The organism is Collinsella aerofaciens (assembly GCF_902501475.1).
In the GTDB taxonomy this organism is placed as follows: Bacteria; Actinomycetota; Coriobacteriia; order Coriobacteriales; family Coriobacteriaceae; genus Collinsella; species Collinsella aerofaciens_AL.
Window position 1 is genome coordinate 1 of sequence record NZ_CABWIF010000004.1, and the last position, 57,671, is coordinate 57,671.

General features: G+C 61.8%; 43 protein-coding genes and 1 tRNA gene (1 of these 44 running past the window's edge). 36 read left to right on the forward strand and 8 right to left on the reverse strand.

All coding sequences use genetic code 11. The features are described 5' to 3' along the window. Positions 1–2 precede the first annotated feature (2 nt). Complete coding sequence (locus tag GDJ93_RS01195) at positions 3–89, forward strand: IS3 family transposase (RefSeq protein WP_226812388.1); 87 nt, start codon at positions 3–5, stop codon at positions 87–89. Positions 90–192: 103 nt separating this feature from the next. On the opposite strand, the gene GDJ93_RS01200 is transcribed toward GDJ93_RS01195, so the two are convergent. Next, the gene (locus tag GDJ93_RS01200; RefSeq protein WP_055285377.1) at positions 193–1,179 is read right to left on the reverse strand and encodes a ribose-phosphate diphosphokinase; all 987 of its coding nucleotides are present in this window, start codon (positions 1,177–1,179) and stop codon (positions 193–195) included. Between the two features lie 193 nt (positions 1,180–1,372). Beyond that, positions 1,373–2,785, reverse strand: coding sequence for a bifunctional UDP-N-acetylglucosamine diphosphorylase/glucosamine-1-phosphate N-acetyltransferase GlmU (glmU, locus tag GDJ93_RS01205; protein ID WP_152067447.1), 1,413 nt, complete (start codon positions 2,783–2,785; stop codon positions 1,373–1,375). A 199-nt stretch (positions 2,786–2,984) separates the two neighbouring features. Between glmU and GDJ93_RS01210 the strand changes: the two genes are divergently transcribed. The 3 genes from GDJ93_RS01210 to GDJ93_RS01220 are packed head-to-tail and all read left to right on the forward strand — an operon-like array spanning position 2,985 to position 6,233. Next, the gene (locus GDJ93_RS01210) at positions 2,985–3,872 is read left to right on the forward strand and encodes an energy-coupling factor transporter transmembrane component T family protein (RefSeq protein ID WP_226812405.1); all 888 of its coding nucleotides are present in this window, start codon (positions 2,985–2,987) and stop codon (positions 3,870–3,872) included. Next, positions 3,872–5,515 (forward strand): ABC transporter ATP-binding protein, encoded by a 1,644-nt coding sequence (locus GDJ93_RS01215; RefSeq protein WP_152067448.1) that lies wholly within the window; start codon positions 3,872–3,874, stop codon positions 5,513–5,515. The genes GDJ93_RS01210 and GDJ93_RS01215 overlap by 1 nt, the downstream gene beginning before the upstream one ends. Positions 5,516–5,519: 4 nt before the next feature. Further along, the gene (locus GDJ93_RS01220; protein WP_035136563.1) at positions 5,520–6,233 is read left to right on the forward strand and encodes a DUF6580 family putative transport protein; all 714 of its coding nucleotides are present in this window, start codon (positions 5,520–5,522) and stop codon (positions 6,231–6,233) included. Between the two features lie 148 nt (positions 6,234–6,381). Here the strand turns inward: GDJ93_RS01220 and GDJ93_RS01225 are convergent, their stop codons facing one another. Continuing rightward, positions 6,382–7,200: an exodeoxyribonuclease III gene (locus GDJ93_RS01225; RefSeq protein ID WP_152067449.1), complete on the reverse strand. Its 819-nt coding sequence runs from the start codon at positions 7,198–7,200 to the stop codon at positions 6,382–6,384. Positions 7,201–7,335: 135 nt separating this feature from the next. On the opposite strand from GDJ93_RS01225, the gene GDJ93_RS01230 reads away from it, so the two are divergent. The 3 genes from GDJ93_RS01230 (at position 7,336) to GDJ93_RS01240 (ending at position 10,616) form a co-directional block, all read left to right on the forward strand. Then, a complete protein-coding gene (locus tag GDJ93_RS01230) occupies positions 7,336–8,088 on the forward strand; it encodes an NAD-dependent protein deacylase (RefSeq protein WP_152067450.1) in 753 nt (250 codons plus the stop codon). A gap of 95 nt (positions 8,089–8,183) precedes the next feature. After that, positions 8,184–9,914 (forward strand): dihydropteroate synthase, encoded by a 1,731-nt coding sequence (folP, locus tag GDJ93_RS01235; protein ID WP_152067451.1) that lies wholly within the window; start codon positions 8,184–8,186, stop codon positions 9,912–9,914. Next, a complete protein-coding gene (locus GDJ93_RS01240; RefSeq protein WP_152067452.1) occupies positions 9,915–10,616 on the forward strand; it encodes a hypothetical protein in 702 nt (233 codons plus the stop codon). A 198-nt stretch (positions 10,617–10,814) separates the two neighbouring features. On the opposite strand, the gene GDJ93_RS01245 is transcribed toward GDJ93_RS01240, so the two are convergent. Next, positions 10,815–11,588 (reverse strand): type III pantothenate kinase, encoded by a 774-nt coding sequence (locus GDJ93_RS01245; RefSeq protein WP_152067453.1) that lies wholly within the window; start codon positions 11,586–11,588, stop codon positions 10,815–10,817. Between the two features lie 196 nt (positions 11,589–11,784). Between GDJ93_RS01245 and GDJ93_RS01250 the strand changes: the two genes are divergently transcribed. The 9 genes from GDJ93_RS01250 to GDJ93_RS01290 all read left to right on the forward strand — a co-directional run bounded on the left by GDJ93_RS01250 (position 11,785) and on the right by GDJ93_RS01290 (position 27,932). Beyond that, positions 11,785–11,861, forward strand: a tRNA-Met gene (locus GDJ93_RS01250). A gap of 528 nt (positions 11,862–12,389) precedes the next feature. Then, positions 12,390–14,420 carry a bilirubin reductase, long form gene (gene bilR, locus GDJ93_RS01255; RefSeq protein WP_226812406.1) on the forward strand — a complete coding sequence of 677 codons (2,031 nt, stop codon included), beginning with the start codon at positions 12,390–12,392 and terminating at the stop codon, positions 14,418–14,420. Between the two features lie 449 nt (positions 14,421–14,869). Further along, on the forward strand, positions 14,870–15,265 hold the full coding sequence (locus tag GDJ93_RS01260; RefSeq protein WP_089573462.1) for a helix-turn-helix domain-containing protein: 396 nt from the start codon (positions 14,870–14,872) through the stop codon (positions 15,263–15,265). Between the two features lie 284 nt (positions 15,266–15,549). Beyond that, positions 15,550–18,432 (forward strand): proton-conducting transporter transmembrane domain-containing protein, encoded by a 2,883-nt coding sequence (locus GDJ93_RS01265; protein WP_152067455.1) that lies wholly within the window; start codon positions 15,550–15,552, stop codon positions 18,430–18,432. Between the two features lie 12 nt (positions 18,433–18,444). Continuing rightward, a complete protein-coding gene (locus GDJ93_RS01270; RefSeq protein WP_152067456.1) occupies positions 18,445–19,032 on the forward strand; it encodes an NADH-quinone oxidoreductase subunit B family protein in 588 nt (195 codons plus the stop codon). Continuing rightward, positions 19,032–19,748 carry an NADH-quinone oxidoreductase subunit C gene (locus GDJ93_RS01275; RefSeq protein WP_152067457.1) on the forward strand — a complete coding sequence of 239 codons (717 nt, stop codon included), beginning with the start codon at positions 19,032–19,034 and terminating at the stop codon, positions 19,746–19,748. The genes GDJ93_RS01270 and GDJ93_RS01275 overlap by 1 nt, the downstream gene beginning before the upstream one ends. Positions 19,749–19,753: 5 nt before the next feature. Further along, positions 19,754–20,842 (forward strand): hydrogenase large subunit, encoded by a 1,089-nt coding sequence (locus tag GDJ93_RS01280; RefSeq protein ID WP_152067458.1) that lies wholly within the window; start codon positions 19,754–19,756, stop codon positions 20,840–20,842. Between the two features lie 7 nt (positions 20,843–20,849). After that, positions 20,850–21,191 (forward strand): 4Fe-4S dicluster domain-containing protein, encoded by a 342-nt coding sequence (locus tag GDJ93_RS01285; RefSeq protein WP_152067459.1) that lies wholly within the window; start codon positions 20,850–20,852, stop codon positions 21,189–21,191. A gap of 468 nt (positions 21,192–21,659) precedes the next feature. Next, positions 21,660–27,932 (forward strand): Spy0128 family protein, encoded by a 6,273-nt coding sequence (locus GDJ93_RS01290; protein ID WP_152067460.1) that lies wholly within the window; start codon positions 21,660–21,662, stop codon positions 27,930–27,932. A gap of 573 nt (positions 27,933–28,505) precedes the next feature. Here GDJ93_RS01290 and GDJ93_RS01295 read toward each other — a convergent pair. Together GDJ93_RS01295 and GDJ93_RS01300 are read right to left on the reverse strand one after the other, a co-directional pair. Beyond that, positions 28,506–29,135, reverse strand: a complete 630-nt coding sequence (locus GDJ93_RS01295) for a response regulator (protein WP_152067461.1) — start codon at positions 29,133–29,135, stop codon at positions 28,506–28,508. After that, positions 29,132–30,277 (reverse strand): sensor histidine kinase, encoded by a 1,146-nt coding sequence (locus tag GDJ93_RS01300; protein ID WP_152067462.1) that lies wholly within the window; start codon positions 30,275–30,277, stop codon positions 29,132–29,134. The genes GDJ93_RS01295 and GDJ93_RS01300 overlap by 4 nt, the downstream gene beginning before the upstream one ends. 197 nt (positions 30,278–30,474) lie before the next feature. Between GDJ93_RS01300 and GDJ93_RS01305 the strand changes: the two genes are divergently transcribed. From GDJ93_RS01305 to GDJ93_RS01330, 6 genes are all read left to right on the forward strand, one after another. Continuing rightward, complete coding sequence (locus tag GDJ93_RS01305; RefSeq protein WP_152067463.1) at positions 30,475–31,413, forward strand: ABC transporter ATP-binding protein; 939 nt, start codon at positions 30,475–30,477, stop codon at positions 31,411–31,413. Between the two features lie 9 nt (positions 31,414–31,422). Further along, on the forward strand, positions 31,423–32,610 hold the full coding sequence (locus GDJ93_RS01310) for an ABC transporter permease (protein ID WP_152067464.1): 1,188 nt from the start codon (positions 31,423–31,425) through the stop codon (positions 32,608–32,610). Then, a complete protein-coding gene (locus GDJ93_RS01315) occupies positions 32,597–33,802 on the forward strand; it encodes an ABC transporter permease (protein ID WP_152067465.1) in 1,206 nt (401 codons plus the stop codon). Before GDJ93_RS01310 ends, GDJ93_RS01315 begins: the two co-directional genes overlap by 14 nt. A gap of 93 nt (positions 33,803–33,895) precedes the next feature. Next, positions 33,896–34,609, forward strand: coding sequence for an ABC transporter ATP-binding protein (locus tag GDJ93_RS01320; RefSeq protein ID WP_152067466.1), 714 nt, complete (start codon positions 33,896–33,898; stop codon positions 34,607–34,609). 8 nt (positions 34,610–34,617) lie between these two features. Then, positions 34,618–37,284, forward strand: a complete 2,667-nt coding sequence (locus GDJ93_RS01325; RefSeq protein ID WP_152067467.1) for an ABC transporter permease — start codon at positions 34,618–34,620, stop codon at positions 37,282–37,284. A gap of 207 nt (positions 37,285–37,491) precedes the next feature. Beyond that, positions 37,492–38,697, forward strand: coding sequence for a DUF362 domain-containing protein (locus tag GDJ93_RS01330; RefSeq protein WP_152067468.1), 1,206 nt, complete (start codon positions 37,492–37,494; stop codon positions 38,695–38,697). A gap of 251 nt (positions 38,698–38,948) precedes the next feature. Here GDJ93_RS01330 and GDJ93_RS01335 read toward each other — a convergent pair whose 3' ends face one another. Next, positions 38,949–39,914 (reverse strand): alpha/beta hydrolase, encoded by a 966-nt coding sequence (locus tag GDJ93_RS01335; protein WP_152067469.1) that lies wholly within the window; start codon positions 39,912–39,914, stop codon positions 38,949–38,951. Between the two features lie 186 nt (positions 39,915–40,100). Here GDJ93_RS01335 and trhA point away from each other — a divergent pair, with 186 nt between their 5' ends. The 8 genes from trhA to GDJ93_RS01375 all read left to right on the forward strand — a co-directional run bounded on the left by trhA (position 40,101) and on the right by GDJ93_RS01375 (position 49,333). Continuing rightward, positions 40,101–40,784 carry a PAQR family membrane homeostasis protein TrhA gene (gene trhA / locus GDJ93_RS01340; RefSeq protein WP_172676303.1) on the forward strand — a complete coding sequence of 228 codons (684 nt, stop codon included), beginning with the start codon at positions 40,101–40,103 and terminating at the stop codon, positions 40,782–40,784. 110 nt (positions 40,785–40,894) lie between these two features. Further along, positions 40,895–42,268: a hemolysin family protein gene (locus tag GDJ93_RS01345; protein WP_152067470.1), complete on the forward strand. Its 1,374-nt coding sequence runs from the start codon at positions 40,895–40,897 to the stop codon at positions 42,266–42,268. Between the two features lie 24 nt (positions 42,269–42,292). Further along, entirely contained in the window at positions 42,293–43,126 is an 834-nt protein-coding gene (locus tag GDJ93_RS10075; protein WP_226812407.1) for a cyanophycin synthetase family protein, read from the forward strand. Between the two features lie 136 nt (positions 43,127–43,262). Beyond that, positions 43,263–43,652, forward strand: a complete 390-nt coding sequence (locus GDJ93_RS01355; RefSeq protein ID WP_035136593.1) for a YtxH domain-containing protein — start codon at positions 43,263–43,265, stop codon at positions 43,650–43,652. Continuing rightward, positions 43,652–44,407: a PRC-barrel domain-containing protein gene (locus GDJ93_RS01360; RefSeq protein ID WP_152067471.1), complete on the forward strand. Its 756-nt coding sequence runs from the start codon at positions 43,652–43,654 to the stop codon at positions 44,405–44,407. Before GDJ93_RS01355 ends, GDJ93_RS01360 begins: the two co-directional genes overlap by 1 nt. A gap of 72 nt (positions 44,408–44,479) precedes the next feature. Beyond that, a complete protein-coding gene (locus GDJ93_RS01365) occupies positions 44,480–45,886 on the forward strand; it encodes a polysaccharide deacetylase family protein (RefSeq protein ID WP_226812408.1) in 1,407 nt (468 codons plus the stop codon). A 331-nt stretch (positions 45,887–46,217) separates the two neighbouring features. After that, entirely contained in the window at positions 46,218–48,062 is a 1,845-nt protein-coding gene (locus GDJ93_RS01370) for a magnesium transporter (RefSeq protein WP_152067472.1), read from the forward strand. A 74-nt stretch (positions 48,063–48,136) separates the two neighbouring features. Next, positions 48,137–49,333, forward strand: coding sequence for an Nramp family divalent metal transporter (locus tag GDJ93_RS01375; RefSeq protein WP_152067488.1), 1,197 nt, complete (start codon positions 48,137–48,139; stop codon positions 49,331–49,333). Positions 49,334–49,849: 516 nt separating this feature from the next. Here the strand turns inward: GDJ93_RS01375 and GDJ93_RS01380 are convergent. Beyond that, on the reverse strand, positions 49,850–52,066 hold the full coding sequence (locus tag GDJ93_RS01380) for an acyltransferase family protein (protein ID WP_152067473.1): 2,217 nt from the start codon (positions 52,064–52,066) through the stop codon (positions 49,850–49,852). A gap of 187 nt (positions 52,067–52,253) precedes the next feature. On the opposite strand from GDJ93_RS01380, the gene GDJ93_RS01385 reads away from it, so the two are divergent. The 6 genes from GDJ93_RS01385 to GDJ93_RS01410 form a co-directional block, all read left to right on the forward strand. Continuing rightward, complete coding sequence (locus GDJ93_RS01385; RefSeq protein WP_152067474.1) at positions 52,254–53,216, forward strand: ribokinase; 963 nt, start codon at positions 52,254–52,256, stop codon at positions 53,214–53,216. Between the two features lie 30 nt (positions 53,217–53,246). Then, complete coding sequence (locus tag GDJ93_RS01390; protein WP_152067475.1) at positions 53,247–54,221, forward strand: nucleoside hydrolase; 975 nt, start codon at positions 53,247–53,249, stop codon at positions 54,219–54,221. 102 nt (positions 54,222–54,323) lie between these two features. Beyond that, a complete protein-coding gene (locus GDJ93_RS01395) occupies positions 54,324–54,812 on the forward strand; it encodes an S-ribosylhomocysteine lyase (protein ID WP_055310646.1) in 489 nt (162 codons plus the stop codon). A gap of 144 nt (positions 54,813–54,956) precedes the next feature. Then, positions 54,957–55,601, forward strand: coding sequence for a DUF4867 family protein (locus tag GDJ93_RS01400; protein ID WP_152067476.1), 645 nt, complete (start codon positions 54,957–54,959; stop codon positions 55,599–55,601). A gap of 253 nt (positions 55,602–55,854) precedes the next feature. Continuing rightward, positions 55,855–57,654, forward strand: coding sequence for a histidine kinase N-terminal 7TM domain-containing protein (locus GDJ93_RS01405; RefSeq protein WP_193221407.1), 1,800 nt, complete (start codon positions 55,855–55,857; stop codon positions 57,652–57,654). Positions 57,655–57,656: 2 nt separating this feature from the next. Continuing rightward, positions 57,657–57,671, forward strand: the beginning of a protein-coding gene (locus GDJ93_RS01410; protein WP_370739700.1) for a sensor histidine kinase. 1,479 nt of this gene lie beyond the right edge of the window; 15 of the gene's 1,494 nt are visible here — the first part of the coding sequence; the start codon lies at positions 57,657–57,659; its stop codon lies off the right edge, out of view.

Genomic DNA, 57,671 nt, shown 5'->3' on the forward strand with positions numbered 1-57,671 from the left:
TCGTGGTCCATTGGAACACGAGGAGGCGCCAGGTTAAACTGAAGGGACTGACCCCGGAGGAGTTCCGGAGACAGTCCCTTGCGGCGTAGTTCTTATTTAAGCCGTCCAAGTTTTGGGGTGCAGTTCACAAGGGGGAGCGCGGGGGTTTCTTCTGTTCCGACGGCGATGCGCCGGGTTACAAGGACGATGCGACTACAGCGCGAAGTCGCCGCCGACGAGCGTGGAGACGGGCTCCTCGTGGTAAACGGCGGAGATGGCCTGAGCGAACTCCTCGGCGACCGAGATGGTCTTGATCTTGCCGCCGACCTCGACGGGAATGGCGTCGGTGACGAGGCACTCGACGATCGGGGCGTCGTTCAGACGCTCGATGGCCGGACCGGAGAAGATGCCGTGGGTGGCGCAGACGTAGATGTCGCCAGCGCCCATAGCCTTGAGCTCCTTGACGTTGGCGCACAGGGTGCCAGCGGTGTCGATCATGTCGTCGTTGATGATGCAGGTCTTGCCCTTGATGTCACCGATGATGCCCATGACCTCGGCGGCGTTGTGGCGCGGACGGCCCTTGTGGGCGATGGCCAGGTCGCAGCCGAGCATGTCGGACAGCTTCTTGGCGGCCTTGGCGCGACCCACGTCGGGGGAGACGACAACCAGGTTGTCGGTGTCGAAGTTCATGGCGTTGTAGTACTGGCCAAACAGCGGCAGTGCGGACAGGTGGTTGACCGGGATATCGAAGAAGCCCTGGATCTGACCCTGGTGCAGGTCGAGGGTGATGATGCGGTCGACGCCGGCGCGCTCGAGCAGGTTGGCGACGAGGCGGGCGGTGATGGGTTCGCGCGGGCCGGCCTTGCGGTCCTGGCGGGCATAGCCGTAGTGGGTGATAACGGCGGTGATGGAGCGGGCGGATGCGCGCTTGGCAGCGTCGGTGGCGATGAGCAGCTCCATGAGCATGTCGTTGACGTTGCCGCCGGCCACGGACTGAATCAGGAAGACGTCGGCGCCGCGGACGGTCTCGTCGTAGCGGGCGTAAATCTCACCGTTGGCGAACTGCTTTAGCGTAAGGCCCGAAAGCTCGACCCCAAGGTACTCAGCGATCTTCTGAGCGAGGGGACGGTTGGAGGAACCGGAATACACGCGGATGGACTTGCGCATATTCTCCGACTTCTCGGGATCATTAATCGGCATTACCCTTCTCCTTTATACATCGAATGCCATATAGATGCCTTTTTGCATTGTAACCGTGCGGCGGGGTTTATCGAGTCTTGATAACGTCTTTACCGTCAACGGACACGAACCGACCACTCATCCTGTCGCGCAGGTCACAATAGAAAAAGGAGCCGCCCCCATGGGAACAGCTCCTTAGATGCTTGGTAAAACGTTATACCTCGTCGTCCTCGTGCAGACGGCGGCGGTAATCGGCGGCCCAGCCCTCAATGTTTACCTGGCGGGCACGACCCAGGCCAAGTGCGTCGGCCGGGACCGGCTCGGTGATGACAGAGCCGGCGGCCACGAGCGCGCCGTCGCCGATCTGGGCGGGCGCGACCATCATGGTGTCGGAACCGATGAAGGCGTCCTTGCCGATGACGGTCTTGTGCTTGTGCACGCCGTCGTAGTTGCAGGTGATGGAGCCTGCGCCCACGTTGACGCCGGAGCCCATGGTAGTGTCGCCGATGTAGGACAGGTGCGGCACCTTGGAGCCCTCGCCGATCGTGGACTTCTTGATCTCCACGTGCGTGCCGGCCTTGGAGCCGTCGAGCATGTGGGTGCCCGGGCGCAGGTAGGCGCGCGGGCCGCAGTCGACGCCGTTCTCGATGACGGCCTCGATGGCGATGGTCTCATCGATGGTGCAGCCGCTGCCGACGGTGGTGTCGGTGAGGCGACTGTTGGGGCCGAGCTGGCACTCTTCGCCCACGGTGACGTGACCGATCAGATGCGTCTGCGGCCACACGATGGTGTCTCGGCCGATGGTGGCATCGGGGCCGATCCAGGCCTGCGTGGGATCGATGAACGTGACGCCCTCGGCCATCCAGTGCTCGTTGATGCGGTCGCGCGCGATGGCGGTGAGCTGCGCGAGCTGAATGCGGCTGTTGACGCCTAGGCCGTCGCGGTAGTCATCGCAGTGGAAGATGGAGACCGCCTGGCCGTGACCCTTGAGGATTTCGAGCATGTCGGGCAGGTAGTACTCGGACTGCGCGTTGTCGTTGCCGATCTCGTTAATGTGGGCGGCGAGCTGCGCGCCGTCAAAGGCGTAGCAGCCGGCGTTGCACTCCAGCAGCGTGGCGGCCTGCTCGGGCGTGCAGTCCTTCTGCTCGATGATACGCTCGATCTGACCATCGGCGCCCAGCTTGATGCGGCCGTAGCCGAAGGGATCGGGCGGGGTCATGGTCATGACGGTGCAGGCGAGCTCGCCGGTAGCGACGGTCTGCGCGAACTTGGCGACGGTGTCGGCGGTGATGAGCGGCAGGTCGCCGTTGAGCACGACGACGGGGCCTTGCGCGATGCCGCAGGCCTCGAGCGCGACCTTTACGGCGTGGCCGGTGCCCAGGCGCTCGGTCTGCTCGACGCACTCGACCTTGGTAGCGCTGTTGGCATAGGCGCCGTCGATGAGGGCGCGCATCTCGTCGGCGTGGCTGCCGATGACGACTACGACGCGGCTGCAGCCGGCCTTGATGGTAGCGTCGACGATCCACTGGACCATGGGCTTGCCCAGGATCTTGTGCGAAACCTTGCAGTGGTTCGACTTCATGCGGGTGCCCTCGCCGGCAGCGAGGATAATTGCGGTTGCGTCCATGTGATCTCCTGTTACGTTATAGAGACGTGTGTTTGGAAACGATACACGGCGCAATATGATACCGCAGGCATATGTTGAGCGCGTAGCGATTGGCTCATGGCGGCCGATGTCGGTGCCGCTGGCGTGACGTTTGTACTGCTTGCGTGCGGCGTTGGCGGTGCTGCGGAGCTGTCGTTTGAGCGAGGGGACGGGGGTGCCCGTGGACAACATACAAGAGGAGTTTGGCGGCGAGCCCGTCGCGGCGTTCTCGATGTCGCATCCGGCTGTGCCGGCACTCTATATAGTACTGACGCTGGGACTCACCATGTTCTCGATGCAGCCGGTGCTGATCGCGCTGTCGCTTGCGGGCGGGCTGACGTATGGATTTGCGACGCATGGGGCTGCCCGCACGCTGGGCGCACTCCGCTGGCAGTTGCCGGTGATTTTGATTATCGCGCTGGTCAATCCGCTGTTTAGCGCCTCGGGATCGACGGAGCTGTTCCGTATTGGCATGCGCGCGGTGTATCTGGAAAGCATGGTATACGGCCTGTGCATGGGCGGGCTGTTTGTGGCGAGCGTGCTGTGGTTTGAGGCCGCGGCGTCGATGCTCGAATACGACAAGGTACTCGCACTGTTAGGCAACGCCGCGCCGGTGATTGCGCTCATGATCTCGATGTGCATGAGGCTTATCCCGCAGTTTTTGCGCCGCGGCCGCACGGTGCTGGCGGTGCAGGATGCGATTGATGTACCGGGGCGTGCGCCGGCCGACCCCGTGCGCTCGCGCCTGCGGGCGTCGAGCGTGTTGATGGGCTGGGGCATGGAAGATTCGCTGGAGCGCGCGGACGCGATGCGCTCGCGCGGGTGGGGTGCCGCGACGCGTCGTACGACGTATGCGCGGTATCGACTGGGGCGCGGCGACGCTGCCGCGCTGGTTGGACTTGCGGTGTTTGGCGCCGTCGCGGTGGCGGTGGCGTGGACCGCGACGACGCAGTATTCGTTTTACCCGCAGCTCTCGGTGCCGGCGCCGTGGCCAGGCTATGTCGTGTACGCCGCCTGGATGGTGTTGCCTTGCGCGTTGCACGCGATTGATGAGAAGAGGTTTGGCTGATGGCTCGGTTGGATAGGGGCCCGGTGTCGGGCGCGGCGTGCGGCCCGGATATGCCGGCGATTGAGGTGCGGAGCCTGAGCTTTGCCTACCCCGGGGTCGAGACGCCAGTGTTCGGGGAGCTCGATTGGCGTGTTCCCCAAGGGGCGTTTGCGTTGCTTGTCGGTGGTACCGGGTCGGGTAAGTCGACGCTGCTCTCGCTGCTCAAGCCCGAGATCGCTCCAGCGGGCGAGCGCACTGGCGATGCGCGCGTGCTGGGCGAGAACGTTGCCGACATGGACGTGCGGGCATCGGCAGAGCGCGTGGGTTATGTGTTTCAGGATCCCGAGAACCAGATTGTGTGCGAGACCGTGTGGCACGAGATGGCGTTTGGCCTAGAGAATCTGGGTGTGTCGCGCGACGAGATGCGCCGCCGTGTTGCCGAGACCAGCTATTTCTTTGGTCTGGAGGACTGGCTTCATCGTGATACCGATACGCTTTCGGGTGGCCGCAAGCAGCTGCTGTCGCTTGCCGCCGTCCTGGCGCTGCGCCCGCGCGTGCTGCTGCTCGACGAGCCCACGTCTCAGCTCGATCCCGTTGCTGAGAAGAATTTTCTGCACGCGCTGTTTCGTGTGAATCGCGAGCTGGGCTGCACGGTTGTTGTGGCGACGCATCAGCCGCGCCCAATGCTCGAATACGCGACGTGTGCGTACCGGATTGAGGACGGTCGCGTGCGCGAGGTGGCGGATATGGCTTCTTTGGGACGCCGAGAATCGCTGTTTTCCGATGACATGTTGGGGTGGGGTGCCATCCGATGTGCAAATAAAGGAGTATTCAGCAGGCGTGAGGACAATTTGGGCTCTCCAGAGCCGCCCGGGGACGTATCGAGCGCGAAAAAAAGTTCAGAATTGGACAAATCGTCAGAATTTGTGGCGCAAACGTCGCTCGAAAACGGCTCGGAAGCTTTCCCGCGCACGGATGGAAGCAGAATACTCCAAAAAATGCACGGCGGGTCGGCTACCACCCTGTCGGAAGGCTGGTTTCGCTACGATCGCGCGGGCGGTTGGGTGCTGCGCGGGCTCGACGTGGCGTTTTCGGCCGGTGCGGTGCATGCGATCGTGGGCGGCAACGGATGCGGTAAGTCGACGATACTCTCGGTGCTGGCGAAGACCGCCAAGCTGCAGCGCGGCCGCATGGTGCGCGGAGCGGCCTCGGCGGCGCTGCTGCCTCAGAATCCCAAAGCATTGTTGGTTGCCGAGACGGTTCGCGATGAGCTGATGGAATGGGCCTCGACCTGCGGATATGACGAGAACTTGGCGCGGGAGCGTGCGGCGAGCTTGGGGTTGTCGGGTCTGGATGGACGCCATCCGTACGATCTTTCGGGCGGACAGCGCCAGCTGCTCGCACTGGCAAAGCTGCTGCTGATCGGCCCCGAGCTGCTGCTGCTTGACGAGCCCACCAAGGGTCTAGACCTGTTCAGCCGCCGCATCATCGCCCGCGCCCTGCGTGACCATGCGAAGGCTGGCGGCACCGTCATCATGGCTACGCACGATTTGGACTTTGCCGAGCAGGTAGCCGACGACGTCGCCATGATGTTTGACGGCGAGATTGCCTGCATGGAGCCGCCGGCCGACTTCTTTGCCGACAACGTGTTCTATAGGGCGTGATAGGATGACGGACTGTCGTTTCTCGCGTTTGCTTGCAAAACTGGAGATCCCGCTGTTGTTGGCAGTGCCGGCGGTGATGGCTGCGGCGTTACTGTCGGGTGTTGAGCAGGCGGCGCTCGCCATGCTTGTCGTGGTGGCGCTGGTGCTTGCGCTGTTCTTTGCAGGCTACGAGGCGTCGCGACCGGGCCTGCGCCAGATTATGCCCACGCTGGTGCTGGCGGCGCTGGCGGCGGCGGGGCGCATCCTGTTTGGGCCCATTCCTGACTTTAAACCGGTGAGCGCCATCGCCATTATCGCGGGGGCGACGCTTGGTCGCCGCAATGGTTTTATGGTTGGCGCGCTGGCGGCGCTGACCAGCAATTTCTTTTTTGGACAGGGCATGTGGACGCCGTGGCAGATGTATGCCTGGGGGCTCGTGGGATACGTTGGCGGTGTGCTGGCGTATGCGGGTGCGTTCGACCGCGCCGACGGCACCGTGCGCATGCCAGCGCTGCTGGCGTACGGCTTTGCGTCGGGCCTGCTCTATGGCGTCGTGATCAACGCGTATGACATCATTGGTTTTGTACAGCCGCTTACTTGGGCGGGTGCCGCGGCGCGTCTTGCCACGGCAGTGCCGTTCGATATTACGCACGGCCTTGCGACCTGCGTGTTTTTGGCCGCCTTGTACAAGCCTTGGTGTCGCCGCATTAACCGTGTCGTCGTGAAATACGGGCTGTAGGACATTTCGCGTTCCCTCACGAACTTGCGGTGGAATAGTTCTCGTTTTTGGCTATTTGCTGCCCAAACAGGAACTATTCCACCGCAACTTATAGGGGGAGAGGGGCCACATGATCTGTTTTCCTCTGTCCCCCAGGAATTACTTGGCGCTAGAGCTCTAGCGCGAGGGTGACGGGGCAGTGGTCGCTGCCGAAGATGTCGCCGCGGATGCCCGTGTCGCGAACGTTGGCGGCGATTGAGTCACTTACCAGGAAGTAATCGATGCGCCATCCTGCGTTGTTCTTGCGGGCATTAAAGCGATAGCTCCACCAGCTGTAGACGCCCTCGACGTCCGGATTGGCCGCGCGCCAGGTGTCGGTGAAACCGGCGTCGAGCAGCTCGGTAAACTTGCCGCGTTCCTCGTCCGAAAAGCCTGCGTTGCCGCGGTTGGACTTGGGGTTCTTAAGGTCGATCTCCTCGTGCGCCACGTTAAAGTCGCCGCAGGTTACGACGGGTTTGCCGGTCTCGCGCTCAAGCGCGCTCAAAAAGTCGCGGTAGGCATCGTCCCAGGCCATGCGCACGTCGATGCGGGCGAGTTCGTTTTGCGCGTTGGGAGTGTAGACATCCACAAACCAGAACTTGTCGAACTCCAGCGCGCAGACGCGGCCCTCGGTTGCGGCTTGGGCGACGAGCTCGGCCGCCTCGCCCTCGCCGGTGTGGGGTAACAGCGCGTCGGCGTGCAGCACGCGCAGCGGTTCCTGGCGGCTAAAGACCGCAGTGCCCGAATAGCCTTTACGCTCGGCGTAGCTCCAGGTTTGGTGATAGTCGGGCAGGTCAATATCAACCTGGCCTTCTTGCAGCTTGGTCTCTTGCAGCGCCAGGATATCGACGTCGAGTTCTTGCGCGATCTGGATAAAGCTCGGGTCCTTTTTGAGCACGGCGCGCAGGCCGTTGACGTTCCACGAGGCGAAAGTGTAAGTCTGAGGCATGGTGTCCTTTCGACGGGGTTGGCAGGCTTAAGATTAGCGCAACAGGGGCGGGGTGGGCTCCGCGCATGCTGACTTAAAGGTCGCATGCTGGGGCGTCGCTCAACGCTGCCCGACTAGCAAGGACGGAGGACTCATATGACGCAGGCAATATCGGACCCCAGGCAGGCCTCCGCCGCGCTGGCGGATCTGTTTGACACCCACAAGCGCGTGGTCTTCTTTGGCGGCGCGGGTGTTTCCACGGCAAGTGGCATCCCCGATTTCCGCAGCGTGGACGGCCTGTATCACCAGCAGTTTGCCTATCCGCCCGAGACCATGCTGTCGCATAGCTTTTACGAGGCGCATCCGGCCGAGTTCTTCGACTTCTACCGCACCAAGATGATCGCGCTTGGCGCCAAGCCCAATCGCTGCCACACCAAGCTGGCCGAGCTGGAGCGCGCCGGCAAGCTAAATGCCGTGGTGACGCAAAATATCGACGGCCTGCATCAGATGGCCGGCTCACGGCGTGTGTTTGAGCTGCACGGATCGGTCCATCGCAACATTTGCCAGTCGTGCGGCGCGGTCTATAGCGCCGAGTGGATTTGCTCGCGCGAGCACGAGGACGCCGCGGGCGTGCCTGCGTGCCCCGCGTGCGGCGGCCGCATCAAGCCCGATGTAGTGCTCTACGAGGAGCCACTCGACGAGCATGTGTTGACCGGTGCCGTTGCCGCCATCGCCGCGGCCGATGCCCTCATTGTGGGCGGGACCTCGCTCGTGGTGTATCCGGCGGCAGGCCTTACGCGTTACTTTACCGGCGATACGCTGGCCATATGCAACCTTGCTCCCACCGATCAGGATGCAAATGCCGACCTGCTGATTTCTTGCGACATCGCGGCCGCGTTTGCGTTCTAGCCCGCGCGCGCGGATACAATAGAAAGACTGAGTGCAAAGCGACCCCGCCGCCAGCTCCCCAAGCTCGGCGGCGTGGGCATTTTAGGAGGATGTTCATGGCGAACGACAGCAAGACATGGCGGTGCGGAAAGTATGAGCTCAGCTTTGACCGTCCGCGCATCATGGGCGTCCTCAACGTGACGCCCGATTCGTTTAGCGATGGCGGGGAGCACTTCGATCCGGATGCCGCCATCGAGTACGGCCTGGCGATGCTCGACGCCGGCGCCGACATCATCGACGTGGGCGGCGAGTCCACGCGCCCCGGCTTTACCCCGGTCAACCCCAACGAGGAGGCTCGCCGCGTGCTGCCCGTGGTGCGCGCGCTGGCCAAGGAGGGCGCCATCGTCTCGATCGACACGCGTCATGTGGCGGTTGCCAAGGCGGCCGTGCGCTGCGGCGCCTCGATCGTCAACGACGTGACCGGCTTCACCGATCCCAAGATGGTCGAGTTTGTTAAGACGAGCACCTGCGGCATCATCGTGATGCATGCCGGCGAGGTCGCCGCGCCCACCCGCACGCACGCAACGGTGCAGCTCGATACCTCGGCAGCAGCGTTTGTTGCCGAGAAGGCGCGCGAGGCGGCTGCCGAGGCCGCGCGTGAGGCCGAGAAGCCGGCTCGCCGCCGTCGCGGCAAGTTGCTGGGTGAGCCTAAGTCGGAGGCCAAGCTTCCGGGCGGCGTGGTGCAGCCCTCGTTGCCGTTTGGCGAACCGGAGCCCACGTCCGAGCCTGCAAGCGAGCAGGAGACGCCCGCCACCGAGCAGACTGCTGCCGCCGAGACCGTCGCGCCCGCGCCCGCAGCCACCGAGGCCGCATCGGAGTCCAATGACCGTCTGGCCGCCATGATGCGCCGCAGCGCCCGCCGCGAGGAAGCCTACGTGCCCACCTCGCAGCTCCGCCGCTTCACCCTGCCCGATTCGGCGCCCATCATGCGCCGCGTCATGGGCTTTCTGTCTGACCAGGCCCGCACACTCATCCATGCCGGCGTGTCGCGCGACCGCATCTGCATCGATCCTGGCCCGGGCTTTGGTAAGTCGGCTAACGAGGACATCGTCATCCAGCGCGAGACTGCCAAGATGGCGTCACTGGGCTATCCGCTCATGTGCGCCGTGTCGCGCAAGCGCTTTGTGGGCGCCGTCTCGGGCGTGACCGAGGCCGCCGAGCGCGATGCCGCTACGTTTGGCGTGTGCCTGGGCGCCATCCAGGCCGGTGCCAACATCGTGCGCGTGCACGACGCCGCGGGTTTTGCGCAGTTCCTAAACGGCTACTGGGCGGTTGCCAAGCCGCAGCCGCGCCGCGCGTTTGTGGCCGTGGGCTCCAACCTGGGGCATCGCTGCGACAACATCCGCGCTGCACGCGAGATGATCGCCGAGATTCCACTCACCTGCGTGTCCAACTCCTCCAAGATTTACGAGAGCGAGCCGGCCTACGAGACGCGCCAGGACGCGTTTGCCAACGCCGTCATCGAGATCAAGACCGAGCTGGCGCCGCTGGTGCTGCTCGATGAGCTCATGAAGATCGAGGCCGAGCTGGGGCGCGACCGCTCCAAAAAGGCCAAGGCCAACGGTCCGCGCACCATCGACCTGGACCTGCTGTGGATGGACGGCGAGACCCACGGCGGCAAAAAGCTGCGCCTGCCGCATCCGCTGATCGGCGAACGCGACTTTGTGCTGGTGCCGCTCGAGGACCTGATGCACGACCCGGCGCGGTTCTTCCGCTACAACGGTGTCGAGGTCAAGGAGCCCGAGGACCGCGTGGGCCATATCGTGGGCGAATTGGGGCGTATGTAGATGATCGAGATGAATGCTGTTGCCGCTGGCACCGAGCTCGACGCGGCGCGCGACGCGGGCCGCGAGGGCGTGTCCGCGGGCTGGTGCGCGTGGAGCGCGGGCGATGCTTCGCTGACGTTTTCGCTGGTCGTGCGTCCGGATGTGAATATGCACGCCTTCCACGGCCTGCCGTTTGTGGCCGCGATGGGCATGATGGACGCGCTCGTGGGCACGGCTTCGACGCCGGGGTTGGGCCTTGCCGGTAAGGTGGGTATCCAGTGGCCGAGCGATATCGTGTGCGGTGCGCCTGCGTTTGAGACGTCGCTCGCGCGTGTTGCCGTGAACGGCGGTGCCGGTGCTGCGGGCATGTTCGGTGCCGTGACGGTGGATATTGAGCGTTCGGCGTTGAGCGAGCTCGGTGTGGACGTGGCTGACGAAGCGCTGGTCGAGGCGCTGGCCGCCGCCATGCTGGCCCGCGTGGACGCCTGGGCGGTTGTTGCCAACACGCCGCAAGGCGCCGCAGGGCCGCTGGCTCCCGTGCTGGGCGAGTACTTCGACATGGTGCCGCTGCTGGGCCGCCAAGTTGCGGCGGTGCCGCTCAGCGGTTTGCCGCTTGCGGTCGGTGTGTTTGCGGGCCTGGATATCTGGGGTCGTGCGACTATCAAGACCGATGCCGGCGAGCAGGAGTTTCCGCCCGAGGCCGTACGAATTCGCGGACTGTAACGCGTGGCGCCCGCGCTCAAAGATAACGATGACAACAAGACCCTTCTCGGCCTGTGCCGGGGAGGGTTTCGCCTGTCTGGGGAATGGGCTGCCAGCGCCCTATTCCTCAAAACTGAAAATTTTTCGATTTTGAGGAATAGGCTTGGCGAACGTTTGCGGGGGCTGTGGCATCGGGCGTGCTCGACTTAAGCTCCTGCTCTATCCCAGCTCCTGCATGCGGCGGTAGATTTCGCAGATACCCTTGATGGTGAGCTGTCCGTCGACCACGTCGAAGGCATCGGTCGAATCGGCGACGATGCTGGCGAGACCGCCCGTGGCGATAACGGTGGCATCCTCGCGGCCCAGCTCGCGCTTCATGCGCGCGACCAGGCCCTCAGCCATGGCGGCGGCGCCCGTTACGGCGCCGACCTTGATGCACTCCTCGGTATCGCGGCCGATGGCGTGCTCGGGCGCCTCGAGCGGCACGCTGGCGAGCTTGGCGGCACGGGCGGCAAGCGCGTCCATGGAGATGCGAATGCCCGGCGCGATCGCTCCGCCAATGTAATAACCGTCCTCATCGATGACGTCGATATTGGTCGCGGTGCCAAAGTCCACCACGATCGCCGGCGCGCCATAGAAGGTCTCGGCAGCGACGGCGTTGGCGATGCGGTCGGCACCAACGGCCTGGGGGCGCGCCGCCCGCAGCTTGGTTACGGCGGCCGTCTGCGGCCCGATGACGATGGCGTCCGCGGCAATGCGGTCGGCCACGGCGTGCCACTCGCGCGAGAGCTGCGGCACCACGCCCGCAAAGGCGATCGCGTCGACCGCATCGAGCGAAAGGCCGTACATCTTAAAGAAACCCATCAGGCGCACATGGATCTCGTCGGCGGTATAGGAGCGGTCGGTGGGCATGCGCCACGACTGCACCAGCTCGTCTCCGTCAAACAGGCCCATGGCCGTCTGCGTATTTCCCATATCGATAGCGAGCAGCATGTCTACTCCCGGTGTCGGCGTAAAAGGACGCGCACCATTGTATACGTGCCGTCGATGGCGCTCGGCTGCGATTCGTTTACGGTGATAGGGGGTGAGGAGTTTAAATATGAAGGAATTATGCTCTACGAGATTTTTCTTGCCGTTTGCCGAACTCCCGCGTAATATTCTTTCTTGCGCACATGAGGCGCCCAGACATTGCGGGGTGGAGCAGTCTGGTAGCTCGCCGGGCTCATAACCCGGAGGTCGTAGGTTCAAATCCTGCCCCCGCGACCAAGAACTTGCAGCTCGTCGGCCTAGCCGGCGAGCTTTTTTGTTATTCCGGGACCGTGTTTTCGGTCCAATTCTCGGCCTCTCAAACAAAATCTCGATCTGTAACATCTAGACCCGATTTGGGCGGCTAGGTGTTACAGATCGAGATATACCGGTGGGTTGGGTCGTGTTTGTCTAAATCTGTAACACGAGGGACGGATTTTGCCGAGTTGTTGTTATAGATTGAGATTTTCTAGCAGGCGGGTATGGTTTGTCTCGATCTGTAACAGGTAGGGGTCAAAAGTGGGTCTAGCTGTTACAGATTGAGATTGTTGAGGTTGGGTCGAGGGGAATATCTCGATCTGTAACAGTAAGACCCGGTTTTGCCGAGTAACTGTTACAGATTGAGACGAACCGACGGGCCGCTCTGCCCCATCCACCTGCCGCCACCTGATATTCGCCGATTTCCGTTGTGCCGCCATGCCCCCATGCCATATCCTCTAGACAACTACGCGGCATCATCGCCGCCGCGCCTACAAGAGAGGAATGTCCATGACCGCACCTGCATCCAAGCTGCTCCAGCCCATTACGGTTGGCCCCCTTGAGCTCAAGAACCGCATTATGTTCCCGCCGCTGACCACCGGCTACGAGGAGCGCGACGGCTCCATTGGCGAGCGCAGCCTGGCTTTTTACGAGCGCCTGGCCCGTGGCGGCGTGAGCTACATCGTCATCGGCGACGTCGCTCCCGTCATGACCGCAAGCCCCACGCCCAAGCTGGCGACCGACGCCCAGATCCCCACGTTTAAGGCCCTGGCCGACGCCGTCCACAAGCACGGCGCCAAGGTCGCGCTGCAGTTGTTCCACCCCGAGTACGACGTGCCCGGTGTCGGCCGCATGGTCATGGGATCCATGGCTGCCGCCAAGGCCGCGCAGGAGGCCAAGGCCGCCGGTGACGAGGAGACCTTTGCCGCCAAGATGGCCGAGTCCAACGAGATTCGCAACCAGGCCTACGCCAAGCTGCACCACGATATGCAGCACTTTGTGAACGAGGCGAGCGTAGAGCAGCTCACCCAGATCAAGGAGGCCATCGCTGCCTCGGCCGCCCGCGCGCAGCAGGCCGGGATCGACGCCATCGAGGTCCACGGCGACCGCCTGGTGGGTTCGCTGTGCTCGGCCATCCTCAACCAGCGCACCGACGAGTACGGTGGTTCGTTCGAGAACCGCGTTCGCTACGCGCTGGAGGTCGTCGCTGCCATTAAGGAAGCCGCGCCGCAGCTGATGGTGGAGTACAAGCTCCCCGTGATCATGGAGAACCCCGACGGCACGCCGCGCGGCAAGGGCGGCCTGCAGCCCGACGAGGCCTGCGAGTTTGCCAAGCTGCTCGAGGGCGCGGGCATCGACATGATCCAGGTTGCACAGGCCAACCACACCGGCAACATGGGTGACACCATTCCGCCCATGGGCGCCATGCCCTACAACTGGACGCTGCCCGTGGCCGAGCGCGTCAAGGCCCTGGTCTCCGTGCCGGTGGCAACCGTGGGCCGTGTTGTCTCGGTCGAGGCCGGAGAGAAGATTCTGGAAGACGGCGCGGCCGACATCATCGCCTATGGCCGCTCGCTCATGTGCGACCCCGACATTGCGCTGAAGGCCGCCACGGGCGAGCCCATTCGCGAGTGCCTCAACTGCAACAAGGGCTGCGTCGACGCGATTCAAAGCCGCAAGTACATCTCGTGCGTGCTCAATGCCGAGAACGGTGACGAGGCGACCATCGCCATCAAGCCGGGCGAGGGCGACAAGAAGATCGCCGTGGTGGGCGGTGGCATCGCCGGCCTGGAGGCTGCGCGCGTGGCGGCCAAGCGCGGCTACGACGTGACCATCTACGAGGCGAGCGATCATCTGGGCGGCCAGATTGTGCTGGCGGCTGCGCCTCCGCGCAAGGACGAGATCATGCGCTCGGTCGAGTACTACGAGAAGATTCTGCCTGGCCTGGGCGTGAAGGTTGAGCTCAGCCATGCCGCTACCGCTGAGGACCTCAACGCCGCCGACGCCGCGATTGTTGCCGTGGGCGCGCACGACGTGGTCATCCCCGTTCCGGGTGCCGACTCGGAGAAGGTCGTCTCGAGCTGGGACGTGCTGGCCGGCAAGGTGGAGCTCAGCGGGCGCGTCGCCGTCATTGGCGGTGGCCTGGTGGGCACCGAGACTGCCGAGTACCTGCTGCAGCACGGCTGCGAGGTGGCGATCGTGGAGATGCTCGACAAGATTGCCGCGGGCGAGTCCGAGACCATTCTGCCACTGATCATGAGCGACTTTGCAGAGCACAACGTGGAGCAGCACGTGAAGACCCGCCTGACCGCCATTACCGATGAGGGCGTGGAGGCTGTTCGCACCACCGAGGACGGCGCCGAGGAGCCGGTAAAGATCTCCTGCGATTACGTGGTGATGGCCGTGGGCTCCAAGGCCAACGCGTTTGACCTGGACGGCGTAACGGTGCCCGTGACCTGCGTGGGCGACTGCTCGGGCGAGCGCACCGCCGACATCGCGAGCGCCATCCGCACGGCATATCACGCGGCCAACGAGCTGTAGTTGAACATCGCGGCCAGGCGGGGCGGTAGCACGGATTCGTCTCGCCCGGCTGTGTCCCGTCGGGTGTCAACCGGTGCGGGGCCTGCAAGCGCAGCAGGTCCCGCCCTTTTTGTTTTGCTCCGGTGGATGGCAATGCGCGGTAATCATGAGGAATGAGGACGTCTACTGCCTTGCAGATCACTCAAAATTATTGGGGGAGGGGTTAATAACTATATCCGCTATACCAAAGGACATAAAGAGATGCCAATTTTGTTGACAAGCGAATGACGATTAGCTGTGAGTCAGCTACCAGCGTAAATAATCGATAAAGATATGTCGTAATTTGGTGCCAAATGCCCAGATAGCGCCGCGTCTATTTTAATTAACTGCTTTGAGCAAACAGTAAAATGCTACTATCTAACTTGCACGTAAGAAAGCAGATTAACGGTTAAGGCTAAGAAGTGGCAGGTATGTCGGAAGCAACTAGGACTCGCACGCATGCGCCCGAGGTTAGGCAGCGCGCCGTCGAGATCCTCCAAGAGGGGGTCGGTCATCGCGCCCTCGCTGCGGAGCTTGGCATTCCTCAGGCCACGGCTCGTCAGTGGGCTCGCGCGTATGCTGTGGGCGGTGCCGACGCCGTTCTCAACGCCGGTTCGCATCATCACACCTATTCATACGAAGTTAAGCTCGCCGTGGTTAAGGATCGCTTGGAAAACGGCTTAACGGTTCGCGAGGCCATGATCAAGCACAAGATTCCCAGCGAGTCTTCGGTCAAGGCTTGGTGCCGTCAGTACCGCGAGAGCGGTGAGTCCGCACTGGTCGATAAGCCGCGCGGTCGCAAGCCGCGCGTTAAAAAGGCGGAATAGCAAACGGGATGGTGCGCCCACGGGGGCGCATTTTTCTTGCCGCGCCAACTTTTGGACCAGCGCGAGCCTATCGGGACATCCTCCAACGTGGCCAATAAACCGCGCGCAGCGGCCCGCGCGTCCGTCGTTGCGGTAAGGGAGCGTCACCCCTCTACTCCAATGCGGACGTACCCTTGCCCTGTACGCCTAAAACTCCCCAGTTGACCGAAAACCTGCCGCCGCTACTCCTCAATTGAGCTATAACGTTAAACAATTGCAGCGTTTTTGCATGGGGGAGTGATGGTATGACGCTACTGTATTTCCTTACCCTGTTTCCGCTGGTACCGGCGCTGGGCATGCTGCTCGCGCGCGGTGACCGCGCTCGCGATGCGGTGGGGCTCATAGGCTCCGGCATTATTATGGCGGTGACAGTTGTAGTCGCCGTCATGTTTTTTGGCACGGGTCCGCAGAGCTTTGAGGTTGCCCCCGACACCTCGCATGTGCTCTCGATCATCAGCTCCGTCATCGACGTCATCCTGTGCGCCGTAATCCTGTACAACGCGCACAAATTTAAGAGCACGCTCGCCACGGTGCTCGGCACAGTCCAGCTGGTGGGCTCGTTCGCCTTTGCGGCCATGGCGTCGCCTGCGGTCGAGGTCGTCACCGCTACGCCGCTCTACCTAGACTACATGAGCGTGATCATGGTGCTTGCCGTCGGCATCGTCGGCAGCCTAATCTGCGTGTATGCCCTGGGCTACATGAAGGACTTCCAGGCCCATGACGAGCACGAGGCTGCGCTGCGCGGGCAGACCGCGCCCGACCGTCGCCCGCAGTTCCTGGCGCTCATGTTCCTGTTCCTCTCAGCCATGTTCGTCATCGTGACGAGCGACAACCTTGAGTGGCTGTTCTGCGGCTGGGAAATCACCACCGTGTGCTCGTTCCTCATGATTGGCTACACGCGCACGCCCGAGGCCATCAAGAACGCCTTTATCCAGATCATCCTCAACATGCTGGGCGGCATCGCGTTTTTGGCCGGACTCATGTACCTGCACGTCAACGGCATGCCGCTGACCATCTCGGGCATGATCGAGCTTTCCGGCGCCGGAACCGCGCAATCCGCGCTGCTGGTGATGCCGGTCGTCCTGCTGTCGCTCGCCGCACTCACCAAGGCCGCACAGATGCCGTTCCACACGTGGCTGTTGGGCGCCATGGTTGCCCCCACGCCCACGAGCGCCCTGCTGCACTCGTCAACCATGGTCAAAGCCGGCGTGTTCCTGATGGTCAAGCTGAGCCCGCTCTATGCCATCTATCCCGTGACCGGCTTTATGGTCACGAGTGTGGGTGCCATCACGTTTTTGCTCGCTGCCCTCATGGCCATCTCGCAGAGCAACGCCAAGCGCGTGCTCGCGTACTCCACCATTTCCAACTTGGGCCTCATCAGTGCCTGCTTGGGTGTCGGCGCGCCCGAGGCCGTATGGGCGGCCATCTTTCTGATCCTGTTCCACACGGTGGCAAAGTCGCTGCTGTTCCTGTGCGTGGGCACGGCCGAGCATCATATCGGCAGCCGCAATATCGAGGACATGGACGGCATGTTCAGCCGCATGCCGCACCTGACGCGCCTGATGATGCTGGGCATCATGGGCATGTTCGTGGCGCCGTTTGGCATGCTCGTGTCCAAGTGGGGCGCCCTGGTGGCGTTCGCGCAGACCGGCAACGTGCTCATGATTATGGTGCTTGCCTTTGGCTCAGCCGCGACGTTCTTCTTCTGGGGCAAGTGGCTTGCCAAGCTTTCGGGCGTCGATCCCACGGCTCAAAACGTTGAGGTCAATGTCCATAAGACCGAGTGGATGGCGCTCAACACCATCGCCGCGCTGCTGATTCTGTGCTGCGTGGCGTTTCCGGTTATCTCGAGCGGTCTGGTGTCGCCTTACTTGGCCATGGTGTTTGGCCGCGTGCCGTACGTTATCGGCAAGGACGCCATGTATCTGATGGTGGTTATCGTGGCGTTTATCGCCGTGGTGCTGCTGACTTCATTCCGCGTGAGCAACAAGCCGCACGTCAACGTGTACCTTTCGGGTGTGGGAACCGACAAATATCGTCATTTCCGCGGCTCGATGGGACACGAGGTGAAGGCCGAAAAGCGCAATTGGTATTCGGAGGACGCCCTTGGCGAGAAGCGTATTGGCCCCGCGGGTAGCGTCGTGTGCTGCAGCATTATCTTGTTTGCGCTGCTGTGTTGCGCGTGGATTGGGCCCGAGAGACTTGCCATGAGCGCGCCCTCGGTGCTGCGCGGCAAGTATTTCGAAGGTTCGGGTGTCGTGGGCATCTTTATAGGCACCGTGGCGTTTGCCTTGATTGCGCCGCTTGTGGGCGGTTTGATTGACGGCCTTGACCGTAAGCTTTCGGCCCGCATGCAGGGTCGTGTGGGCCCGCGTCTGCTGCAGCCCTTCTACGACGTTGCCAAGCTGCTGCGCAAGGCCCCTGCCAGCGTAAACACCATGGACGACACCTACATGGCATGCGCGCTCATCTTTACCGTGGTGGGCGGCGGCATCTTTGTGTCGGGTTCCAACACGATGTTGTGCTCCTTTATGGTGACGCTCGCCGCGATCTTTGTGGTGCTGGCGTCTGCCTCGACGCAAAGCCCGTTTGCCCAGGTCGGCGCCGACCGCGAGCTGCTGCAGGTTATGAGCTACGAGCCCGCCGTTCTGCTGATGAGCGTGGGCCTGTACCTTGCCACCGACAGCTTCGATTCCATCGCCGTGACGGGGCAGTCGGCCCCCATCATCGTGTACAGCGCACCCATTTTCCTCGCACTGCTCGCGGTGCTTACCATCAAGCTGCGCAAGTCGCCGTTCGATCTTTCGTACTCGCATCACGCGCATCAGGAGATTGTCCAAGGCGTCGCCACCGAGATGAGCGGCGGCACGCTGGCCAAGATGACCCTTATGCACTGGTGCGAGACCGTGCTGTTTTTGATGTGGGTGGGCATGTTCTTTGTCTGGGACAACCCGGTGAGTTGGGTGGTCGCCCTGGTCGTGATGGCTGTGACGTATTTTGTCGAGGTGCTGATCGATAACACCTTCGCCCGTAGCACCTGGCGCAGCTGCTTTAAGCTCGGCTGGGGTGTGGCGCTGGTGTTTGGCCTGCTCAACCTTATGCCCATCCTCGTCGACGTGTTTATTTAGGAGGTGGCATCCATGGATCATAAAATGTCGCGCTCGCCGTGGGTTATTCATTACGACGGCTCGAGCTGCAACGGATGCGATATTGAGGTGCTGGCCTCACTTACCCCGCTGTTCGATGCGGAGCGGTTTGGCGTGGTCAACACCGGCAACCCCAAGCATGCGGATATCTTTTTGGTGACGGGGTCGGTCAATGCCCAGAACCTGCCCGTCGTGCGCCAGATCTACAACCAGATGCTCGAGCCCAAGTGCGTGCTGGCCTGCGGTATCTGCGCGTGTTCGGGCGGCGTGTTCCGCGATGCGTACAACGTGATCGGCGGCGTGGATCGTGCGGTTCCCGTGGACGTGTACGCGCCTGGGTGCGCCATTCGTCCCGAGACCGTGATCGATGCCATTGTGGAGGCGTGCGGCATTCTGGACCAGAAGGAGGCCGTGATGCGCGCTGGCGGTGACCCGCTTACCGTGGGCGGCGCCGCAACCTGGGACGGTGGCGTTGAGCTGGGCGAGGACGGGTTTGTAGCTGCGGGGGCCGGGGCTGACGCTGCCGGTGACGCGCCTGCCGAGAAGCCCGCAGCGCCCGTCGCTGCAAAGGAGGCCGAGTAATGCAAAAGGCAATCTACATCACCGTCGGGATCGATGAACTGTTGCCGCATGTGCAGGCGCTCAAAGGTACCGGCGCGCGCTTTGTGCAGATGCATGCCGAGCGCTGTGTGGACGACGGATCGTATCGTCTGGTCTATACGTTTATCGACGTTCGTGCTGCTCAGGAGCATATTGCGCAGGACGGCAGCTATGCGATCGAGAACCTGATGGTTGAGGGAATTGATCAGTATCAGGAGATTCCGTCCATCAGCTCGTACTATCCGGCGGTATTTCCGTTTGAAAACGAAGCGCACGACCTATTCGGTCTTGCCATCACCGATATGCAGATTGACTTTAAGGGCTTTTTCTACCAGGTCTCGACTGCCGAACCCATGAGCGTTATCACGCCCGAGGTGAAGGCCGCACGCGAGAGGGCCATGAAGGTCCGTGCCGCCGCCGAGGCCAAGGCGCGCAAAGCCGCGGCCGAAAAGGCCGCCGCGGCTGCGGCTGCTGCAGGGGAGGGTGCTGCGAGCGCCGGCGACGCCGCGGGCGCCGCTGCTCAGCCCGCTGCGGCTGCCGGCTCCGATACTCAGCATGACGATGCCGCTGCCAAGGCCGCGCTCAAGGCTGCTGAGATGGAGGCAAAGCTCGCCGCCATGGATCCCGAGAAAGCGGCCAAGGTCCGCGCGGCGCTTGCCGCCAAGGCCGCCCGCGACAAGCAGAAAAAGGAGGCGTAAGGCCCATGGCACATCGCTCCGTTATTCCGTTTGGCCCGCAGCACCCGGTGCTGCCCGAGCCGCTTCATCTGGACCTGGTGATCGAGGACGACCGCGTCATCGAGGCAATTCCGCAGATCGGCTTTGTGCACCGCGGACTCGAGAAGCTCACCGAAAAGCGCGACATGCATCAGTTTGGCTACATCGCCGAGCGCATCTGCGGCATCTGCGCCGTGGGCCATAGCTATGGCTATGCCAGCGCCTGCGAGCGCATGCTCGACATCGAGGTGCCCGGCCGCGTGCAGTATATCCGCACCATTCTTCATGAGCTTTCGCGCATCCACTCGCATCTGCTGTGGCTGGGCCTGCTCGCCGATGCCTTTGGCTTCGAGGCGTTGTTCTATCGGTCGTGGACCCTGCGCGAGCAGATTCTCAAGATTTTCGAGAGCACCTGCGGCGGCCGCGTGATCCTTTCGATTAACGAGATCGGCGGCCTTAAGCACGACATCGAGGACTCCGAGCTAGCGGGTATTGTCCAGACGCTCGAGGCCATGCGTCCCGACTACGAGGCCCTGGTGCATACGTTTTTGGATGACGACAGCTGCGGCGAGCGCCTGCATGGCGTGGGCGTGATCAGCAAGAAAGACGCGCTGGAGCTTTCGATGGTCGGTCCGTTCGGGCGCGCCTCGGGCGTGGACTACGACGTGCGCATGTTCGGCGACGGTGCCTACGCGGACCTGGCTGCGTTCGAGCCCATCGTTGCCACCGATGGCGATTGCTATGCCCGCTGCCAAGTGCGTTGTGCCGAGGTCACGCAGGCCATGGACATTATCAAGGAGCTTGTCGGCAAGATTCCGCACGACGGTATCGGCGGGCGTACCAAGCTCACGCCGGCCGACGGCGCGCGCGGCGAGGTTGTGATTGAACAGCCGCGCGGCGAGGCATATTACTATGTGCGCGGTAACGGTACCAAGAACCTGGACCGTTTCCGCGTGCGCACGCCGACGTCGCAGAACCTGGCTGGTCTGACGCATGCGCTGCAGGGCGTGCTCCTTGCCAACGTGCCCATGATTATCCTGACCATCGACCCCTGCATTAGCTGCACGGAAAGGTAGGCGCGGCATGAGTTTACTGACATTTGCCAAGACGGCCTTGGGCTCTATGGTCAAGCAGCCGGTAACGGTGTGCTATCCGCAGGAGAAGCTCGCGGCACCCGAGCGCCTGCGCGGGCATATCGTTAACGACATGAACGTGTGCATCTGCTGTGGCATGTGCGCGCGCCGCTGCCCGGCGGGCGCACTCGCGGTCGATCGCAAGGGCGGAACGTGGTCGATCGACCCGTATGCCTGTGTGGTGTGCGGCGAGTGCATCGAAAGCTGTCCTAAACACTGCCTGAGCATGGACACCGCCCGCACTTCGGTTGCGGCGGACAAGACTCCCGCGGTAGAAACCAAGCCGGAATAGAGCCGGAATAGGGCCGGTGGGGCAAAAATGCCCCACCGGCCCCGCGCTTAAACGCGCGGTGGAGCCGCCGCGAACAAAACTATGCCGGTTTACTACGACAAATCGCCTACTCCTAACCACACCGCATGTGGTAAAACCAAAACCGCAGGTAGACGGCTTGCAGCTTTGCGAAAAAGCCACGCGTGGTCGGACGCCTTCTTTTTATCGTAGTAAACCGGCATAGTTTTGAAATGGCATCATATCGGTAACAGCCATTGATCCCCCAAGGGCGGAGGAAAACGGATCATTTTTGCCTGATGGCTCCGAGTCGCACCCGTTTTCCTGCGAAAACGCTCGTGTCTCAACTTTGGTGAGACATTTGTCTCACGCCCAAAACCGAATCTGGAACATGTGTCACCTGCCCTAATTGCGTCTTATTCCGTAACTTTAGGCTGATGCAAGGTCTGAGCCTGCGAGAAGGGAGACGCGATGAGTAAGTACACGAGGGGTCTCTTGGCGGTGATACTGGCCGTAGTGCTGGTGTTGCCGGCTGCAGCATTTGCCATGCTGCCCGAGGCCAACGCCAGGTCCAGCACCGGAATGGACGGACCGACAATGGCCGGAAAGGTTGTCGACCCCGATACCAGCGGTCGCTGGGAAATCTGGGCGGCAGGCCACGGTGGCAATAAGGTAACGACCCAAAACGTCGGCCGAATCTGGACCGACAAGACGGTCAAGGCAACCGAGGAAAACGAAGAGTCGGATTTTCTGACTACACTTTCGGCCATGTCCTCGACGTCTAATTCAACCGTGACGGTTACCACGCCGCTCGACATCGTGATGGTGCTGGATGCTTCTGGCTCAATGGATCGCGCTATGGGCGATACCGACAACACTAAGCGCATTACAGCTCTGAAGAACGCTGCCTATAGCTTTATCGATACTATTGCCAAGCAAAACGAGGGTATCGAGGGCGTGGATAGGCAACATAAGGTTGCTATCGTTAAGTTTTCGGGAGATACGACCAAAAAGGTCGGTAATGATACCTATCGCGCTGACGGCTACACCTACAACTACTCGCAGGTGATGTCGGGCCTGACCGATTGCTCCGGCCCCGGCGTGACTGATCTTAAGAAAACAATTAAGGCTATTAAGCCTGCCGGCGCCACGCGTGCCGACTATGGTCTAGAACTGGCCGAGGGCATCACTTCTGGTCGCGCGGACGCCAAGAAGATTGTTGTGTTCTTTACCGACGGCACGCCAACGAAAGTTGACAAGTTTGACCCTGGCGTCGCCAACGATGCTGTGACGGCTGCCAAGAATATGAAGGACAGCAAGGCTGCCGTCTATACCATCGGCATCTTTGACGGTGCGAACCCCAGCGCCAGTATCCAAGATTCGAATACAAGCCAAGAAAACAAGTTCATGCAGGCCGTTTCGAGCAACTATCCCAATGCCACGGCATGGAACGCTCACGGCACGCGTGCGGAAAACTCCGACTACTATAAGTCGGCGACCAATGCCGAAGAGCTCAAGAAGGTCTTCGATGACATCTCTCAGGCCATCACATCGGAGCCGCCTTATCCGACCGAAATCCATAAGGGCTACGACGAGACCAAGTCCGGCTACATCACGTTTACCGACGAGCTAGGCGACTTTATGCAGGTCGACGGATTTGCCGAAGTCGTCATCAACGGCACGCCGTTTACCAAGGCGAGCAAGACGGTCAACAAAGAGACCAATACCGACACCTACGAGTTCGCCGGCAAGGCAAAAGACCTGCTCATTACCGTGCAGCGCGCCGGCGATGACAATCCCCAGAAGGGCGATATCGTAACGGTCAATATTCCTGCGTCGTTGATTCCGCTGAGTCACTTTAAGACCGTAGACGGCAAGCTTTCGGTCGACAGCGTTAAGCCCATTCAGGTGAAGTATGCCTCGAGCGTGAAGAGGGACGCCCTCGATAACCTGTTTACGCCTGAGAAGGTCGCGGGACTCAAGGACTACATCGAGAACAATACGACTGCCGTTGACGGCACCAAGACCGTGAGTTTCTACGCGAACAAGTGGAGCGGTGGTGCGTTGGGTGATACGGTCGCGACCTTTGAGCCGGCCGACACCAACCGCTACTACTACTTCCAGAAGCAGACTCCCATTTACACGGACAAGGGCTGCACGCAGCCTGCAAAGAATTCGCTGACAGATACCGGCACCTATTACTACAAGGATGAGTTTGAGGAGCAGGGCTCGAACGGCGAGGCCAAGCCCGCCACCGCCGTCATCGAGTTCATCGGTGGCGACGCTACCAAGTTTGACGGCGCTATAGTTGCCGACAAGGACGGAAACCTGTCGTTTAGCGTGGGAACCGCGCGCCTGGCCTTTATCGATGAGCTCCACACCACCAAGAAGAGCGTGGGCGGCAACAACACTGGTACCGCGACCGACGTTCTCAACCCCAAGTGGAATAACGTGTCCGCCAAGGCGACCGCGACGCATGTCAATTCCTACCTGGGCAACAACGGTAAGATCAGCTTTGCGTATGACATGACGCCGGCAATGGTGAACACCAAGGCCAGCTTTGGTCTGACCAAGGTGCTCGAGGGTCGCGACCGGACGAATGCTGACGCGTTTGAGTTTGGCCTGACGTCCGAGAACGGCGCCCCGATGCCTGCGACTACGACTGCGATCGTGCGCAAGGCCGACCTGGACGCCCGGGGCAAGGCTGCCATCGACTTCGGTACGATCGAATACACCAAACCTGGCACGTACGTCTATAAGGTCAGTGAAAAGCACGCCGGGACCACGATTGACGGCATCGCCTACAGCGGTAACGTCGCGGAGATCACCGTGACGGTGAGGCCCAATAAGAAGGGCGAACTGAGCGCTGACGTGAAGGTGACCTCGGGTGAGACCGAGTTCAAGAACGTCTACGCTTCGGATCCTGTTGAGTCCAGCGTTACCGACCAGATTGCCGTGGCCAAGTCCCTGACCGGGCGCGACTTGGCGGAAGGCGAGTTCAGCTTTGAGCTGCTCGAAGTCATGGGCAAGGAAGTTAAGCCTGTCGAGACCGTTGCAAACGGCGCCGACGGCAAGGTGACGTTCAGCGCCATCAAGTACACCGAGATCGGCCAGCATACCTATAAGCTGCGCGAGGTCAAGGGCGACGCCGGCGGCATCACCTACGACAATACGGTCTACACTGTCGTGACGACCATTGCCGATAACGGCAAGGGCCAGCTGGTCGCTACGCACGAGCTGGGGGGCGCCAAGGACGTCAAGAACATCGAGTTCAAGAACGCCTACACCACGAATGCTGCCGAGGCATCGCTTGCGGGCATCAAGAACCTGCAGGTCGCCGACGGCTTGACCCCGGCTGACATTGCCGGCAAGTTCACCTTTACCGTGACCGGTGAAGAGGGCGCACCCATGCCCGCGAATGCGAGCGTGACCAATGATGCCAAGGGCAAGGTCGACTTTGGCAAGATTGCCTTTACGCTCGACGACCTTAACAAGGCTCTGGGCGAGAAGCCCGAGAAGCGCGAGCACACCTTTACCTATACCGTGACCGAGTCCGGCGAGGTCGCTGGCGTGACCAACGACGCCAAGCTGTCGCGCGAGGTTTCCTTCACCGTGACCGATGACGGCAAGGGCAATCTGAGCGTATCCTGCAAGCCGGACGGCGATGTGGCATTTACGTTCACCAATACCTATAACGTGACGCCTGTCGAGACGAGCGTCACCGACCAGATCACCGCGAACAAGGTCCTGACCGGGCGTGAGCTTGCTGCCGGCGAGTTCTCTTTTGAGCTGGTCGAGGGCGACGAGGTTGTCGCCAAGGGCACCAACGCTGCCGACGGCACGATCGCCATGGACAAGATCGCCTACGACAAGCTTGGTAAGCACACCTACACGCTGCGCGAGGCCAAGGGCGGAACCACCAGCAAGGGCGTCACCTACAGCGACGCCAAGTACACCATCGAGACCACCATCACGGACAACGGCGACGGCACCCTCAAGGCCGAGCATGTCCTGAAGGACCCCGAGGCTGCGACCTTCAAGAACACCTACAGCGTAACCCCGCTCGATGCAGAGCTCGACTTTGACCTGAGCAAGGCCATCGACGGCCGCGAGTGGACGGATGGGGACGAGTTTAGCTTTACCATTACCGCCCCCGATGGCGCCCCGCTACCCGATCCTGCGACCGTAACCGTGAGCAAGCACGACGCGAAGGACGGCATTGCCGCCATCAAGTTCGGCAAGATTCGCTACACGGCTGCCGGAACCTACAAGTACGAGATCCGCGAGAACGCGGGTAATACGGTTGGCATGACGTATGACTCCCACGTCGCGACCGCCGAAGTGACCGTGACCGAGGGCAGCGAGGGCAACCTGACCGCAAACGTCACCAAGAAGGAAAACGGACGCTTTACCAACATGTACCGCACTGAGCTCGATTACGCCGCGGCCGGCGGCCTCAAGCTCAGCAAGACCCTCTGCGGACGTCCCATGACCGAGGGTCAATTCACCTTTACCGTGACGCCCGCCGACGATGATTCGGCTAGCGCACTTGGCCTGCTGCCCGGGGCCAACAACTTCGAGTCCCCCGCAACGATAGAGGGAACGGTCGGACTGATCGACATTCTGGCTGGTCATGAGGTTAAATTTACGCAAGCTGACGCCGGCAAGACCTTCAAGTACACCGTGGCCGAAAAGAACGACGGCCAGCCCGGTTACACCTACGATGACGCCGTACGCACGGTGACGATCGCCATCGTCGACGACACCGCCGGTACGCTCACTGCTACGACGACCGTTTCCGGTGGTCCCGAGGGCACGCATGAGACGGTCCACAAGAGTGGCGAGAACAAGGTCGAGAAGGCCCTGGTGCCGTTCCACAACAGTTACAGCGCTACGACCAACACGCCTGGTGGCACCGCTGCTCAGGTCGTTGCCACCAAGACTCTGACCGGTCGCCCGATGGCCGACGGCGAGTTCTGGTTCGGCATCGCCTATCAGGGTGAGCTTGTGGCATACGAAAACCTCAAGCCCAATATCGGCGGGCACGTGAGCTTTGATACGCTGCACTACGACACCAAGATGCTTGCTAATCTTGAGGCTGCTGGGCTTGCTTATCGTACCGATAAGGACGGCAAGCTTGCCTGGACCATTAACTACACGGCCTACGAAGATTTATTCGGGCTGCCGAATGGCGTTTCCGCTACAACGTGGAGCTTTGGCTTTAAGGTTATCGTCGTCGACAACGGTGACGGTACCCTGACGGCGACGGTCGACTACGGCGGCGTCGAGCCCTTGTTCGAGAACGTCTACGGCGCCGACGCCGTGGATGCCGCGCTCACCGGTACTAAGAAGCTCCAGGTTGCCGAGGGCCTGACCCCGGCCGACATCACGGGTAAGTTCACCTTTACCGTGACCGCCGACGAGGCAGGTGCCCCGATGCCCGAGCGCACGACCGTAACCAACGACGCAGCCGGTAACGTGGACTTTGGCAAGATCCACTTTACGCTCGAGGACCTCAACCGCGCTCTGGGCGTGACGGACGATGCGACCGATAAGGCCGAGGCGGACGAAGCTGACGAGGCCGAGGCCGACGAGGCAGAGGCTGAAGAGGCCGACCCCGCCGCTGACGCCAATGTCGACGAGTCCGAGCCTGCGGCCCCCACCGCTCCGCGCTCGCACACCTTTGCCTATACGGTGACCGAGACCGGCAGCGCCCCTGGCGTGACCAACGATGCCAACGCCACGCGCAAGGTTTCCTATACCGTGACTGACGACGGCGCCGGACATCTGAGCGTCAAGCGCGAAGGCGACGACGGTGCTGCCTTCACGTTCACCAACACCTACAGCGTAACGCCTACCGATTCGTCCGTGACCGATCAGGTCAAGACGGTCAAGCGTCTGACCGGACGCGACCTTGCAGTCGGCGAGTTCACGTTCGATCAGCTCGAGGACGACGTGGTTGTCGCAAGCGGCACCAACGACGCCAACGGCACTGTGACACTGAGCCCGATCCGCTACGAGGCGCCCGGCACGCACACGTACACGCTGCGCGAGGCTTGCCCCAATGCGCTCGGCCTGTACAAGGGCGTCACCTATGACGGTACGACCTACACCGTCGTGGCCACCGTCTCTGACAACGGCGATGGCACGCTGGCCGTGACGCACAAGCTCGAGGGAACCACCGAGTCGGCTGGTTTTACCAACAAGTATCACGCCATGCCCACCCAAGTCTCCATCGGCGCCATCAAGGTGCTCGAGGGACGCGAGCTCAAGAAGGACGAGTTCAGCTTTAAGTTCGTTGGCGAGGGCATCGAGTCCACCGTCACCAACGATGCCGACGGCAAGATCAACTTCGACAAGTTCGAGTACGACGAGCCCGGAACGTACGTCTACACCATCAGCGAGGTCAAGGGCGACGAGACCGGTATGACTTATGACAAGTCCGTCTTTACCGCGACCGTCAACGTGGTCGATGACGGCGAGGGCAGCCTCAAGGCAAGCGTCGCCTTTGCCAAGGGCGACAAGAGCGTCGAGGGTATCGTGTTCAACAACACGTACAAGAAGCCCGAGACGCCCGTGCCGACGCCCGATCCCGGCACGCCCAAGACCGTGACGAATATCGTCAAGACGGTCAAGGGTTTCCTGCCCACCACGGGTGACCAGCAGGCCGCCGCTCTGCTTATGACATTTGTCATCGCCATGGCCGGCGTCGGAGCCCTGGTCTGGGGTATCCGTAAGCGCTAGGCACGTCGACAGCGCCCGGGGCCAAAAGGCCCCGGGCGGCCGGCAGGGCTAAATCCCGACCTACTCCTACCCCCAGCCGCCACGGAGGCATCTCCCTCCTCCGTGGTGGCGCTTTTGTGCGTTGGGGAGGAGGGCGCGCCACGAAACCGGCCCATCTACTACGTTTAGCCCCTTACCCCCAACCATGCCGAAAAGCGCAAAAGCAAAACCGCAGGTAGAACGCCTGCGGTTTTGTTCAAAACGAAGGTATGGTCAGGGGTATCGAGTCAAACGTAGTAGATGGGCCGATTTCGTGGCGGGCGGTTTCGGCTGATCCATTGGGGACGGAGGAAAACGGCTCATTTTGGTCCCGCGAGGCTGGCGGAGACACTCGTGCAGGGCCGCCCGAACAAAACTATGCCGGTTTACTACGATGAATCCGAGATTCCTGACCACACCCGCATTTTTGCAAATATCGCAAGTGTTCTACCTGCGGTTTTGTAAGTGCGCAATTTGCCGTGGTCGGAGATATGCGGTTCATCGTAGTAAACCGGCATAGTTTTGAAATGGCATCAAATTGGCGGCAGCCAGCGGCTAGCCTCGCAGATAGGCGATGGCGATTTGGGTGCGGTTGCGCAGGCCCATTTTGGCAAGGATTGAGCTGATGTGGTTGCGCACGGTGCCTTCGCCCATATAGGCGGTGGCGGCAATCTCCTTGTTGTCGAGGCCGCGGGCGATGAGCTCTGCGACTTCGAACTCGCGGTCGGTCAGGCTGACAAAGGCCGCGGGCCGGCGGGTCGTGCCCGCCTCGACGCCCGTTCCGTCAAAATCGATGTCCTCGATCGCCTTTCCCTCGAGCACGCGTTTGCCATTCATGACCTGCGCCAACGCTGGCGGAATGGCGGCGACATCGGTTTTAATCAGGTAGCCGCGGGCGCCCAACTTGAGCGCCGACACAATGTACTCGTCATCCGAAAACGTCGTCAGAAACACCACGCGCGCCGCGGGATCGCGCTCAAGGATTTCGCGTGCCGCCGAAAGTCCGTCGCGCTTCGGCATCTGGATGTCGAGCAGTGCGATGTCGGGTGCGTGCTCGGCGTAGAGCGCGACCGCGTCGTCGCCGTCGGCACCGGTGCCCACCACCTCTATCTGCGGCTGAGCGCCCAGGATAATCTTGAGTGAATCGACCACCAGATGGTCGTCGTCGACAACTATGAGCCTCATCGGCCCTCATCTCCTTGCTGCTTGGGAATGGTGGCAAACACGCGCCATCCGGAGGCGCCGACTCGCGAGCCGGCAGTGAAAGTGCCGCCAAGTGCCTCGACACGCTCGCGCATGGAGGCGAGCCCCATACCCCCTGTGGCGCTGCGGGCGCCTGTTCGAACCCCGCCCGTTCCATCATCGGTAACGATGAGCTGGTAAAACGATGGGTGCTCCATGCACCGCACGGTAATGGTTTTGGCATGGGCGTGGCGCATGGCGTTGGAAAGCGCCTCGCGTAGCACTGCCGCAAAGCAGTTGGCGACGTTGGCGGGTGTATGCTCGGCCAAAACCTCAAGCTCAATCTGCGGACCGCTGTCCGAGCGTGCGCCTTCAACGATGCGCTCGAGCTGCACGGAGAGGTCAGTCGCATTGTCGTTGAGCGCGTGGACGCTGGCGCGCACGAGTTGGAGCGCCTCGTCAACCGTGCGTTTGACGTCGGTGAAATCGGCGGCAACCCTGGGCTCGTCGGCGTGCACGACGCGCAGGGCCTCGGCCTGCAGCGAGGCGCGCGTGAGCTGGTGGCCGACGTTATCGTGGATCTCGCGCGCGATACGGGCTCGCTCGGCGAGTGTCGCGAGTTCGACTTCGTAGTCCTGGCGGTCAGCAAGATCGCGGTTGCGCGCCTCGAGCGCGAGGGCTCGTTCCTGCAGCTCGTCGCGGGTACGGCGCATGCGCTGCTGCTCGCGCTCCAACTGGGCGGTACGTAGCGATAACAAGGCGGCGGCGACCGAAAGGATGGAGGTCAGCAGGAGCGTTCGGACGGTAAGCGCGTCGGTGCGAAGGTCCGCGACGAGCGCAAAGGCAAAGACGGAGCCAATGCCCAGTACGACCCAGGCGTGCTCACGGCGCACGCGCCGCGCGATGTCATAGAAGGCGAGAGGCGCAAACGGCACAAACGGCGGCACGAAGACAGCCGCGATGATGTAAGCGTAGCTCGCGGCCTCGCTCGCACGGCGGGCGCGGTTTCTCTGTGCGACCTCGGCCAGTGAGGTGGCAATAACGCCAAGGCAAAACGCCGCGACCAGGTGAGCGTCCACAGCAAGGCCCATGGCGGCCGCAATACAGCACGCCAGAACGATTGATTTGTCGAAAAGCCTGTTCATACGGGTATTGTACGCGAAGCCGCGCGTGGTGGAGGGACCGCCTGCGCAACCGTGACATTCCTCCCACGCGGCAAAGCGGGGACATCGGCAGGCCGCACGGCCAAGCTCCGCACTCGTGACAAAGCTCACTGGCGCGCGCCGGCGGCTCCTGCGATGATGCAATCGTACCGGGCCGCAATCAACAGAAGGGCCGCCTCATGACAGACATCGTCCACGTCGAAAACCTCGTCAAGCGCTATGACGACCTTATTGCGCTCGACCACTTTAACCTGAGCATCGCCCCCGGCGAGATCTTTGGCCTGCTGGGCCCCAATGGCTCGGGCAAGACCACGTCCATCAACTGTATTCTGCAGCTGCTCGCCTACGACAAGGGCACCATCGAGCTGTTCGGCGAGCCCATGACGCCCGCCCGCTACGACCTCAAGCGCCGCATCGGCGTGGTCCCGCAGCAAGTTGCGGTGTTTGACGAGCTTACCGTGCGCGAGAACATCGACTATTTCTGTAGCCTCTACGTTAACGACCGCAAGCGCCGCCGCGCGCTGGTGGACGAGGCGATCGACTTTGTCGGGCTGGGCGACTTTACCAAGTTTCGCCCCGGCAAGCTCTCGGGCGGCCTGGCGCGTCGCCTCAACATTGCCTGCGGCATTGCGCACAAGCCCGAGCTCATCTTCTTTGACGAGCCTACGGTGGCAGTCGACCCGCAGAGTCGCAACGCCATCCTGGAGGGCATCTGCCGCTTGCGCGACGAGGGCGCCACGGTGGTGTATACCAGCCATTACATGGAGGAAGTCGAGCAGATTTGCAGCCGCATCATGATCATGGACGGCGGACGTGTGCTGGCGCAGGGCACCAATGACGAGCTCAAACGCATGATTCAAATGGGCGAGCGCGTGACTGTCGAGGTCGGCGCCGTCGAGACCGCCACGGTCGAGCGGCTGCGCGCCCTTGAGCACGTGCTTTCGGTTGAGCTGTCCGGCGGCGAGCTCGTCTGCACCTGCGAAGCGAGCCCGCACAATTTGGTCGACATCCTCGACACGCTGCGCGCCGCCGATGTGGCGCTCGGCCGCGTGTGGAGCGAGCCGCCGACCCTCAACGACGTGTTCCTCGAGATCACCGGCCGCGAGCTGCGCGACTAGGGGGCAGTCATGTTCAACACCATCATCACCACGGTCAAGACGCTGCTGCGCCGGCCGAGCACGTGGGTTTGGGGCGCTCTCTTTCCCATCGCGCTTTCCACGATGTTCATGTTTATGTTTGCGAACCTCAGCTCCGACGGCACGGTCGATCCGGTGCCGGTTGCCATCGTGGCGGACGAGGCCTGGGATGCCTCGACCTTTAAGGACGTGGCGACGTCGCTTGCCAAGGAGGGCGACGACCAACTGCTCGAGATCCACGAGTGCGACGACGCAGCCGACGCGAGCCGTGCGCTTAAGGCCGGCGAGGTCGCGGGCATCTATACGGTCGACGACGCGGGCACGCCCAAACTCACGTTGCTTTCGAGCTACGACAGCTCGCGTGCCTCATCGGTGCTCACCGACCGCAGCATTCTGGAGACGGTGGCAAGCTCGTATACGCAAAACGCCGAGCTCATGTCCCAGATTGCCCAGGACAACCCGGCGGCGCTCGCCGACCCGGAGGCGGTTGCGCGCGCCCTGTCGCTCGAGGGCGGCACCCGTCGCGTGAGCCTGACGCGCACCACGCCCGATGGCACGGTCATCTACTACTACGCGCTCTTTGGTCTGGTGGCGATGATGTCTGCCGAGTTTGCCGCCTTGAGCGTCGTCGATTTGCAGCCCAATCTGTCGGGCCTTGGCGCGCGTCGCTGCGTGGGCGGTCTTTCCAAGACGGCGTCGCTGGCCGGCATCTTTGTCGGCTCGTGGCTGGTTTCCTTCGCCTCGATGGCGATCGCAATCGGCTACGTGCGCCTGGTCGTGGGTGTCGACTTTGGCGGGCGCGAGGGGCTGTGCCTCGTCGGCGCCGCCGCTTCCGCGCTTGCCGCCACGGGCTTGGGGCTCTTTGTGGGCACTCTGCCCGTTAAGGGCGGCAAGGCGTCCAAGTCGGGCATCCTCACGGGCTTTGCCACCACGTGCGCCCTGTTCGCCGGCCTCTACGGCGAGCCGGCGATGGCGCTTGCCGACGACGTCGCCCGCGCCTGCCCGGCCGAGTGCTGGCTCAACCCCGTCAAGCTCATCTGCGACATGTTCAACCGCCTGTATTTCTTTGAGGACTTGGATCCTTTTGCCGTTCGCGCCGGCGCACTGGTCCTCATGGCACTGCTGTTCGTTGCCGCCGCCACGCTGATCTTTGGAAGGAGCCGCTATGAGCACCTTTAAGACCGCGCTTCGCATGGCGCTCGCTCACCCGTTCTACCTGCTCATCTACACGGTGTTCATTTCGCTGATGGGCGTATTCATCGCGGCATCGGTGAGCTGGAACTCGTCGCAGCTCACCGAGTACAAGCCCTACGACGCCAACGTGATCGTGGTCGACCGCGATGGCAGTGATCTTTCACGTGCGCTCACCAAGCACCTAGGTTCGCGGTTTGACCTGGTCACGGGCGTCGGCGATGACACGTACGACCTTGCGGACGCGCTCTCCAAGAGCAACAGCGCCAAGGGCAGCGCCGACTGCGTGTTCTTTATCCCGGAGGGGTTCGAGGACGACCTGGTCGCGGCTGCCCGCGCGGGGGAGTCCCTGCCCAAGCTCGATGTGACCTACGGTGCCGGCACCATGGCGGCGGCGCTTTCGTCTGCCGAGGCTTCGCGCTGGATCTCGCTCGCGGGCGCTGCAGCCGCACTTGAGCCCACTGCCTCCAACGGCGACGTTGCCAAGGCCGCCGAACATGCCGCTGCAAAGCGCGCGGAGGTCCAGATCGAGCGGGTCAAGGTCGACTCGGCTGCTGCCGCCACGCTCGAGTCGTACTTCAACTTTGGCGCGTACGCGATTATCTCGTCGGTCATCGTGTCGGTGGGCTTGGTGTTTTCGGGCATGAACGAGCCCGAGCGCGTGCGCCGCATGGATGCCGGCCCAATCTCCGATCGCCAGCGTTCGCTTGCCGTGTTTGCGGCCGCCGCCGTGCTCACCGTCTGTATCTGGTTTGTGTCGAGCATGATGGGCGTCGTGGGCTTTGCCAGCGCGGTTGCCGAGGTCGGCGTGGGCCGCGTGTGCCTGGCGCTGGCGGCAACGTTTGCCCTAGCGCTGACGCCACTGGCCGTTGGCTTTACGCTGTCGAGCCTGGGCGCGCGCGAGGAGCTGCTCAACGGTGTGGGCAACCTGCTTGGCATGCTCATGACGTTTTTGGGTGGCGCCTGGATGCCGCTGTCGCTCATGGGTTCGGCCGTGCAGACCGTGGCGCACTTTGTGCCGACATATTGGGTGAACGACGCGATCGGCAAGGCGCTCGCCGCGGACCTGACGTCCACCGTGCTGGGCGACATCGCCTGCGACCTGGGCGTCACCGTGCTCTTCGCCGCCGCCATCGCCGCCGCAGGCCTGGCCCTCTCACGCACCAAATCCCGCGCCTAGCCTGAAATAAAATCCAGGCCACGCCCCAAAATAGTTCGCCAAGGTTTACTATTACGCTCATAAAGTAGTACGAGGCTAACAATGGGGGATGCCATGGCAACGCAGAAAACCTACGTCCAGGTTAAGGATCTCAAAAAGCACTACGGCGATGGAGATGCACGCCTGACGGTACTCGATGGCATCAACACGTCTATCAACCGCGGCGAGATCTGCGTCATGCTGGGGCCTTCGGGCTCGGGCAAGTCGACCTTTCTCAACCTGATCGGCGGCCTGGAGGATGCTGACGCCGGCTCTATTCTGGTGGACGGCTGCGACCTCACCACGCTCAACGCCGGCGACCTGGGCGAGTATCGCCGCCGCGAGCTGGGCTTCGTGTTCCAGTTCTATAATCTGGTGCCCGACCTCACCATCAAGGAGAACATCGAGGTCACGGCGCACCTGTCCAAAAACCCGCTCAACATCGACGACCTGCTGCGTTCGCTGGGCCTTTACGAGCACCGCAACAAGTTTCCGCGCCAGGTTTCGGGCGGCCAGCAGCAGCGCTGTGCCATCGGCCGCGCACTCGTCAAAAACCCGGGCCTGCTGCTGTGCGACGAGCCCACGGGCGCACTTGACTACAAGACGTCCAAGGAAATCTTGCAGCTCATGGAGGATGTCAACCGCACCTACGGCTGCACCATCATCATTGTCACCCACAATGCCGCCATCGCGCGCATGGCCAATCGCGTGCTGCGCCTGCGCGACGGGCGCATCGTCGAGGATGAGCTCAACGAGTCGCCCGTCGCAGCCGCCGAGCTCGATTGGTAGGCGGCGCCATGACACCTCTCGCAAAACGTCTCCCGCGCGAGCTGCGCCGCAATATCGGCAAGTACCTGGGCATCTTTTTGCTTATGTGCGGAAGCATCGCCCTTACCTCGGGCTTTTTGCTCGCAGCGCATTCCATCGGCTGCCTTATCGACGACATGCGCGATGCGTACACGATTGAGGACGGCCGCGTGACCACCTCCTTCGAGGCTACCGACGATCAACTCAAGGCCGCCGAGGATGTTGTCAGTGACGTCGGCGGCGTCACGCTCTATAAGAATTTCTCCATTGACGCCGTCATCAAAAAGACCGCCGGCGACGACGGCACCAAGCGCACGCTGCGCACCTATGCGCACCGCGCTAAGGTGGACATTGCGTCCTACTGTGAGGGCAAGGAGCCCAAAACGGACGATGAGGTGGCAATCGACCGTGTCTTCGCCACCAACAACGACCTCGCCGTGGGCGATAAGGTCGAGCTCGAGGGTCGTACCTACACCATCTGCGGCATCATGACCCAGCCCGATAGCCAGGCGCTGTTCCTCAACAATTCGGACTTTACGGTGAACACCATCACCTATGGCGTGGCCGAGATCAGCGACGCCGGCTTTGCCGCGCTCGAGGACGCTGGCGGCGCGCCCGCCTACACCTATTCCTTTACCTTTACCGATCGCGATCTCTCCACTGCAGATCGCATCGATGCGGAGCAGGATATGGTCGAGGCGCTGACCGACGCCGATGCGCGCGTGGACGATCTGATCGATGCCGATTCCAACCAGGGCATTGGCTATGCGCGCGACGACGTAGACGGCGACTCCATGATGTGGATGACGCTGCTCGACATCATCATCGTGATCATGGCGTTCGTCTTTGTGGTCCTTACCGACGCCACCATCGAGGAGGAGAGCGCCATCATCGGCACGCTGCTCGCCAGCGGCTATCGTCGACGCGAGATCGTCCTGCACTACCTTGCGCTTCCCGCTACCGTGGGCGTGATCGCGGCGCTTTTGGGCACTGCGCTCGGCGTTGTGTTCTTTACCGAGCCCATGCGCAGCCTCTATTACGGTTCGTACAGCCTGCCTCCCTTCCAGGTGTACTGGAGCTGGGGGATCTTTGTGAAGTGCGCCGTGGTTCCCGCCGCTGCGCTCATCCTCATCACGCTGGCGGGTCTGCTTCGCAAGATGGGCAAGACGCCGTTGCAGTTTCTTCGCCACGAGGCGAGCGGCAAGTCTGGCACCAAGCGCGGCTTGCAGCTGCCGGAGCGCATGGGTTTTGTCTCGCGCTTCCGCCTGCGCATCTTCCTGCGCAACCTGGGCAACTTCGCCACGCTCTTCGTGGGCATTGCGTTTGCCTCGCTGCTGCTGCTCTTTGGCCTGGCGATTCTGCCCACGATGACGCACTACGCGGACAACTTGGAGACAAGCCTTGTCGCCGAGCACCAGTACACGCTCAAGGCTCCGCTGGAGCTTGAGGGCACCGCCGAGGAGCGTGAGCAGTGGGCGGCGCTCGAGCGTCTGCAGTCGGTGGACGGCGCGCTGCTTTCCGCCGCCCGGGATGCCGATGATGAGCTTGACGACGCGGCCGATGCGGCGCAGGCGGCAGCCGATGCCGCGACCGCATCTCCGTCTGCCGAGAGCTTGGCTGCGGCGCAGGACGCGCTTGTCAAGGTCCAGGACAAGAAGGATGCGCTCTACGCGCGCCTTGATGATCTTGCCGATGCCCTCGGCTGCGACCGCGATGAGGCCATCGACCTGATTGACAAGGCCTCTAAGATTGACACTGACAACGACGATATCCACCCGGTCAACACGATCGACAACGGTGCAGGCGCAATCGCGCAGGCCGAGAAATACGCCGTCTACCAGCTGCAATACGATCGCGGCGACGGAAATGGGCAGGAGACGATTTCCGTCTACGGCATCTCGCCCGATTCGCGCTATTGGAAAGACCTCAACGTCGGCGACGGACGCGTCGTCTTTGGCGGCGGTCTGCTCGATAAGTTTGGCTGGAGCGAGGGCCAGAAGGTCACGCTCAGCGACAAGTACGAGGGCAAGAATTATTCCTTTGAGTACGTGGGCAAGGACTGCGTTTGGGGCTCTAAGTCGGATATGAATGTCTATATGAGCATCGACGACTTTAACGAGCTGTTCGGCAACGACGCCGCCTACTTTAACGGCTATGTGAGCGACGAGAAGCTCAACCTCGATGCTCGTTACTTTGCCGGCGACACCACGCCCGACGACATGCGCGCCGTGGGCGACCAGTTCATCGGCATGATGAGCAAAATGATCGGCATGATGGTTGGACTTGCGGTGTTCATCTTCCTGCTGTTTATGTACCTGCTGACCAAGGCGGTGATCGACCACAGCGCCCGTTCGATCAGCTACATGAAAGTCTTTGGCTATCGCGATAGCGAGATCTCGCATCTGTACATCCGCTCGATCACGCTGTGCGTGGTGGCGTCGCTCGTGCTGAGCCTGCCGGTCATTATTGGCTCGCTCACGGCCATCTTCCGCTCGATGCTGCTCGCCTACAACGGCAATATCGAGATCTACGTGCCCGCTTGGTCCATGGCGGCGTGCGCTGGAATCGGCTTTGCGACCTACCTGGTCGTGGCACTGCTGCACACGCGCTCCATCAAGCACGTCAGCTTGGCCGAAGCCCTCAAAGTGCAGGAGTAGCCATCGGGGGACAGTCCTTGCCATTCGTCGGCTCGCCGGCCGGCTGGCAAGGACTGTCCCTAACTGCCGGGCGGCGAAAGAGTGTCCCTTGCGACTGGTCATTTAAGTCTGTCCCCAATGACTAGGTGCCGTACTTGACTTTAACTCTGCTTTAACTGGTACCATCCTCTATGTCTGTAACGCCATATAGACCGAGGGGATATATCTATGACCGCAACTGCACCCGTAGCACCCGCTAAGGTGTACTTCACCAACCTGCGCACACATGCTCGCGAGAGCCAGCTCGACAAGCTCAAGCGCCTCATCCGTCGCGCCGGTATTGAGCAGATCGACTTTGAGAACAAGTTCGTCGCTATCAAGATTCACTTTGGCGAGCTGGGCAACCTGAGCTTTTTGCGCCCCAACTACGCCCGCGCCGTCGCGGACGTGGTGAAGGAGCTGGGCGGCAAGCCCTTCCTCACTGACTGCAATACGCTCTATGTCGGTAGCCGCAAAAACGCGCTCGAGCACATCGACACCGCCTACCAGAACGGCTTTACCCCGTATGCCACGGGTTGCCAGATCATCATCGCCGACGGCCTCAAGGGCACCGACGAGGCGCTCGTCCCGGTCGAGGGCGGCGAGTACGTGCACGAGGCTAAGATCGGTCAGGCGCTCATGGATGCCGATATCGTGATCAGCCTCACCCACTTTAAGGGCCATGAGCAGGCCGGCTTTGGCGGCGCCATGAAGAACCTGGGTATGGGAGGCGGCAGCCGTGCCGGCAAGATGGAGCAGCATGCCGCCGGCAAGCCGAACGTCTCGACCGAGCACTGCGTTGGCTGCCGTGCCTGCGAAAAGATCTGCGCGCACGACGCTGTCTCGTTCAACGACACCCGCGAGCGCGAGCTTGCCAGCGGTGCTACTCGCACGGTGCACGTGGCCACCATCGACCACGATCGTTGCGTGGGCTGCGGACGCTGCATTGCGGCATGCAACCAGGACTGCATCAAGCCCGGCTATGACGCCGCGGCCGACGTGCTCAACTGCAAGATCGCCGAGTATACAAAGGCCGTTGTCGACGGCCGCCCGAGCTTCCACATCTCGCTTGCCATGGATATCAGCCCCAACTGCGATTGCCATCCCGAAAACGATACGCCCATCGTCAACGATATCGGCATGTTCGCGAGCTTCGACCCGGTCGCCATCGACCAGGCATGTGCTGACGCCGTCATGGCATCCGAGCCGCTGCCCAACACCGAGCTCACCGATAGTGTGGCCAAGATGGAGCATAACCACGAGCATCTGGAGGGCGAGCAGGCCAAGGATCCCTTCTGCATCACGCATCCCGACACCGACTGGCGCGCGTGCATCGCGCATGCCGAGAAGATCGGCCTGGGCACGAGCGAGTACGAGCTCATTGAGGTCAAGTAACACCTGTCTATTGGACATATCAAGCGCTTTTGTAGCGCAACGTTAGCAAAAGCCGCCCGTGAGCACAGCGCTCGCGGGCGGCTTTCCGGAAGTATGCGGCAAATTTCGAGACCGCCGAGCACACGACATTTTTTGGCAACAAAACCCCTGATAAATTGTTGGTAAAACTGCGGCCTGGTCGGCAGTTCCAGATTTTGCCGCATACTTCCGAAAATAGGGGGTCAGATAAAGACCCAGACGTTGCTTTTTGCCTAAAAATACTCGTCGAGGAAGTTGTTGACCGTGTTCCAGTAGAGCTCGGGGTCAACCTGCGCACTCTTGGCGTGGGTGGCGCCATGGATAGTGAGCTTTTGCTTGACCTTGCTGGCGCACGCGTCGTAGTTTTGGTCGAGCATGTCGTACGGCACAAAGGTGTCCTGGTCGCCGTGGATAAACAGCATGGGAACCGTCGCGTGTTTGAGTTGCTCCACACTGCTCGCCTTATGAAAGTCGTAGCCCGCGCGCACGTTGCATACCAAGTTTGCTACATCGAGCAAGGGAAAGCTGGGCAGGCCGAACACGTCCTTGAGCTGCAGAGAAAACTCGTCCCAAACACTCGTATAACCGCAGTCCTCGATAATGCATTTCACGTTTGCGGGCAGAGATTCCCCCGCGACGTTCATGGCGGTTGCCGCACCCATCGACTCGCCAAAGACCAGGATGCGCGCCTCGGGGTCAGCCTGAACGATTCGCTCGATCCATGCGACGACATCGAGCCGCTCGGGCCAGCCCATGCCGATATAGTCGCCGCCGGAGCGCTCGTGGGCGCGTGCGGCGGGTGCGAGTACGTTCATGCCGCGGTCGTGGAATCGCTTGACGTATCGGGCCATACCGATGGGCTCGTTGGTATATCCATGCAGGCAGACGGCGTAGTCGTGCGTGCTCTCCGACGCAGCAAAATACCAGGCGGCAAGCTCGGTCCCGTCGTTCGCGGTGAGGCTGCTGCTCTCGCGGTTTTCCTTAAACCACGTCCGTGCCTCGCCCTCCTCGGCGTCCATCTGCTCGCCCTTTTCGGCGTCCTTGCCATCCTGCATCATCTTCATGGTGTACGGCGCTTGGGGGTTCAGGGCAAAGTCAAACAAAAAGTTGCCGGCAAACCCCAGCAGCGCGACAACGAGCACCAGCGCAACGACGCCGGCTATCTTGAGCTTTCGATGGGAACGTGCGTTTTGAGCCATGCGGTATTCTCCTATAAGATGTTAATAAATCAACATTTAATGCAAGCGCATTATGGACGTTCGCCGTTGATGCGTCAACAGGCAAAGAATGGGTAAACAAAGGGTCACGTATGGTGCAAATTTCGCACGTACCTAGACGCTTTGATATAGTGTTGAGAACTCTTTACGTTGGAGGATGTAACCGGCATGTCCGATTCGAGCGACAGTTCTAAGCCGCGACCCAAGACCGCGGCCGTTCCACACTACACAGTGGGCGAGGAGATCATGAACTCCGTCACCCATGGTGTCGGCTGCCTGCTGGGTATCGCGGGCCTGGTGCTCCTGATCGTATTCGCCGCCCTGCGCGGCGGAGGCCCGGCCCATATGGCCGCGGCGATTGTCTATGGCGTCAGCATTATCCTCGAATACCTAGCCTCCACGCTCTACCACGCGATTCAGCCCGCGCGCGCCAAGCGCGTGTTTCGCATCATCGACCACAGCTGCATCTACCTGCTCATAGCCGGCAGCTATACGCCGTTTTGCCTCATCACGCTCGCAAACGACGGCGGCGCTGTGCTGTTCTTTGCCGTATGGGCCATCGCCATCATCGGCATCGCCCTCGAGTGCTTCCTACGCGAGCGCCAGCCGCATTGGGTAAGCGGCCTGGTCTACCTGCTGATGGGCTGGCTCGTTGTCTTTAAGCTGCCCGAACTTGTTGCGCTGCTCAACCCCGTGGCACTTGCCCTGCTCGCCGTCGGCGGCGTGTGCTACACCGCGGGCGTGCCGTTCTATATCGCCAAAAACGTGCGCTATCTGCACAGCGTGTTTCACCTGTGGGTGCTCGCCGGCAGCATCTTCCAGTTCATGGCGGTGATCCTCTTCGTAATCTAGCGACCACGCCTGCGCGCCCGCGTTCTCGTTTGGGCGCCGGTGCAATTGCCGTATCCGCCATCAACGTTTTAACCTGACGTCCCGAATCTTGGAGGTTCGAGAAACTCCCGATGGACATAACCATCTCCCTTATCACCACCCTCGTTTTGACCCTCATCAACGGCTACTTCTCTATGTCCGAGATGGCGCTCACCACGGCCAAGCGCGCCGTGTTGGAGCACGAGGCCGAGGAGGGCGACAAGCGCGCCGAGCGTGCCATTAAGCTGGCTGCCGACTCCGACCAGCTGCTCGCCACCATCCAGGTTGCCATTACGCTCGTGGGCTTCGCCTCGTCCGCCGTCGCCTCGACGAGTCTGTCCGACCCGCTCGCCACGTGGCTCATGAGCTTTGGCATCGCGCCGCTCTCCGCCATCGCGCGCGGCCTGGCGCCGGTCATCATCACCGTCGCGGTCGCCTTCGTGTCCATCGTGATCGGCGAGCTCGTCCCCAAGCGCATCGGCCTGGCCAATGCCGAGGGCGTGTCCAAGCAGGTCGTGGGACCGTTGTCGTTTTTCCAAAAGATCGCCCGTCCGCTCGTGTGGCTGACCGGCGCCTGCTCCGATGGCCTGGCCCGCATCCTGCGCATCAAGAGCGCCGACGACCGCCAAAACGTCTCGGAAGAAGAGATCAAGTACATGGTCTCGGAGCAGGACGACCTGCTCGACGAGGAAAAGCGCATGATCCACGAGATCTTCGACCTAGGCGACACCGTTGCCCGCGAGGTCATGGTGCCGCGCGTGGACACCACCATGTGCGAGGACGACGAGACGGTCGCCGACGTGCTGTCCACCATGCGCCAGACCGGCTTCAGCCGCATCCCCGTCTATCACGAGGACCCCGACAACGTCGCCGGCATCGCGCACATCAAGGACCTGATCCAACCCGCGCTCGACGGCAAGGGTGACCAGCCCATCGCCGGCTTTTTGCGCGACGCCACCTTTGTGCCCGACACCAAGGACATCCTGCCGCTACTGTCCGAGATGCAGACCTCGCACGACCAGATCGTGGTGGTCGTGGACGAGTACGGCGGCACGGCCGGCATTATCACCATCGAGGATATCGTCGAGGAGATCGTCGGCGAGATCGAGGACGAGTTCGACCCCGACAACAAGTATCTCACGCGCCTTTCGCGCCGCGAGTGGCTCGTTGATGGGCGTTTTTCGTGCGATGACGCGATTGAGCTTGGTTGGCCGCTCGAGGAAAGCGATGATTATGAGACCATCGCCGGCTGGATTTTGGAGCTTTGCGACTCGGTGCCCGACATCGGAGAGGTGTTTGAGGTTGCGGGGTACAAGTTTAAAGTGCAGTCGATGCGTGGCCAGCGCATCTCGCTCATTCGCGTGATCGCTCCGGCCGAAACCGATCAGAAGGATTCCGAGTCTTCGGTAGACGAGCCGACGACGTCGGGTGCGGGTTCCGCGAATCCGCATGACGGCGACGAGTAGGACAAGGAAGAGTAGGGGAGAGTTATGGCAGGCCTGTTCAACATCCTTAAGGTCACCGTCAGCGAGGACAAGATTTGCGCGCACGTGCTGGTGAACCCCGGCATGCCGCTCATGACCTCGGAGGATATCGAGGCTACGGCGCGCGTGTATTACCTGGTGCCGGCGATTGCCAAGCACCTGTGCCTGGGTGATTCCGGTCGCGAGTTCCAGGACTGCATGGGCCAGACCGAGCTTTGCCATCTGCTTGAGCATGTGACGGTCGAGCTCATGAACGAGACCGGTCTTGCCGGTAGCATCTCGTGCGGCCGCACGCGCGTAAGCGAGCATGACGAGCGCGTCTTTGAGGTTGAGCTTTCGTGCCCCGACGACGCGCTGGCCATCGGTGCGCTGTCTTCGGCCACCTTTATGATGGACTGGGCCTATCTGCACGCCGACCAGCCTGCCCCCGACGTGGAGGGCACGGTCGCGGGCCTGCGCAACCTGGTGCTGGGCATGCGCGCCGAGGCCGAGGGCAAGGATCCTCACGAGGCCGTCGCCGCTGCGAACGGCGAAGATGCTGCCGAGGACGAGGGCGCTGACGAGGGCGATGTGCCGGTCGACGCCGAGCCCGTTGCCGATGCGACCGCCGAGCCCGTTCCCACCGAGCCCCAGGGCGTCCCCAACTTTGACGACGAGCCCCAGGTGGCGATTGATACCGAGGGTGCGGTTGCCGAGAACCACGAGGCCTCCGCTGCCGTCTTTGGCGGTGCGGCGACGGCTCCGGCAGGACCTGCGCATGAGGGCGGCCTGCCGCTCGTGGACGGCGCCGGCGAGGACCCGGGTGCCACGGTGGCCATGCCGGCTATGCCTCAGGAGTAGGCCTACGCGTTTATCACCATCACGTACCTGCGCCTTTGCCGTACGCAGATGAGCGGAGCGGCAAGTGATGCGCTGCGGGTATAATGGACAGCATTCAAACGGTGGGCACCGACGTGCCCGCAGGAGAGGAATGATCATGGGTAAGACTTTCAGCTTTGTCTCCGGCGCACTTTTTGGCGCCGCTGCCGGCGCTATTGTCGGCGTTGCTCTGGCCCCGCGCTCGGGCGCCGAGACCCGCGCCATGGCTGCCGATATCGCCAACGACGCCTGGGACAATATGCGCGACACCTACGAGCACAGCGCCGAGGAGGCCCGTGCTGCGGTGAATGACTTTGGCCCGATGGTCGACGCCAAGACCGACGACCTGCGCGCCAAGGTCGACCTGGCCCGCGAGCGCATGGACCAGCTGCGCGAGCAGCTCAACGACGCCATTTCGGGCGGCAACGTGACGCCTGCCGCCGACGTCGTGGTCGAAAACGCCGTCGAGGCTGATACCGAGGCTGCGGAGCCCTCGACCGAGGCATAATGCGCGCCGGGGATTTTGTCGGCGCCAAGATCTATCGCAAGCCTACCGAGGACAAGCGCACCAAAAAGGACGGCACGCCGCGCAGCCCTAAAAAGCTCGGAAAGATTCACTTTCCGGTCTTTACCCCGGGCGGTACGCGCGTGGTCGGCTTTATGGTCCGCCAGTCCGATATCGCGGGCATGATCGAGCGTCCCGACCGATTCGTAGCGCTCGACGCCATTGGTGTCTACGAGGGCGCCATTGCGGTCGATGACGTCAAGGACACGTACGATGCCGCCGCTGCCAAGCGCCTCGACATCAACCTGGACGATTGCATCATCTGGGTCGGTATGGACGTGCGCACGGAATCGGGCGACGTCGTGGGCTATTGCTCGGACGTTGAGTTCAAGCCACGCTCGGGCATCGTGCAGGCATTCTATGTGACCGCCGGTGCTGCTTCGAGTATTTTGGTTGGTGACACGCAGGTGCCGCCGACGATGCTGCGCGGCTACGAGAACGGCGCGATGGTCGTCTCGGACGAGGTCAAGTCGCTCGGGTATTCGGGCGGTGCGGCTGCCAAGGCCGCCGAGGCCAGCGTCGTGGTGGGCGACAAGGTCAAAAAGGGCGCCAAGGTGCTCGACGACAAGGGATCGGTTGCCGTGGACAAGGGCAGTCGCGCACTGGGCAAGCAGCTCGGCAAGACGCGCGGCATGTTCAAGGCCTTTAAGGACGAATACCAAAAGGCGAGCGGAGGCTCGTCAAAAGCTACAAAATAGCGACGTACCAAATGATGGGAGGCAAGCCGGAGACCTGTTGCTCCGGCTTGCTGTGTTTATGGGGGAGGGCACATGCGCCAAAACGGATCCAACTTAAACGGGCGTTCGGGTGCGCGTCCGACGGCGCGCCGCGATCTGGGGCAGCTGCCCAGCGGTCAGCGCAAGCGTCACCGTAAGCCCGGCGCGATGTACCTCAACCATAGCCGTGGGTTTAGCGATCGCAGTGCGCGCATCGGCAACAGCCGTACGCCCCGTCGTTCGTCTCGCCTGCCCTACGCGCTCATCGCCGTGGGTTGCGCGCTCGTGCTGTTTATCGCTGCCGTCGTGGGCTACGTCAACCGCAGCGTGGACGTGGAGCTCAACGGCCAGAAGACCGCGGTGCGCGTGGGCTCTACGCTACAAAACCTCATCGACGACCAGGAGTTGACTGACACCTACGACGCAGGCGACCTGCTGGCCGTCGATGACAGCGTGCTCAAGCGCCATGGGGGCGAAAAGCTGTCGGTGAAGGTCGACGGCAAGCGCGTGAAGCAGGGCAAATGGGATAGCCGCGAACTCGAGGGCGGCGAGAAGGTGACGGTCAAGGATGGCCGTAACACTTACGAGAAGCACGAGGTTCAGGCTACGGTTATCGAGCCCAAGCTCAAGGTCGAGGGCACGGGCGCTATCGAGTATGTGCAGACATGGGGTGTCCAGGGCCGATCCGAGGTGTGGGTTGGTGAGCAGTCAGGCAAGACGCAAGACCGCGGCGAGGTTGTGCCCGCCACCGATTGCGTTGTTGCGTGCGCCAGCGTGGCGCCCAAGGGCAACAAAAAGTACGTGGCACTGACGTTTGACGAGGGTCCGAGCGGCGCCACCAAACAGATCTTGCAGGTGCTCAAGGAAAAGGGCGTCACCGCGACGTTCTTCCTTTCGGGCGATGCGGCCGAGGCCTCGCCTGCCACGGCCAAGGCGATTGTCGACGCCGGGTGCGAGATCGGATCCAACAGCTACAGCGACGATTCGCTCAAGGGTCAGGACCGTGAGGCGGTACGCGAACAGATCACGAAAGGCACCGATGCGATTAAGTCGGCGACCGGCGTGAAGACGATGCTGCTGCGTGCTCCCTACGCTGCCTTTGACGAGCAAAACTGGATTGATGCGATGGACCTGGTCTCCGCCGTGGTCTCGTGGAATATTGACTCGGGCGACTGGCTGCTCAACGGTGCCGACGAGCAGGTCTCGACGGTGCTCGATTCGGTGACGCCGGGCAATATCGTGCTGCTCACCGATAGAGACGAATGCGCCGAGCAGACGCTCGAGGCGCTGCCGCAGATTATCGACGGCCTCATTGCCGACGGCTACAAGATCGTGACGCTCAGCGACCTGGTCAAGACGGACACGTCGCTGAGCAAAAAGCTCACCTCGCTGACGAAGGTCACCATGCCCAAGGACGCCGTGTTCCCCCAGCTTGCCGAGGACGACGACACCACGGAGTAGTCATTGGGTAGTCATTTAAGAACGTCCCCAATGACTATGTCACGGATGCGTCAGTGTTTGGTATGCCTGCAATGTGCAGCGCATAAATTCGATGCCGCAGGGCGATGCTGATGCTATAGTTACTGCGGTTAATGAGGGTCAAGAGAAAGGTTACAGGTGAAATCCAAACCTCGACCATACAGTCGATGACCCCATGCAGGTGCTTTTTGCGCATGCACGGGGTGTAAGCGTCGAGCGGCGTGCCGCCCGCGCATGCGTATACATATCCAGAAGCCCACGGAGCGTGCGCCATCACGGCCGCAGCCCGAAGGAATAATGATGGGGAGCACCATTGAATTATCTGAGTGAGATGCTCAAGTTGCCGGTCTTGGACGTCGATGGCGAAAAGCTCGGCGTAGTGAACGATTTTGGCATTGCCACCGGCGAAGTTTTTCCGCACGTGACGTCGCTCGCGTTCCGCGGACCCGGCAAGACGCCGTTTATGATCAGCTGGCGCAAATGGGTCGACCGTATCGACGAGACGGGTGTACACCTTAAGACGTCGGCCACCGAAATCCGTTTTTCGTACCTGCAGCCGACCGAACTCTTGCTTGCCCGCGACGTGCTCAACAAGCAGATTGTCGACACGCAGGGCATGAAGGTCGTGCGCGTAAACGACATCAAGTTTTCCATGTCGGGCGAAAACCAGCTGCGCCTGCTGGGCGCCGAGGTCGGTGCCCGCGGTCTGCTGCGCGCGATCAGCCCCGCACTCGAGCATATCGTCGAGGGCTTTATGAAGCACCTGGGCAAGCCGCTCAGTGAGGACATTATCGCCTGGTCTTACATGGACCTGCTCGATCGCTCGACTAAGAACATCCAGCTCTCGGTGTCGCACAAGACGCTTGGCGAGCTGCACCCTGCCGACATTGCCGACATCATCGAGCAGCTCGACCCGCGCCTGCGTGCGCAGGTGTTTGCACAGCTCGATACTGCCCAGGCCGCCGAGGCCATCTCGGAGTTCGATGACGACGAGCTTATGACCGAGATGCTCGAGGGCCTGTCCGACACGGACGCATCGTCGATGCTGGCCATGATGGACCCGGACGACGCCGCCGACCTGATCGACGAGCTCGATTACGAGAAGGCCGAGAAGCTCCTGCGCCTGATGGGCGTCAAGGAGGAGAAGGCGATTCGTAACCTGCTGGGGTATGAGGACAACACCGCCGGCCGCATCATGACCTCGGAGTTTGTCTCGCTGCCCGCCACGGCGACGGTCGGCGATGCCATCGAGGCGATTCGCAAACTCGATGAGGACTTCGAGAGTGTCTATTACGTCTATACCGAGGATCCGAGCGGCATGCTGACCGGCGTGCTTTCGCTGCGCACGCTGATCGTAGCCGACCGCGACGCCACGCTGGGTCAGCTGGCCTATCGCGACCTGGTCTATGTGTCGCCCGACGAGGACCAGGAAGACGTGACGGACGAGATGACCAAGTACGACCTGGTTGCCATCCCTGTCTGCGACGAGAACCGTCATATCCTGGGTATCGTGACCTTCGACGACGCCATGGACGTTATCGCCGAGGAGCATCAGGAGGACCTGCAGATCGCCGGTGTCGGCTCGGGCGATAGCGCGTCGGACGACTCGACGAACGTGCTCAGCTGGTTCGTGCATCGCCAGTACTGGGTTGTTGTATGGGGCATCGCGTCGTGCATCATGGCGACCGTGCTGGGAACGGCGCTCGGCTCCGCGCATCTGGTGGTGTTCCCCATGTGCGCCATGCCGCTCGTGCTGCTGGCGGCCTCGCGCATGGTGTCGTTCGTCAAGAACTACTTCCTCGAGTACGACGGCCACGACGACGAGCCCAAACCGTACCTGGGATTCTTCTTCCAGAGCACGGGTATGGGCCTGATCCTTTCGCTCGTGACCTACCTGTGCGCCCAGCTGGTGCGCACCGCCGCGTTCCCCGATGCGCCCATGTTTGAGGAGCAACTCTTTACCGGGTGCTTTAATATCGCTGCCATCATTTGCCTGGTTGGCAACATGAGCGCCGTGATTTACCTGATGGTGCTGTTCTGGCGTGACGAGCATGACCTCAACACGTCGGGCACCGCCATGAACGTTATTGCCGTCATGATCTCGTGCGTAGCGTACTGCGCCGCTGCGGTGCTGCTCACCATGTCGGTCATTGGTTAGGTGGTCGCGTGCAAAATACCAAGCAAAAGTCGGGCACCAAGCAAAAGTTGACCATCGCGGCCATCTTTGGCGCTATGGGCCCCGGTCTGCTGGCGGCGCTTTCGGGCAATGACGCCGGCGGCATTGCAACGTATTCCAGTGCGGGCGCCAACTATGGCTACAAGATGCTCTGGATGCTTCCCGTCATGACTGTGCTGCTCATCGTGACGCAGGAGACCGCGGCGCGCTGCGGCTGCGTCACGGGCAAGGGCCTGGCATCACTCATCCGCGAGCGCTTTGGCGTGCGCAAGAGTGTACTTGCTATGGCGGCGCTGTTGATCGCCAACACGGCTGTGACCATTTCGGAGTTTGCGGGTATTGCGAGCGGCCTTGCCCTCTTTGGCGTGCCGGCGAGCATCTCGGTGCCGTTGGTGGCGCTGCTGGTGTGGATGCTTACCATGTCGGGTAGTTTCCAGCGCATCGAGAAGATTCTGCTGCTGGTGAGCTGCGTGTTCGTGACCTATATTGTCGCCGCGTTCATGGCTGGCCCCAACTGGGGTGAGGTCGCGGTCGACCTGGTCGTGCCTAACATTCAAAATGACCCCAGCTACGTGTCGCTCGTGGTCGCAACGATCGGTACCACCATCGCGCCGTGGATGATTTTCTTGGCGCAGAACAACGTGGTCGATAAGAACGCGGGCGAGGACGATATCGTGCTGCAGCGCATCGATACTGTGAGCGGCTCGCTTGCCGCCGATATCATTGCCGGCTTTATTATCATCACGACCGGTACGGTGTTGTTCCCGGCGGGTATTCAGATTAGCGATGCCGCCGATGCTGCCCGCGCGCTGGAGCCTATTGCGGGTCAGTGGTCCACGGTACTGTTTGCCTCGGGCCTGGTCGCGGCGAGCTTCTTGGCCGCCTGCGTGCTGCCGGGCGTTACGTCGAGCGCTATCTGCGAGGCATTTGGCTGGGAGCGCGGTGCCGACCGCAGCTGGGACGAGGCCCCGGTTTACCGCGGCATCATTACGGCCATCATCGGTATCTCTGCCGTGCTGGTGCTTATGCCCGGCGTCGATCTGTTCCAGATTATGATGACCTCGCAGGTCATCAATGGCGTGCTACTGCCCGTGGTTCTGGTGTTTCAGGTGGTTATCGCCGCCGACCGTCACATCATGGGTGCCAACCGCAATGGCCGCGTGTGGAACGTGCTCACTTGGGCGACTATCGCCGTGATTACGGTGCTGACAGTCGTCATGTTTGTGCTGCAAGCGATGGGCTACAGCGCTTAACGCCCACTTTTGCTTCCGAACAGGCCGCAGCGATGGGCTGCGGCCTGTTTTTTGTCTGCTATATGGTGTTAGTTATATAGCAATGGACAAAAAATGCCAAATATGAGTACTGTTGCTAAGTGAATAGCATTTACATCCTAAAAGATAATGAACATAGCCTTTAGTATGTTCATTAAAATTGGCTCCAATACGCCTTAACCAGTCAGGTTGGTTGCTTTAGGGGGTTGTAGGGGTCGCTCGGACGTCATTTTGGGTGGTTTTGCCTGCTACTAAAATGGTAACAGTACTCATATTTGCCCTTTTTTGCCCACAGACCTTTGAGGGTGCGGCGAAAAGGGCTTGTTTTGATTGTTTGGGGCAGGCACGAGGCGCGGAAACGATGTCTGGAGCGACGGAGCGGCCTGGAATTCATCCGTAGAGGTCTTCATTGGCTGCGCCAGGAGTGTCCCTAACTGCCGGAGGGGGTGTCTGCCGTGGCAGACACCCCCTCCGGATGTGGGAAGTTTGCGCTGCAGGTTACTTGTCGGTGCCCAGCTTGTGCGGCTTGAGAGCGAGCGCATTGACGAGTGCGTCGGTGGCAGACTTGACGGCTGCCGGCTGCGGATCGTTGACGTGATCCTCGGGGTGTACGGGCAGGTCCTTCTTGACGGCATCGTGGATCAAGTTGAGGTACTCAGTCACGCCAGTGGTCGATAGATGCGTGCCATCGCCATCGAACAGGTCGTTGCGGTTGGCACTGTATCCGTACCAGTCGATAACGCGTACGTTCTTGTAGCGCGTAGCGGCGTTGGCGATGGCCTGGTTGGTAGAGCCAACCCACGGCTGCGGGCTGCGCGTGTTCACAAACACCACAATACGCTTATCTCCTGCATCGGCCATGATGGCGTCGATTTGGTCGTCGGTTACCAAGCCGTTGGTGCCCAGCGCAAAGACCACGATCTTGCCGGCAAGGTTCTGTTGAAGATAGCCCTCAAATGTCGCACGGCCCGCATCGAACTGGCGGCCCTTTTCGGCATCGATATGGCTGTGCGGGAACACGCCGTCAAAGGAATCAACGGCGCGCAGCGACACGGAGTCACCGATCATCAACAGGTCGTAGGAGCCGTCGGGGAAGCCGTCGTTGTCCTTGTCGGTGTCGTCGGCCGCCTGCTGGTCGGTGGGTGCGGCGTTCTTGGCTTCCTTGTTCAGAACTTCGGCGCCCTCGCCGCTCAGCGCAGACGTCTCGGGCACAAAGATCAGGCCGCCCAGTGCAACGACCAACACGACAGCGCAGGCTGCGCAGGCAGGGACGTGCGCGCGCACCCAGTTGGCGGGCGTGGCGGTGCCGTCGCGGAACTCGGATACGGTGCGCCCAAAGGCGCCCTTTCTAAACGGCGTCTCGATAAAGCGATATGAGCATTCGGCCACGGCGACCACCAACAGCACCTGCAAAATGTACTGCCACCACGGTGTATCGTTGATGTTGGCGACCGGGTTCATGAGCAACAGCAGGGGATAGTGCCACAGGTAGATGCTGTACGAGCGCTTGCCAACCCACACGAGCGGCTCGGCGGACAGCGCGCGGGCAACCATTCCCTGGGGCTGCACGCAGGCCGCGATGACCATGAGCGTGAGGATCGAGCACAGCAGCGTGCCTCCGCGATACTGGAAGGCGGTGTAGCCGTTGGTGAGCGCGACCATGGCGGCAAGGCCAACCAGACCCACGACGCCCAATACATCGATGGATGCGGGCGAGGACCAAAAACGCACGAGGGCGCTCGGCTGTGCCGGTGCGGTCTCGGCTGCTTCGTCGGCCTTCTCGCCAGGCTTGTCCTCGGCGTTCTTGCCGTGCTTGGCGGCTCCAGCCAGGCGATTGAGCCCCAGACGACGAGCGAGACGCACCGGCGCCAGGTCGCGATCGGGGATAAAGGCCATCCAGGCACCCAGCAGCAGCGAGAACACACGGGTGTCGGTGCCGTAGTACACGCGGCTGGGGTCGGCGGCAGGGTTGTAAAGCACCATCATGGCGAGGGCAGATACCGCGGCAAGGCCCAGAACCACGCGGCGCGTGTTGGGTTTGCTCACATGCATGGATACCATGGCAAACAGCAGTGGCGGCCAAATCAGGTAGAACTGTTCCTCGATGGCAAGCGACCAAAAGTGCGTGAGCGGCGAGGGGTCGCCCAGAGCATTGAAGTACGAGACGTTTTGGGCAATCTGCCACCAGTTGTTGAAGAACAGCAGCGACGGCAGGATGTCGGGGCGCATCTTGGTGAGCATCACGTGGTTAAAGAGAGTGCACAGCGCGCAGGTTACCACCACGACGGTCACCACGGCGGGGACCAGGCGACGGATGCGGCGAATCCAGAAGCTCTTAAGGTCGATGCGTCCGGTCTTAGCGACTTCGTTGAGCAGCAAGCGCGTGATCAGATAGCCCGAAAGCACAAAGAAGATCGTGACGCCAAGCAGGCCGCCCTGCGCCCACGTGAGGTTAAGGTGATAGAGCACCACCGCGACGACGGCGAGCGTACGCAGGCCGTCAAGGGCAGGGATGTAGCGGGATTTGGGGCGAGCAGGCGTCTGCTCCGCGGCGGGAGTGTTGGCTCGGCCCGCGTTGTTGGCAGAAGCACGATGGGGGCTCACGGTGCGTCGCGGTTCGTTGGCACGGCGTTCGCCCTTCACGCGTTCGTGCGGCGCCGGCTCGTTGCCCGTGCGGCGTCGACCGCGCGAGCCCGATTGCGAGAGTTGTTCCATAAAACATCATCCAATGACGAGAATAATCAGCACGCCTTCATTGTAGCTGCCTGCTCCTGTGAATGCTTGCTGCTGGCGCAAGCTCAAGCGCGCGTCCACATCAAAGTGAACTAAAGTTATAGGGGGTGCGAGAGTGCACGATCGACGGCTGGCGGTGGGCATAAGGCCCGCAGATGAGGAGGTTTCCATGGCAGATCGCGGCATCGTTGCGGTGTTCGGCAGCATGAACATGGACCTTTCGGTGGCGTGCGAGCGCATACCGCGTGCGGGCGAGACCGTCGGCGGCAGCGGGTTTATCACCAACGCCGGCGGCAAGGGCGCCAATCAGGCCGTAGCTGCCGCGCGTATGGGCGCTTGCACGCACATGATCGGCGCGGTCGGTCGCGACGCGTTCGGCGCGTCGCTCGTGGCGGGGCTCCAAGACGCCGGCGTGGACTGTGACTTTGTAGTGCATCGCGATGATGTGGAGACGGGAACGGCGACCATCATTCGCTGCGAGGGAGACAACCGCATCGTGCTGTCGCCGGGCGCCAACCATGCGCTTGCGGGCGAGGACGTTGCCCGCGCGCTGAGGCGTCTGGTGGCCGATGAACTCGATAGTGATGCCAGCGAGATTGCCCCGGCTGCCGGAAGCGTCTTTATCGCCCAAGGCGAATGTGACCTTGCGGCGACGGCCGAGGTGCTTGTTTGCGCTCACGAGCTGGGGTTCTATACGGTCTTTAATCCAGCGCCTGCCTGTGAGCTGCCTGCGGAGGCCTGGCCTGCGGTCGACCTGGTCTGTCCCAACGAGACCGAGTGCCAGGTTCTGACGGGCATTCTGCCCACGGATGATGTGAGTTGCGTCGCCGCGCTCAATGCGCTGCTCGACAAGGGCGCCGGCGCCGCGGTCATCACGTTGGGCGGTGCCGGCTCGGTTACGCTCGGCGATGGCGGTGAGCTGCTGCGCATGCCGGCACTTTCGAGTACGGTAGTCGATACCACGGCCGCCGGCGATACGTTTATCGGCGCGTTGGCGGCGGCTCGCCTAGAGGGCTTGCCGCTCTTTGAGTGCATGGCCGCGGGTGCTCGCGCCTCGGCAGTGACGGTGTCGCGCCTGGGCGCTCAGCAATCGATTCCCACGCGCGCCGAAGTTGAACATTGGTTTGGTTAAACGATAAAGACGGAGAAGCGGAGTAGAACAATGGCAATCAAGAAGCTGATCCTTGATCTGGATATGGGTGTTGACGATGCGATGGCGCTGGCCTATGCCATCGCGAGCCCCGAGGTGGAGCTCGTGGGCATCACCACGTGCTTTGGTAACGTGCGCGTCGAGCAATCGGCGCACAATTGCCTGGCGGTGCTCGATCTGCTGGGTCGCCCCGAGGTTCCGGTGTACCTGGGTGCCGACCGTCCTCTGCAGGCGACTGAGCCCTATACGCCGCCGGCGTCCACCGCGCTCATTCACGGCAAGAACGGCATCGGCGGCGCGAGCGTGCCCGCGTCGCCCTACGAGCCGGTGGGGGCGACCTCGGCCGACGGCAACGCTGCGGTCGATTATCTGATCGATGCCGCGCGCACCTATGGTCCCGATCTGGTCTACGTAGCGACTGGCCCGCTCTCCAACCTAGCGCTCGCCCTGGAGCGCGATGCGGCGGCGATGATGTCCATCGGCCGCGTGGTCGTGATGGGCGGCGCCCTTACCGTGCCCGGTAACGTGAGCGCGGGCGCCGAGGCCAACATGGCGAGCGACCCCGAGGCAGCCGACGCGGTGCTGCGCTCGGGCCGTAAGCTCACCATGGTGGGTCTGGACGTGACGCATCGCGTGGTGCTCACACGCCGCGACATTGCCGGCTGGACGGGCTCGGGCACCATGGCGGGCTGCGCATTTGCGAGCATGGTCGAGCACTACATTGGCTCGTACGAGATGAACGCACCCTACCTGGGTGGTTGTGCGCTGCACGATCCGCTGGCCGTTGCCGTGGCGATTGACCCCACGCTCGTAGGTGCGCTCGGCTGCAACCTGCGTGTTGATCTGCTGGGCGAGTACCGCGGTCGCACCATCTGCGATGAGCGCCGTGTGACCGACCCCGACAAGAGCGCACTCGTGGCGCTGACTGTGGATGCCCCGCGCTTCCTTTCCGAGTTCAAGGCACGCATGGCCCGCGTCTTGGGCTAAGTTGTCTTTTTGGGACGGGGCTTTTTGACTGGTATGATTGGTGCGACCAATCGAACCAGCTAAAAGAGCCCCGTCCCAATTTGATTATCGAGAGGATCTGCCATGGAGCGCATTGCGAGCTTTTCCGTTGACCATCTGTTGCTTGAGCCCGGCGTGTATGTGAGCCGCATCGACCGCGATCCGGCGACCGGGGCCGCCGTCACCACCTTTGACCTGCGCCTGACCACGCCCAACAAGGAGCCGGTCATGAACACGGCCGAGTGCCACACCATCGAGCACCTGGGCGCGACGTTCCTTCGCAATCATGCCGAGTGGTCGGGCCGCATTGTCTACTTTGGCCCCATGGGCTGCCGCACGGGCTTTTACCTGGTTGTGTTTGGCGAGGTGACGAGCGAGGAGATCCTGCCGCTCGTGCGTGAGCTGTTCGAGTTTGTCGCCGGCTTTGAGGGCGATGTCCCCGGTGCCGCTCCCGAGGAATGCGGTAACTACCTGGACCAGAACCTCCCCATGGCTAACTGGCTTGCGCGCCGCTACCTCGACCGCGACCTGGCCGATATCGACGAGAAGCACCTGCACTATCAGCAGGCGTAAGGGCTTTATCGCCCAAAACGCGCGCATTGGGCGCCTTCGCTTATGCGGGGGTGCCTTTTTGCTGAGTGGTCGGGACGAGTGTTTAAAATCGCTTATGTTTGTTCTAGAATGTTCATACTGTCACATAAACGAACAGGAGCGAACATGCATATCTACTCTGTCAACGATCCCGAGTTCAAGTCCTATGGCAACGTTTGGGATAACGTTCCGTCCGAGCTTACGTCGCCCGTGCTCGAGGCGCTCTCCGCCACGCCCATTCCCGAGGGCAGCAAGTACGTTGCAAGTGCGCCGGAGCTCGAGGACGTCAAGGATGCCGACAAGCTTGGCTTTCTCATGTTTGGTGGCCGTCCCTTCCAGCTCGGCTGGTGCAACGGCCACAACACGCAGCTCAACTGCCTGGAGTATCACCGCGCGAGCGAATTCAACCTGGGTGCACGCGATTTTATCCTGCTCGTGGCGCATCGCTGGGAGATCGAGGACGGCAAGCTCGACACCGCGTGCGTCAAGGCGTTCCGTGTACCGGCCGGTACGCTTGTTGAGGTTTTCAACACCACGCTTCACTACACGCCGTGCATGGTCGACGATGGGGGCTTCCAGGTGATGGTGGCGCTGCCCGCCGGCACCAACGGCCCGCGCCCCGAGGTCGCGGCCGACATGCCTGCGGCCGGCGACAGCTACTGCTACTGGAAGGCCGACAAGTGGGTCCTCTGCCATGCCGACAGCCCCAAGGCAGCCGAAGGCGGCTACGTAGGCCTCATCGGTAAAAACCTCGACATCACCGTGGACTAGCGCATCGCCCCAAACCACCACAAAGGTGCCTGTCCCCTTTGCGGTGGTTTGGGGCGGGCGGATATCGGGAAGTGCCAGACGGGGGAGGCTGCCGGGCGCCTTGCCGTCTGCGGATTTTGGGACATGCGGCCCGCTTTTTCGACCCATCTGTCGGTACACTAAAAGCACTATGGGTACCCGCGAGCGACATATCGGCAACGCGGCCGCCCGATCCGCACCCGTGGCGGATCCCAGGGGCGGCAGGCTCTTCGCCATGCCGCGATTCCTTGTTGGCATAACACATCAGGTGTACCGCCACCGCGTCTTTGCTATCGCCGGTGTCATCACCGCGATGTTCCTCATGCTTTTGGCAGTCTTGCCGGCGCTGTTCGCCTTCGACCCCAAACTTTCTAACGCCGTGCCCGCCTATAGCGAGGTGTCCGAAGAGGTCGTGGATGCGCTCGTCCATTCGAGCTCTCTGCCGTTGCTTGTTGCCGCAATTGCATTTTCAATCTGGGGCGTATCGGTCTATCTGCGCTGTTTGGACTATGTGTTGCGCCGCCGTCTTGTTGCCATCGCCACCATCTGCGCCCTGTGGATGATCGAAGTCATTCTCAAGTACAAGTCGTTCACGCCGTTCTATGCCACCGTGCTGTGGTACCTGTACTACGTGCCCATGACGCTCATTCCGCTGCTCTACCAGTTGTGTGGTCTGCGCCTTGCGGGCCTGGAGCAACACCGCCTGGGTCGCCGCTACTGCGCTGCGCTGTGGATTATGGCTATCCTGCTTATCGGATTTGTGCTCACCAACGATTTTCACCAGCAGGTCTTCCACTTTGACCGTACAAGCGACACCTGGAGCAACGATTACACGTACGGCTGGGGTTATTTCGCCGTCCTCGTGTGGACGGCCTTTAACTTTGTGGCCTTTTTTATCCTGGTGGGCCGGTCCTCGTCCTTTCGCATCCAACGTTTCTCGGGCACGGCGGCGCTCGTGCTGCTGGGCGGCGCGTTCTTCGCCATTTCATATGCGTTGCGCGTGCCCTGGGCATGGAGGCTCAACTTCTCGCTCGTCTATTGCGTCTTGTGCGTGGTGGCGATGGAAATCTGTCTCGATTGCGGTGTCGTTCCGTCATATCACGACATCGCCGGCATTTTCGACACCTTGCCGCTTGACCTCAAAGTTCTAACGCGCGACCTGCAGGAAGTCTATGCCACGCCAGTGTCAAAGCCAATGCCGGTAGGCGTGCGCGAGGAGTTGCGGACCCAGGCGCACAGCCGCGCCCATGCCTTTGCCGTGGCGTCCGATCCCGATGTGATGTACCGTGCCTTTCCACTGCTGGGCGGATCGGCCCTGCTTGCCCAAGACGTGTCGGATCTCAACGAGCTTAACCGTGAACTGGCACATCGTCGCATGGAGCTGCAGCGTCAAAACGAGCTGCTCGCCGCCGACTACGACCTTAAGACGCACCTGGCAGACCAAGAGGCCGAGACCTTGCTGGTCCAAGACGTGGACCAGGCGCTTGCCCGCGCGCTCGAAGGGATGTACGACCTGCTGAGCTCGCTGCCGCCGTTGACCGATGAAGCGTCTTCGCACGGGCGTTACCGCATGCTGCAGCGCGCCAAGATGCTTGTCGCCTATTGCAAGCGCAAGGGATCGCTCACGTTGGCGCAGCACGGGGAGAGCGGTTTTGATCGCGACCGCATTCAGCTCATTGCTAACGAGCTCGCAAGCGACCTGCGCACCATCGATATCGATTGCGCCTCGATTATCGCCATACGGCGCCCGATGCACGCCAGTACGGTAAGCGCCCTGTACGACTGCGTGTATGACTTTGCGTTTTTTGCCTACACCACCGACCATCCGGCGCTTATGTATCACTTGGGCGACCATGACCGATGCAGTGTCGAGCTGCGCGCCACGCTTTTTTCCAACGATGATGAAGATCTTTCGCAGACGCCTGCTGCGCAAGAGCTCGAAAGCGCTCTGCAAGGGCGCAACGTGGCATACCGCCTTGAGGGCGAGCTCGGCCAGCTGCGCATGATCGTCTTGATGCCGAGGGCGGGTGAGTGACGATGCAGATTTCGCTC

What these genes read in the sequence shown, in the direction of transcription:
- GDJ93_RS01305 (WP_152067463.1), top strand. Translation starts at nt 30,475, where the DNA reads ATGACAGACATCGTCCACGTCGAAAACCTCGTCAAGCGCTATGACGAC.
- GDJ93_RS01220 (WP_035136563.1), top strand. Translation starts at nt 5,520, where the DNA reads ATGACGGACTGTCGTTTCTCGCGTTTGCTTGCAAAACTGGAGATCCCG.
- GDJ93_RS01245 (WP_152067453.1), bottom strand. Translation starts at nt 11,588, where the DNA reads ATGCTGCTCGCTATCGATATGGGAAATACGCAGACGGCCATGGGCCTG.
- GDJ93_RS01290 (WP_152067460.1), top strand. Translation starts at nt 21,660, where the DNA reads ATGAGTAAGTACACGAGGGGTCTCTTGGCGGTGATACTGGCCGTAGTG.
- GDJ93_RS01385 (WP_152067474.1), top strand. Translation starts at nt 52,254, where the DNA reads ATGGCAGATCGCGGCATCGTTGCGGTGTTCGGCAGCATGAACATGGAC.
- GDJ93_RS01295 (WP_152067461.1), bottom strand. Translation starts at nt 29,135, where the DNA reads ATGAGGCTCATAGTTGTCGACGACGACCATCTGGTGGTCGATTCACTC.
- folP (WP_152067451.1), top strand. Translation starts at nt 8,184, where the DNA reads ATGGCGAACGACAGCAAGACATGGCGGTGCGGAAAGTATGAGCTCAGC.
- GDJ93_RS01300 (WP_152067462.1), bottom strand. Translation starts at nt 30,277, where the DNA reads ATGAACAGGCTTTTCGACAAATCAATCGTTCTGGCGTGCTGTATTGCG.
- GDJ93_RS01365 (WP_226812408.1), top strand. Translation starts at nt 44,480, where the DNA reads ATGCGCCAAAACGGATCCAACTTAAACGGGCGTTCGGGTGCGCGTCCG.
- GDJ93_RS01375 (WP_152067488.1), top strand. Translation starts at nt 48,137, where the DNA reads ATGGGCCCCGGTCTGCTGGCGGCGCTTTCGGGCAATGACGCCGGCGGC.
- GDJ93_RS01310 (WP_152067464.1), top strand. Translation starts at nt 31,423, where the DNA reads ATGTTCAACACCATCATCACCACGGTCAAGACGCTGCTGCGCCGGCCG.
- GDJ93_RS01360 (WP_152067471.1), top strand. Translation starts at nt 43,652, where the DNA reads ATGCGCGCCGGGGATTTTGTCGGCGCCAAGATCTATCGCAAGCCTACC.
- trhA (WP_172676303.1), top strand. Translation starts at nt 40,101, where the DNA reads ATGTCCGATTCGAGCGACAGTTCTAAGCCGCGACCCAAGACCGCGGCC.
- GDJ93_RS01280 (WP_152067458.1), top strand. Translation starts at nt 19,754, where the DNA reads ATGGCACATCGCTCCGTTATTCCGTTTGGCCCGCAGCACCCGGTGCTG.
- GDJ93_RS01315 (WP_152067465.1), top strand. Translation starts at nt 32,597, where the DNA reads ATGAGCACCTTTAAGACCGCGCTTCGCATGGCGCTCGCTCACCCGTTC.
- GDJ93_RS01225 (WP_152067449.1), bottom strand. Translation starts at nt 7,200, where the DNA reads ATGCCTCAGACTTACACTTTCGCCTCGTGGAACGTCAACGGCCTGCGC.
- GDJ93_RS01400 (WP_152067476.1), top strand. Translation starts at nt 54,957, where the DNA reads ATGCATATCTACTCTGTCAACGATCCCGAGTTCAAGTCCTATGGCAAC.
- GDJ93_RS01390 (WP_152067475.1), top strand. Translation starts at nt 53,247, where the DNA reads ATGGCAATCAAGAAGCTGATCCTTGATCTGGATATGGGTGTTGACGAT.
- GDJ93_RS01320 (WP_152067466.1), top strand. Translation starts at nt 33,896, where the DNA reads ATGGCAACGCAGAAAACCTACGTCCAGGTTAAGGATCTCAAAAAGCAC.
- GDJ93_RS01270 (WP_152067456.1), top strand. Translation starts at nt 18,445, where the DNA reads ATGGATCATAAAATGTCGCGCTCGCCGTGGGTTATTCATTACGACGGC.
- GDJ93_RS01200 (WP_055285377.1), bottom strand. Translation starts at nt 1,179, where the DNA reads ATGCCGATTAATGATCCCGAGAAGTCGGAGAATATGCGCAAGTCCATC.
- glmU (WP_152067447.1), bottom strand. Translation starts at nt 2,785, where the DNA reads ATGGACGCAACCGCAATTATCCTCGCTGCCGGCGAGGGCACCCGCATG.
- GDJ93_RS10075 (WP_226812407.1), top strand. Translation starts at nt 42,293, where the DNA reads ATGGCAGGCCTGTTCAACATCCTTAAGGTCACCGTCAGCGAGGACAAG.
- GDJ93_RS01240 (WP_152067452.1), top strand. Translation starts at nt 9,915, where the DNA reads ATGATCGAGATGAATGCTGTTGCCGCTGGCACCGAGCTCGACGCGGCG.
- GDJ93_RS01215 (WP_152067448.1), top strand. Translation starts at nt 3,872, where the DNA reads ATGGCTCGGTTGGATAGGGGCCCGGTGTCGGGCGCGGCGTGCGGCCCG.
- GDJ93_RS01380 (WP_152067473.1), bottom strand. Translation starts at nt 52,066, where the DNA reads ATGGAACAACTCTCGCAATCGGGCTCGCGCGGTCGACGCCGCACGGGC.
- bilR (WP_226812406.1), top strand. Translation starts at nt 12,390, where the DNA reads ATGACCGCACCTGCATCCAAGCTGCTCCAGCCCATTACGGTTGGCCCC.
- GDJ93_RS01345 (WP_152067470.1), top strand. Translation starts at nt 40,895, where the DNA reads ATGGACATAACCATCTCCCTTATCACCACCCTCGTTTTGACCCTCATC.
- GDJ93_RS01355 (WP_035136593.1), top strand. Translation starts at nt 43,263, where the DNA reads ATGGGTAAGACTTTCAGCTTTGTCTCCGGCGCACTTTTTGGCGCCGCT.
- GDJ93_RS01325 (WP_152067467.1), top strand. Translation starts at nt 34,618, where the DNA reads ATGACACCTCTCGCAAAACGTCTCCCGCGCGAGCTGCGCCGCAATATC.
- GDJ93_RS01335 (WP_152067469.1), bottom strand. Translation starts at nt 39,914, where the DNA reads ATGGCTCAAAACGCACGTTCCCATCGAAAGCTCAAGATAGCCGGCGTC.
- GDJ93_RS01330 (WP_152067468.1), top strand. Translation starts at nt 37,492, where the DNA reads ATGACCGCAACTGCACCCGTAGCACCCGCTAAGGTGTACTTCACCAAC.
- GDJ93_RS01265 (WP_152067455.1), top strand. Translation starts at nt 15,550, where the DNA reads ATGACGCTACTGTATTTCCTTACCCTGTTTCCGCTGGTACCGGCGCTG.
- GDJ93_RS01230 (WP_152067450.1), top strand. Translation starts at nt 7,336, where the DNA reads ATGACGCAGGCAATATCGGACCCCAGGCAGGCCTCCGCCGCGCTGGCG.
- GDJ93_RS01395 (WP_055310646.1), top strand. Translation starts at nt 54,324, where the DNA reads ATGGAGCGCATTGCGAGCTTTTCCGTTGACCATCTGTTGCTTGAGCCC.
- GDJ93_RS01260 (WP_089573462.1), top strand. Translation starts at nt 14,870, where the DNA reads ATGTCGGAAGCAACTAGGACTCGCACGCATGCGCCCGAGGTTAGGCAG.
- GDJ93_RS01285 (WP_152067459.1), top strand. Translation starts at nt 20,850, where the DNA reads ATGAGTTTACTGACATTTGCCAAGACGGCCTTGGGCTCTATGGTCAAG.
- GDJ93_RS01405 (WP_193221407.1), top strand. Translation starts at nt 55,855, where the DNA reads ATGCCGCGATTCCTTGTTGGCATAACACATCAGGTGTACCGCCACCGC.
- GDJ93_RS01275 (WP_152067457.1), top strand. Translation starts at nt 19,032, where the DNA reads ATGCAAAAGGCAATCTACATCACCGTCGGGATCGATGAACTGTTGCCG.